Genomic DNA, 57,671 nt, shown 5'->3' with positions numbered 1-57,671 from the left:
GACCGCGTCGGGGCCGTCGGCCGCCTCGCTCACCCGGAGCGAGAGGTCGTCCGCGGTGATGGCGCCCGTGTAGCCGTGGTCGGCCTCGCAGTTCTCGTCGCCGCAGGTGGCCGGCTCGAGGTCGACGTGGGAGATGGCGCCCCAGCCGATCGTGAGCGTGACCTCCGTGGGAGGGACGCCGGGCACGTAGGAGGCGGGGTCGGGGACAACGCGGGTGACCGCGACCGACTGGACGCGGCTCAGGCGTACGGCCTCCGTCGTCGTGGAGGCGTGAGAGGTCGAGACGCCTTCCACCGCCGGATGCTCGTCGGTGTGGCAGACCAGCAGCCTCGTCGTCGACAGCACCAGGACGGTGACGTGCCTGCGCACTTCCATCGCGGGATCGAAGGTGGCCTCATGATGGACCACGAATGCGGTCACAGCCTCCTTGCCCAGCGCGGATTCGACCGCATCGGTGACGAGGTCGGGGTAGTAGCCGCTGCGCTCGATCGCTTCACGCAGGCCCGCGGCTGAGACTCGGGTTTCCCTCATGGGTCCATCCTGCCAGGACCGGGCAGTGCACTCACCCACCAGACATAACGCTCTATAACGTCTTTTATCCCGTTATCTACGTGTACGGCCATGGGCAATTACCGGACGTGCCATTGCGCCTCATCACTGCCACCGTGCCGACCACTGGAGTGGCGAATGGTGAAATTTCATAGAAATGAGGTTTGGGGCGACCCTCCGAGAACCACCGTCCGGACGGACGCCTGGAACCCCCAAGTTCGCGATCAGTGAAACGATCACAAGCTCTCAGAAGAGCCTAGTTACGGTCAAGGCCCAAATTTTTCCCACCGAGCCACCCTCCTTCGCGGAAGCCGCTGCATCCTATTGACGATCAGTGCGCCAAAAGTTACGGTCAGGGCCGAAATCGAGCAGAATCAAATACGCTCGCTGGAGGTACGGACATGACGCGATCCCCTCTGGTAACCCTGGCCGGGTTCATCCCGCGCTTTCCACCCCCGCCTGAAGCCGACGACCTGACCACCCCCAGACTCGACGGGCGCCGGCTCACCGCGAAGGGGGCGTTATGAGGCGCCTGCCGGCGGCGACGCTGTCGGCGGCGTTGCTGGCGGCGCTGCTCACCGTCCCGCTCGCGCCGGCGCAGGCCGCCGACCTGCGGATCGTCAACGGCGGTTTCGACGACGGACTGACGGGGTGGAGCGGATCGCACAGCCCGGGCGGCGTCACGGCCGTGACCTGGGACGGCCGCAGCACGGCGCGCGTCGCCGACGCCGAGCCGGGCAACGCTTACGGCAGGGAGAGCCAGCCGGGCCTGGCCGCCACCGCCGGTACGCACTACACCGCCTATGCCCAGGTCTGGGCCGACAGCGGCAGCGCCGAGCTGTACCTGCGCTTCAGGGGAACCTCGGGCCAGCTCCTCGGCAGCGCGAACGCCTCGGTCACGGGCAAGCGGTGGAACGACGTCACGGCCTCCGGCGTCGCACCCGCCGGCACGGCCACGGTCTCGGCGCTCATCTACTCCGGCGTCGCCAATGTGGGCACCGCCTACTGGGACGAGGTGCTGATCACCAAGGACACGACCGATCTCGGCGTGCAGATCGAGAGCAGCGTGCCCAACGCCACCACCTTCGCCGGAGGCGACGCGTACGCGATCTACACCGGCACCGCGGACGCCAACCCGCAACTCGCGGAGATCGACCTGGCCACCGAGAAGGTGACCAAGAAGATCACCATCCCGGACAGCGCCGCCACGCCCACGGTCGGCGGCTGGGCGACGACCACGGCCACCGATGGCAGCGTCTACCTCGGCACGTACCCCAACTCCAAGCTCTACCGGCACGTCCCCGGCCAGACGACGGTGACCGACCTCGGCAGGGCGGAGGGCGGTTACTCCTTCATCTGGGACCTGGAGCCGGGAGCGGGCGGGAAGGTGTACGGCGGCACCTACAACGACGGCCGCTACTTCAAGTACGACAACGGCGCCTTCACCACGATCGGCAGCGTGCCCATCGTGGCCGGTGCGCAGTACGTGCGCAGCCTCGCCCACGACCCGGTCGCCAACGCCACCTATCTGGGCACGGGGACGAACGCCGCGGTGGTCAGGTACGACAACGTCACCGGGCGGACCGACAGCCTCCTGCCCGCCGCCTACGCGCACAACTCCATGGTCGGCGGCCTCACCTGGACAGGAGGCAGGCTGTTCGCCTGGATCGACCGTACGCTGCTCGTCCTGCAGATCATCAAGAACGCCGACGGCTCCTACAAGGCCGTCACCGACGCCACGATCACCGATGTGGACCTGCACCACTCACCGGCCGCCGACGGCAAGGTCTGGCTCGTCAAGGACGGCCTGCTGCAGTCCTATGATCTGGCCGCCAAGACCGTGCAGGCCACGACCGTACAGCCCGGCCTGGACGTCACCGGCTACACCTGGGCGGACGGCACGCTCATCGGTCTCGGCGCGGCCGGCGACGGCACCAGGATCTTCAAGTACACGCCCGCGACCGGTCAGTGGAGCAGCCGGGTCGTCGGCGGCACCCCGGTCCTGCCCGCCGCGATCAACGCGCTCGGCGCCGGTCCCGACGGGAAGATCTACACCGGCGGTTACCTGACGGGTGGCACCGGCGTCTACGACCCGCTGCGCGGCGACGCCGACGACGGTAACCCGGACACGACCCCCCGTACCGGACTCAGCCAGACCGACAGCCTGCTGGCTCACGACGGGCGGCTCTACATCGGCGCCTATCCCTCGGCCAAGCTCTACAGCTACGACCCGGACGGGCTGTGGCCGCCCACGCTCAGGTACACCGGCGGCGCGGTGGGCGACAAGGCCGACGACTGCGAGCCGGGTAACGGGCCGCCGCCGCAGGACCGCCCGTACGCGCTGGCCGGCGGCCCCGACGGCACGGTGTACATGGGCACGGTGCCCAAGTACGGCAAGCGCAGCGGCGCGCTCACCATCTGGAAGGAGGGCACGGCGGGCCGGACCGTGTGCGTGGTGCGGGACCAGGCCGTCGTCTCGCTGGCCTACGCGGGCGGCAAGGTGTTCGGCGGCACCTCCACACGCGGGGCGCTGGGCGTCGATCCCGTCTACACGCCGGGAGCCTCGGCCACCCTGTTCTCCTACGATCCCGCGACCGGCGCAGTGCGCACCCACCCGCTGCCGCTGACCGGGCCCAAGGCCGTCACGGCCCTCACTGAGGTGGACGGCGGGCTCTGGGGCCTGGCCGGTGGGTCGCTGTTCACGCTCGACCCCGCCAACCCCGACGCGATCGCCGTGAAAAGGCTGTTCGCCGACCCCGACTACACCGCCAAACCCAGCCTGGCCTGGCGCGACGGAGTCCTGCTGACCGTGGACAAGGATCCGGGCGGTGTGTACGGCACCTCCGGCGACCAGATCTTCCGGATCGACAAGTCGACCAAGGCCATGACCGTGCTGCTGACCGCCTCGGGGATGGAGGGGCTGACGGCCGACAGGTTCGGCAACCTCTACTACAAGATCAACGAACGGCTGCACAGGCTCTCGGTGACCGCGCCGTAACCGATCTCCTCCCGCACCACGTCCCAGAGAAGGACTTGAGCCTGTGAAAAGACTGCTTTCGGCGTTGCTCTCGCTGCTGGCAGGCGTGGCACTCGCGGTGGTCGCCGTGCCCGCCCTTCCCGCCCAGGCCGGCATCTGGCATGAGTATCCGTCCGCGGCCAACAGAACGTGCAACGACACCCAGTCGTACAACGGGACCGCCTACCAGGTGTGCCTGGAGTTCAACGCCCCCCGTACGCAGGTACGCGCGATGGCCTTCATCAATCCGGGCGCCTACACCAACTTCCAGGTCAATCTGACGCTGAAGTTCGGCGGAGGCGGCCCGACCATCTCCGATTCGTGCCCGACGATGACCACGAACGCCAGCCGGGCGTGCTACACCGCGTTCACCGATCTCAGACGTCCCTACGCCGTCGCCGATGCCACCTTCGGCATCGCCGGAACCTGGCGGCCGACCGTCCGGGCCCTGGACATGCGACTCTCACTCAAGCAACAGGAGAAGGCGAACTGGTGCGGGCCCGCCGCCGTGCAGATGACGCTCGCCACGATGGGCCACTCGGCTCCTCCACAGGCCGAACTGGCCGACAAGCTGGGCACCGACGAGGCGATCTACGGCATCACCTGGCCGGGACGGATCCCCGGCGTCATCAACCAATACCTGTCGGCCTCTGACTGGCAGTACTCGTTCGAAGGGCTGGACGTCAGCATCGACCAGACCCGCAGGGTCGTCTTCGACCGGATCGTCACCTCCCTGTCTCGCGGCAACCCAGTGATGATCATCGTGAAACCCGGCGCGTTGCCGTGGAACAACCAGGCCTCTCTCTTGCGGCACTACCTTGTCATTCACGGATACGGCGGCTTTTACGCCGACGGCTCCTTCTATCCCACGACGTTCAAGGTCGCCGACCCCGCGGACGCGACCGAACACTCCATCGACGCGCTGAACCTCGTCCTGGACAACGCGGGCACGGCGTGGAACTGGATCGACAACGTCGCGATCGTGCACGGCTGACCGAACCCTTGGCCGCCCTCGGAAATCCCCGAGGGCGGCGGCCCGAGGCGATCAGGCCAGCCTGCGGGGGCCGCCGTCCGGGCGGGGACCGGGTGGGGTGCGGATCGTGGCGCGGGCGCCGAGGATGATGACACCCTCCCTGCCCACCAGCACCTGGTCGAGGTCCAGACGGGCCACCTCCGGCAGGTCGTTGGCCAGGCGGCCCACCCTGACCAGGAGGTCCTCCAGGGCGTCGACCGCCACGGGCGGGTAGCCGTACTCGCCGAACAGCAATGGGGCCCCGCGGACCGAACGGACCAGTCCGGCGGCGTCCTCGCCCGTGAGTGGCGCGAGCCGGAAGCCCTGGTCGAGGAGGAGCCGCGCCGTGACCTCGCCCAGCCCGAACGAGACGACGGGGCCGAACGCCGGGTTCTCGGTGACGCTCACCACGGTCGGTACGGCGGGCTGCGGCGCCATCCGCTGGACCGCCAGCTCCACGTCCTCGCCGAACTGGGCGACGAACTCGGCGTGGGCATGCCGCACGCTGTCCGGTCCCGCGAGCCCGAGGCGTACGGTCCCGGCCCGGCGGGCGGCCTCGGCGCCGGCCACCTTGAGCACCACCGGCCAGCCCAGCCGTTCGGCGGCCACCACCGCCTCGTCCGGGGATCGCACCACCTCGGCCGGCCAGACGCTCAGCCCGTAGCAGGCGAGCAGCTCGGCCACGTCGGCCGCGTCGGCCTCGATCGGCGGTCCGGGCTCGGCGAAGAAGCTCCGCGTGGAAGCAGACGACGCGGACACTGAAGACGCGGATACGGAGGACGGGGGTACGGAAGCAGGCGCGGACGCGGACGCGGGCGCGGACGCCGCGTCGGCGGTGGCGTTGGCGTTGGCGGTGGCGTTGGCGTTGGCGTTGGCGGTGGCGTTGGCGGTGGCGTTGGCGTTGGCGTTGGCGGTGGCGTTGGCGTTGGCGGGCTGGTGGAGGGCGTGGTGGATCAGGGTGCGGGCGCGGTGGGGGTCGATGTCCGGGAGTTCGGGGGGCGGTAGGGACGGCCGGGCGCGCCATCTCGCGTAGCGGACCACGTGCGCCAGTGCCCTGACCGCCTCCTCCGGCGCCGCGTACGAGGGGATGGACCCCCGCGAGGGCACCGAGCCCACCAGCAGGTCGGGATGCATGCCGAGATGCCCCTGGAAGGTGGCGAGCACCGGCTTGGCCGAGTCCTTCGACACCCGCAGCAGCTCGGCCGCGACCGCCGAGTCCTCACCGGGGATCGGCGGCATGTAGATCACCACCACCGCGTCCACGGACGGCGAGTCGAGCCGGTCCGCGAGGGCCGTACCGAATGCGGCGGCCCCGGCGCCCGCCCCCAGGTTGACCGGGGGCAGCGGCTCCAGGCCCGCGGCGACGCAGGCGTCGGCGGCGAGCAGGCCCAGGGCGTCGGAGTTGGTGACCAGCCCGACCCGGGGGCCGGCGGGCAGCGGCTGATAGGCCAGGAGCTGGCCCACGTCGAACAGCTGGATGAGGTCGTCCACCCGGATCAGCCCCGCCTGCGAGAACAGCGAGCTGATCGCCGAATCGGGCAGCCCGAGCGCCTCCGCGGAGTGACCGGCGGGTGTGCCGCCGCTCTTGACGACCACGATCGGCTTGCTGCGTGCCAGGCGCCTGGCCAGGCGGGTGAACTTGCGCGGATTGCCCAGTGACTCCAGGTAGAGCAGGATCACCTCGGTCGAGGCGTCCTCCTCCCAGTATTGGAGCAGGTCGTTGCCCGACACGTCGGCCCGGTTGCCCGCCGAGACGAACGACGAGATGCCCATCCCCCGCTGCGCCACCCGCTGGAGCAGCGCGGTACCGAGCGCGCCCGACTGGCTGAAGAAGCCGACCCGGCCCCGGCCCGGCACGGTCGCGGCGAGTGTGGCGTTGAGCTTGACGGCCGGGTCGGTGTTGGCGATGCCGAGGCAGTTGGGGCCGACCACGCGCAGGCCGTACGCGCGGGCGATGCGGGCCAGCTCATCCTGCCGCTCACGGCCCTCGGCCCCCGTCTCGCCGAACCCGGAGGAGACCACGACCAGCCCGTGCACGCCCTTCTCCGCGCATTCCTTGACCACCTCGATGACGCCGGAGGCGGGCACGGCCACCACGGCCAGGTCCACCTGGTCGTCGATGGCGCCCACGCTCGGATAGGCGCGTACGCCCGCCATGGCGCGTACCTCGCGGTGAACCGGATAGACGGGGCCGCTGAAGTCGGCGGCGAGCAGGTTGCGCAAGACGGTGTGACCCACTCCGCCCGGCTCGCGCGAGGCGCCGATGACCGCCACCGAGCCGGGCGCGAGCAGGCGGGCGATGGATCTGGCCTCGGCGCGGTGTTCGCGGGCGGTCGTCACCTCGGCCGAGGTCTGCGTGGGGGTGAGGTCGAGCGTCATGCGGACGACACCGTCGGCGAAGGAGCTCTCGGCCGTGTATCCGGCCTGGCGCAGGACGCCCATCATCTTCATGTTGGCCGGCAGCACGTCGGCGACGAAGCGCTGGATGCCGCGCTCGCGGGCCGTGGCGGCCAGGTGCTCCAGCAGCACCGAGGCCACTCCCCTGCCCTGGTGGGCGTCCTCGACGAGGAAGGCCACCTCGCCCTCGCCCGGCCCCGTCCTGTCGTAGCGGATCACGGCCACCATCTCGGTGCCGATGGTGGCGATCAGCGCGACTCTGTCGACGTAGTCGACGGTGGTGAACCAGGCGACCTCCTTGTCGGAGAGCCGCGGCCTGGGGCCGAAGAAGCGGAAATAGATGGATTCGTCGGAGAGACGGGAGTAGAAGGCGCGCAGTCTGTCGGCGTCGGCGGGCTTGATGGGACGCACATGGGCGGTGCCGCCGTCCGCCAGGACGACGTCGGCCTCCCAGTGGGCCGGGTACGGAGCCTCCACAGTCCCGAGCGTAGACCCGCGTCCCGAATGCCACGCCCGGCAGGGCCTATTGGGCAACGCTTGTGCATCGACTGCCCCCCTGTGTCCGGGGTCCGCCCCACGGGCAGGCCGGAAGCTGTTAGTTTTGCCGTGGCCAGGCTCGTTCTGAAGGCAGCAAGGTGGTGGCATCATGACGCGGGTCGTCGTGGTGGGCGATCTCATGACCGACGCGGTCGCGCGCGCCCGTTATGCACTCGCCAGGGCGAGCGACACTCCGGCGATCGTGACGATGCACGGCGGTGGATCAGGGGCGAACATCGCTTCCTGGCTGGCCGTCGAGGGTGCGGAGGTGGCCTTCATCGGCCGCCGGGGCGCCGACATCACCGGTCGTAACCGTGACATGGAGCTGATGGGTTACGGGGTCGATGCCCGGCTTGTCATGGATCCTGAGCGGCCGACCGGCACCTGCGTGGTGCTCGTCACGCACAAGGGTGAGCGGACCATGCTCTCCGACCCGGGCGCCAACGCGGCGCTCTCGCCGGAGGATCTGCCGCGCGACCTGTTCGGCGGCGGTCATCTGCATCTGTCCGGCTACACCCTGATCAACGAGGGGTCCCGCGACGCGGGGCTGGCCGCGCTCGACATGGCTCGCCGGTCCGGGATGTCCATCTCGGTCGACTGCTCGTCGTCCGCGCCGTTGGAGCGTACGGGCGCCGAGCCGTTCCTGGAGTGGACCAACGGGGTCAAGCTGCTGTTCGCCAACGTCGACCAGGCGAAGGTGCTCACCGGCCGCGACGATCCCGAGGCCGCGGCCAAGGTGCTCACCGCCTGGTTCCCGCAGGTCGTGATCAAGATGAACGTCGACGGCGCGCTCTGGTTCGGCAACAGCCGATCGGAGCCGATCAGGGTCAACGCCGATCCGGTCGAGCGGATCGTCGACGGCACGGGGGCGGGCGACGCGTTCTGCGCCGGGTTCCTGCCGCCGTGGCTGGAGGGCAAGCCGCCGGCCGAGGCGCTGGCGGACGGCTGCCGCCTGGCTGCCAAGGCGATCGTTCATCTGGGAGCGCGCCCGCGCCTCTAGTGCGATCTTTCCGGTGCCCTTTATCGTAAGAATCCTTATCGTAAGAAGCCCCGATAAGGGACGATCCCCGATAAAGGACGATAGGGAGCCGGATGCTGGGCGTGCGTCCGTTACGGCCAGGCGACCCCGTGTCGGTTGGCTCTTATCAGGTCACCGGGTTCCTCGGCGAGGGCGGTCAGGGCAGCGTCTATCTGGGGACCTCCCCGAGCGGCGAGCGGGTGGCGATCAAGCTGCTGCACGCCAGGTTCGCCGACGACGAGCAGGCCGTACGACGTTTCCGGCGCGAGGCTGAGGCCGCCCGGCGGGTCGCGGAGTTCTGTACGGCGCGGGTGCTCGAGGTGGGCGCCGTCAACGACCAGCCGTACATCGTCGGCGAGTACGTGGACGGCCCGTCCCTTCAGCGCCAGGTGTCCGGGGAAGGCCCGCTGCGGGGTCAGGCGCTGGTACGGCTGGCCATCGCGACCGCCACCGCGCTGGCCGCGATCCACCGGGCCGGGGTGATGCACCGCGACTTCAAGCCGAGCAACGTGCTGCTCGCGCCCGACGGGCCCAGGGTGATCGACTTCGGCATCGCGCGGGCGCTCGACGTGAGCCAGAGCCTGACGACCAGCGTGGTGGGCACGCCCGCGTACATGGCGCCGGAGCAGTTCCACGGCGAGCCGTCACCGGCCAGCGACGTGTTCGCGTGGGCCGGGACGATGGTGTACGCGGCCACGGGGCACAGCGCGTTCGGGTTCGGGGCGCTTCCTGTGGTGATGCACCGGATCCTGAGCATGGATCCGGACCTGTCGGGAGTGCCGGAGCCGCTCGGGCCGCTGCTCTGGACGGCTCTGGGCAAGGATCCCCGGCGGCGGCCCACGGCGGAGCAGGTGCTGGGAGAGCTCATCCGGACGAGTGCTCCTCCGCCGCCGCCCCCACCGGCATCGGCATCGGCCTACCCACAGGCGGCATCCCCGGCCGGGCCCCACAGGCAGTCCGGGCCGCAGGTGCCTGCCGGGCCTCGCTGGGAGTCCGGGCCTCAGGTGCCCGGGCCGTACCCGCGACCCGCAGATCCCGGCGGTGTCACGCCCGTGACCGCGCCCGGCGTGCGGCGGCGCGGTGTGCTGGTGTCGGTGGGGGCGGTGGCCACGGCGCTCATGGTGGGCCTCGTGGCGTGGATCGTCATCCGCAACCTCCCTGGGACGGGCCCGACCGGCGGGCCGACGACCCCGGCCACGACGGCGCCCACCGGCTTCGACGCGGCGGTCGCGGCCGTCGCGAACCCGTCCACCAAGACCGGCGGCACGCTCCGTCTGGCCTCCGCGTACAGCCTGGACTCCAGCGATCCGGGCAACACCTACTACCCCGACGCCATGAACGCCATCCGCCTCTACGGCCGGTCACTGACGATGTTCAAGCCCGTCCCCGGTCAGGCCGGCACCCAGCTCGTTCCCGACCTGGCCGAGTCCCTGGGGCAGGCGAGCGACGGCGGGAAGACGTGGACCTACCGGCTGCGCGACGGGGTGAAGTTCCAGGACGGCGCGCCGGTCACCGCGGCGGACGTGAAGTACGCGGTACTGCGGAGCATGGACGACGCCACCTTCGGCAACGGCCCCACCTATTTCGACACCATGCTCGACCTGCCCGCCGGTTACCAGGGGCCGTACAAGTCGCCCGACGCGAACACGGACTCGGCCATCCAGACACCGGACGACCGCACGATCGTGTTCCACCTCAAGCAGCCGTACGCCGCCTTCGACAACCTCGCCCAGCTGCCCGAGACCGTCCCCGTGCCCAAGGCCAAGGACACCGTCGCCAAGTATCGGTACGCGGTGGTCTCGTCGGGGCCGTACAAGTTCGAGAGCGCGACGGACACCAAGATAGTCCTGGTCCGCAACCCGAACTGGGACCCCGCGACCGACCCGAACCGCAAAGCCCTCCCGGACCGGTATGAGCTCCAATTCGAGCTGGCCGCGGCCGACGCGAATGCCAAACTGCTGATCGGCCAGGCGGAGGTCGGCTCGCCGATCGCGACCTTGGACTCTCCCAAGATCTACGACAAGCCCGCGTACAAGGCCCGCGCCGACGCCCCCGTCGGCTCCCAGATCCGCTATCTGGCGATCGATCCGCAGGTCCCGCCGTTCGACCATGTCGACTGCCGCCGCGCGGTGATCCGCGCCCTGGACCTGGCGACGATCAACCGTGCCTTCGTCGGCGGGCTGAACCAGGGCGGCCAGATACCGGCCTCGCTCGTGCCGCCGTTGATCCCCGGCAGGCACGCGCCCCTGCCGGGCCTCACCGCGTCCGGCGACGCGGACGCCGCCAAGGAGTCGCTGGCCGCCTGCGGCAAGCGCACCGGGTTCAGCACCACCTACATCTACCGTGACACGTTCGGGGAGTCCGCCGCGGCGCAGGCCGTGCAGGCGTCACTGGCCAAGGTCGGCATCAAGGTGCAGCTGCGGGGCTACCCGATCGCGGACTTCCACGCGAAGTACGGGGGCAATCCCGAATACCTCAAGAAGGCGGGCGTCGGCCTGATCGCCAGGGCGTGGGCGCCCGACTGGCCGGACGTGGAGTCGTTCGTCACCCCGCTGGCCGACAGCAGGGAGATCCTGGAGAAGGGCCACTCGATCAACGTGAACGTCCGTCTGCCCGCGCTCGACGCCCTCATCGACACGGCCAAGCGCGAGCTCGACGCCACCACGCGCGCCCGGCGGTGGAGCGAGGTCGAGCAGAAGATCGCCGACGAGGCCGTGCTGGTGCCGCTCTCCTGGGAGCGGACCCTGCTCGTACGCGGCCTGAAGGCGACCAACGTGCACGTCAGCCCGGTCTACGGCGGCTATGACCTGGCGACGATGGGCGTCAGCTAACCGTCGCCAGGGCCAGCGGCAGCACGGCGGGGGCGCCCGCGTGGCGGACCAGCGCGGCGGCGAGCGTCATCGTCCAGCCGGTGTCGATGCGGTCGTCGATCAGCAGGACGGGACCGCCGCACGCGGCGATGGCGGCGCCGACCTCCTTCGGCATGGCCAGCGTCGCCCGGACCGCCTGGACCCGCTTGGCGCTGTTGAACTGCTTGCCCGGCGAGCCGTCGCGGTAACCGAGCTCGCCCAGGTAGGTCAGCCGCCCGACCTGCGCGAGCCGCTCGGCGAAGCCGCGTACGAGCAGGGGCCGCGACGTGGACGGCACGTTGACCACGGCGACGGGCCGCTCCCGCCAGTCCCACGCGGACAGGACCTGGATCACGGCCTTGAACATGTCATCGGCCATCGGCCCGTCGGCGCCGTTGAACATCTCCCGCAGCCGGTTGCCCCAGCCGATGTCGGTGAGCCGCCCGAGCGCCCGGCCCGGCTCGGCGCCGAGCTCCGGCTTGATCCGGCCGGACAGGTCGGCCAGGCCGGTGGGCCACTGCCTGCGCGCGTCGATCTCGACGCCGGGCCTGGTCAGCCGCTCGCGGGCGCCCGCCACGGCCTGCTCGGCGATCTCCGGCGAGCGGTGCTCGCCGGTGCAGTTGTCGCACCTGCCGCACGGGCCGGCCGTCTCGTCGTCGAGGTGGCCGCGCAGGTAGCGTTCGCGGCACTCGGTCGTGGTCAGGTAGCCGAGCATGGCCTCCTGCTCGGCCTTGCGCTCACCGGCGATGCGGGCGTAGCGCTCGGCGTCGTAGTCCCACGGCTCGCCGGTCGCCTCCCAGCCGCCCTTGACCCTGCGTACGGCGCCGTCGACGTCGAGAACCTTGAGCATCATCTCCAGCCGCCCCCGGCTGAGGTCGACGGCCGTCTCCAGCGCGGGGGTGGAGAGCACGCCCCGCTCTTCGAGCGCCTGGAGCGTGGCCCGCACCACCGGCTCGGGCGGGAACGCCAGCGAGGCGAAATAGGCCCAGATATCGCGGTCTTCGGTGCCGGGCAGCAGGATCACCTCGGCGCGTTCGACACCGCGCCCGGCCCGGCCGACCTGCTGGTAGTAGGCGACGGGCGACTGCGGCGCCCCCACGTGGACGACGAACCCGAGATCGGGCTTGTCGAAGCCCATCCCGAGCGCGCTCGTCGCCACCAGCGCCTTGATCTTGTTGTTGAGCAGCGCCTCCTCGGCGGCCAGCCGCTCGGCGGGATCGGTCTGCCCGGAGTAGGAGGCCACCTCGTATCCCTGGTCGCGCAGGTATCCGGCGATCTCGTGGGCCGCGGCCACGGTCAGCGTGTAGACGATCCCGGAGCCGGGCAGCTCGCGCAACGCCTGGGACAGCCACGCCAGCCGCTGCTCGGCGGTCGGCAGCCGCACGACGCTCAGGTGCAGGCTCTCCCGCTCCAGCGGGCCCCGCAGGACCAGCGTGCCCTCGCCCATCTGCTCGGCCACGTCGCGCGTGACCCGCGCGTTGGCCGTTGCGGTGGTGGCGAGCACCGGGATGCCCGGCGGCAGCTCGTTGAAAAGCGTGGCGAGCCGGCGGTAGTCGGGCCGGAAGTCGTGCCCCCAGTCGGAGATGCAGTGCGCCTCGTCGACCACGACCAGGCCCGCGCTCTCGGCCAGCTCGGGCAGCACGTTGTCGCGGAAATCGGGGTTGTTGAGCCGCTCGGGGCTGACGAGCAGCACGTCGATCTCCCCGTCGGCCACCTGCCCGTAGATCTCCTCCCACGCCTCGGGATTGGCCGAGTTGATGGTGACGGCCCGGATCCCGGCCCGCTCGGCGGCGGCGATCTGGTTGCGCATGAGGGCGAGCAGCGGCGAGACGATGACGGTGGGCCCGTCGCCGAGCTCGCGCAGCAGGGCGGTGGCCACGAAGTAGACGGCCGACTTGCCCCAGCCGGTGCGCTGGACGACGAGGCACCGCCGCCGGTCGATGACCAGCGCCTCGATGGCGGCCCACTGGTCATCACGCAGCCGGGCGTGCTCACCGGCGAGCGCCCGCAACCGGGCCTCGGCCTCTTCACGCAGCGTCTCGGCGTCTGGGGCGTCAATCATGAGGTCCTTGTTACCAGCTCCCACCGACGTTTGGCGCATTGTTACGGTCCAGACAACCCCTCAAACCCCTTCCATCCGTTACGGCAAGCCACACCCACCGCCACCCGCCGCACACGGCTGAGGGCCTCCAGGAAAACGCCCGCTGAACCCGCACAGGGCCGGGCGCCGTTACGTGCGCATTCTTGGCCGGTGGCGGCCAGCGGTTCAGCCGGTGGTTCCCCAGCGGCTCGGCCGGTGGGGCGGCTTGTCGTAACGAAAGACGACGGTTTATTGGTGTTCTGGGAAGGCGTTGATAGTCACGCGGTGCATGCGGCGGCGCTCCGTGTAGTCGGCCACCGCGTAGTGCTGCGTCGGGCGGTTGTCCCAGAACGCCAGTGTGCCCGGGCGCCAGCGGAGCCGCAGCTGATACTCCGGCGACCGTATGTGGTCGATCAGCAGCGGCAGCAGCGCCTCGTTCTCCCGGTCGGACAGCCCCACCAGCCGGGTCGTGGACGCCCGGTTCACGAACAGTGCCTTGCGGCCGGTCTCGGGGTGTACCCGTACCACGGGGCGTTCGAGCGGTGGCCACTTCGCCTGGACCTCCGCCAGGTCGAACGGATGCCCCTTCGAGATGGCCTTCTTCATCGACATCGTGATGTCGTGCACCGCCGTGAGCTCGTCGCAGAGCCGCTGCAGCGGCGGGGAGAGCGTCTCGTAGGCCAGGTAGGTGTTGGCCCAGCAGGTGTCGCCGCCCACGCTCGGCAGCTGGACGCAGCGCAGCAGCGACCCCATCGGCGGCGTCGGCTCGAAGGTGTTGTCGCTGTGCCACTCGTCGCCGCCCTCCCCCTTGGGGTCGGTCTGGTCGAGTACGTGGATCGGGCTGGCGCTGTCCTTCTTGAAGGCCGGGTGGTTGAGCGTGCCGAAGTTCAGGGCGAACTGCAGGTGCTGCTCGTCGTCGATTTCCGCGTCCCGGAAGAACAGCACGAGGTACTTCAGCCAGCCGGCCCGCAGGGTCTCCACCTGTTCCTGGGACAGCGGCTTGCGCAGGTCCACGCCTGTCACCTCGGCGCCGATGTGCTTGGTCACGGGATGGAATTCGATCATGACGCCTCCGGAAGCGAGTCTGCCGCTTATTTCCGAACGTAAGCCCCAAGCAATTGCTTGGTCAAGCACACTCTTCCGGACCGGCGCGGCCGATGCGTCGCGGGCACTCGACTTTCTTCGGCACAATGTTCGACATGGCCCGACGTACGACTGCACCCCCACCCGAGGACTTCGAGGAGCGGATCGTCGACATCGACGTCTCCTCGGAAATGCGCGCAAGCTATCTCGAGTACGCCTACTCGGTGATCTATCAGCGTGCGCTGCCCGACGCGCGCGACGGTCTCAAGCCCGTGCAGCGGCGCATCCTCTATTCGATGAGCGAGATGGGCCTGCGTCCCGAACGCGGCCACGTCAAGTGCTCGCGGGTGGTCGGCGACGTGATGGGCAAGCTCCACCCGCACGGCGACGGCGCGATCTACGACGCCCTCGTCCGGCTGGCGCAGCCGTTCTCGATGCGCCTGCCCCTGGCCGACGGCCACGGCAACTTCGGCTCCCCCGACGACTCGCCGGCCGCCATGCGTTACACCGAGGCCAGGCTGGCCCCGGCGGCCATGCTGATGGTCGAGTCGCTCGACGAGGACACCGTCGACTTCAAGCCCAACTACGACGGGCAGGAGACCGAGCCCACGGTCATGCCGTCGGCGTTCCCCAACCTGCTGGTCAACGGCACGACCGGCATCGCGGTCGGCATGGCCACCAACATGGCGCCGCACAACCTCACCGAGATCGTGGCCGCCGCCCGGCACCTGATCAAGAAACCCGACGCGGGGCTCGACGAGCTCATGCGCTTCGTGCCCGGCCCCGACCTGCCTACGGGCGCCTCGATCATCGGTTTGCAGGGCATCCGCGACGCCTACGAGAGCGGCCGCGGCACCTTCCGCATGCGGGCCAAGTGCAGGGTCGACCAGATCACGCCGCGCCGCAAGGGCCTCGTCGTCACCGAGCTGCCCTACAACGTCGGCCCCGAGCGCGTCGTCGCCAAGATCAAAGAGCTGGTCACCAGCAAGAAGCTGCAGGGCATCGCCGACCTCAAGGACCTCACCGACCGGCACAAGGGCCTGCACCTGGTCATCGAGATCAAGAACGGCTTCATCCCCGAGGCCGTGCTGGAGGAGCTCTACCGGCTGACGCCGATGGAGGAGACCTTCGGCATCAACAACGTGGCACTCGTCGACGGCGAGCCGCGCACGCTGGGCCTGCGTGAGCTGCTGCGCGTCTACGTGGAGCACCGGCTCGAGGTCGTGCGCCGCCGCTCGGAGTTCCGCCGCCGCAAGCGCGAGGAGCGCCTGCACCTGGTCGACGGCCTCATCATCGCGCTGCTCAACATCGACGAGGTCATCCAGGTCATCCGCACCTCCGACGACTCGGCGCAGGCGCGCGCGCGGTTGATGGAGGTCTTCGACCTGAGCGACATCCAGGCCGCCTACATCCTCGACACACCGCTGCGCCGCCTGACCCGCTTCGACAAGCTGGAGCTCGACCGCGAGAAGCAGACGCTCTCCGACGAGATCTCCGAGCTGACCGGGATCCTGTCGTCGGACGCCCGCCTGCGCCAGGTGGTCTCGGGCGAGCTGGCCGACGTGGCCAAGAAATACGGCACGCCGCGCCGTACCGTCCTGCTGGAGGCCTCGGGCGTGGCCCGCGCGGCGGCGGTGGACCTCCAGGTGGCCGACGACCCGTGCCTGGCGATGCTCTCGTCCACCGGGCTGCTGGCCCGCACATCCGACGCCTCGCCGCTGTCGGGCGGAGACGAGCGAGCCGCGCACGACGTGCTGGTCTCCGTGGTCCGCACCTCCGCCAGAGGCGAGGTCGGCGTGGTGACGTCGGCGGGCCGGTTGATCCGCGTCGCGGTGGTCGATCTGCCCACACTGCCGCCCTCCGCCAACCCGCCGTCGCTGTCGGGCGGCCATCCCGTCTCCGAGTTCGTCGCGCTCGAACCGGACGAGACGGTCGTCGGGCTCGGCTCACTCGACCCCGACGGTCCCGGCCTGGCCGTCGGCACCGCGCAGGGCGTGGTCAAGCGGGTGGTGCCCGACTACCCGGCCAACCGCGACGACTTCGAGGTGATCACCCTCAAGGAGGGCGACAGCGTGGTGGGCGCCGTGGAGCTCGAATCCGAGGCGCACGACCTGGTCTTCGTCTCCTCCGACGCGCAGCTGCTGCGCTTCCCGGCCTCGCAGGTACGCCCGCAGGGACGTCCGGCGGGCGGCATGGCGGGCATCCGGCTCGACGGGACGGCCCGGGTGATCTGGTTCGGCGTGGTCGATCCGTCGCGTCCGTCCCAGGTGGTGACGGTGGCGGGCTCGTCCACCGCCCTGCCCGGCACCCAGGTCGGGGGCGGCAAGGTGTCGGACTACGCGGAGTTCCCCGCCAAGGGGCGGGCCACCGGCGGAGTCCGGGCCCAGCGCTTCCTCAAGGGCGAGGACGTGCTGCTGCTGGCCTGGGCGGGGCCCGCGCCGGCCAAGGCGGTGTCCTCGGTGGGCAAGCCGGTGCCGCTGCCGGACGAGATCGGGCGCCGCGACGGCTCGGGCGTCCGCCTCACCAACACCATCGGCGCCGTCGGCGGCGCTCTGGGAGCGGGCCCGGCCGAACCGGCCGAATCCGCCCCGTCGGGCGACGAAGCGCCGCTGTTCTAGCGTGCGGGCCGCCCGGCCCACGGACAGCCGGGCGGCATCACACAGGTTGACGGGGCTTGTTATAAATCGCTCCCGTGACACGATCCCCTCTAGGAGAGAGCGCTCTCTCTTCTCTTGGGAGGATCCATGTTCCGATTAAGGACCCCGCTATGGGCGGCGGTGGCCCTGGTGGCCGCGCTGGTCACCGCACCCCCGGCCCAGGCCGCCGCCGAACCGCTGACCGTCACCGACTTCGAGGCCGCGACCCTGCCCGCGGGCGTCTCCGCCTGGGGCAACGACACCGCCTCCACCCCGGCGCTGACCGTCGAGCCCGACGCGGCCAGGCCCGGCGCCCCCGCGACCAACCGGGTGCTCAAAGCGGTCTACACCGTGAGCCAGTGGGGCGGCTGGTCCCACGACCTGACGACCGCCCAGGACTGGTCCGCCTACGAAGGGTTCTCCTTCTGGGTCAGGGGCACCGGGTCCGGGCAGAAGGTGTTCTTCGAGATCAAGGATGGTGGCGGCGGAGCGGGCAGCGCCGAGCTGTTCGAGTCGTCCTTCACCGATGACACGGCCGGATGGCGGCAGGTGCGGGTGCCGTTCGCCGACTTCACCCGCCGCGGCGACTACCAGCCGGGCGGCGCCCCCACCGACGGACAGCTCGACCTGGTCGCCATGTGGGGCTACTCGATGCGACTCCCGGCCGCCTCCGGCACGCTGTTCTGGGACGACGTGCAGGTCTACGGCACCGCCCCGCCCCGGCCGGTACGCCTGGCCACGGACAAGCCGGTCTACCCGGTCAACGAGAAGGGCACGGCCGAGGTACGCGTCTCGGTCACCACCGCCACCGGCGGCCCGCTCCCCGCCGACCTGGCCGTCGGCTACCGCACCGGCACCGGCACGGCCACCCCCGGCCAGGACTACACGCCGGTCGAGGGCACGCTGACCTTCCCGGCGGGCACCGCGTCGGGCACGGCCAAGGCGTTCACGGTCAGGACGCTGGCCGACGGCGCGGCCGAGGTCGCCGAGACCATCCCGATCGAGCTGTCCGGCACGGGCACCAAGCCCCCGGCCGAGACTCCGGCCATCGTGATCAACGCGCACGGCCTGCCGTACCTCGACGCTCGTAAGCCCGTCAAGCAGCGGGTCGCCGACCTGCTCGGCCGGATGAGCACCGAGGAGAAGGTCGGCCAGATGACGCAGGCCGAACGCGGCGCGCTCGGCTCGCCGAACGACATCGCCACCTACCTGCTCGGCTCGCTGCTGTCGGGTGGCGGCTCCACCCCGCCGACCAACACGCCGAAGGCGTGGGCCGACATGATCGACGGCTTCCAGCTGCGCGCCCAGCAGACGCGGCTGCAGATTCCGCTGATCTACGGCGTCGACGCGGTCCACGGGCACAACAACGTGGTCGGTGCGACGATCTTCCCGCACAACGTCGGCCTCGGCGCCACCCGCGACGCCGGCTTGGTCGAGCAGGCGGGCAAGGTCACGGCGAAGGAGGTCAAGGCCACGGGCATTCCGTGGGACTTCGCGCCGTGCTTGTGCGTGTCGCGGGACGACCGGTGGGGACGCGCCTACGAGTCGTTCGGCGAGGACCCGGCGCTGGTCTCGCGGATGACCACGATCATCGACGGGCTGCAGGACAACGGCGTGCTGGCCACGGCCAAGCACTACGTCGGCGACGGCGGCACCACCTACGGCTCCTCGACCGGCGACTACAAGATCGACCAGGGCGTCACCCAGCTCACCAGGGAACAGCTGGCGGCCATCCACCTGGCGCCCTTCGCCGAGGCGGTCAAGCGCGGCGTGGGCAGCGTCATGCCGTCGTTCTCCAGCGTCGACTTCGGCCAGGGGCCGCTCAAGATGCACGCGCACAAGGAGCTGATCACCGACGTGCTCAAGGGCCGGCTCGGCTTCAAGGGCTTCGTGATCAGCGACTGGCAGGCCATCGACCAGATCCCCGGCGACTACCCGAGCGACGTGCGTACCTCGATCAACGCCGGGCTCGACATGATCATGGTGCCGTACGCGTACCCGCTGTTCACCAGCACGCTCAAGGCCGAGATCGCGGCCGGAGGGGTGCCCATGGCGCGGATCGACGACGCGGTCTCCAGGATCCTGACGCAGAAGTTCCGGCTCGGCCTGTTCGAGCGCCCGTACGCCGACCGCTCCGGCATCGGCGACGTAGGCTCGGCCGCCCACCGAGCGGTGGCCCGCACGGCCGCCGCGAAGTCGCAGGTGCTGCTGAAGAACGAGGACCGGCTGCTGCCGCTGCGCCGCGACGCCAAGGTGTACGTCGCCGGATCCAACGCCGACGACATCGGCAACCAGAGCGGCGGCTGGACGATCACCTGGCAGGGCTCGTCCGGACCCATCACGCAGGGCACCACGATCCTGTCGGCGATCCGCGGCCGGGCGGCCTCCGTCACCTACTCGGCCGACGCCTCCGCGCCGCTGACCGGGCATGACGTGGGTGTCGTGGTGGTGGGCGAGAAGCCGTACGCCGAGGGCCAGGGCGACGTGGGCGTCAACGGGCACACGCTCGACCTGTCGGCCGCCGACCGGGCCGCGATCGACCGGGTGTGCGGGGCGATGAAGTGCGCCGTGCTGGTCGTCTCCGGCCGCCCGCTGGCGATGGGCGACCTGTCCAAGGTCAAGGCGCTGGTGGCGTCGTGGCTGCCGGGCACCGAGGGCGCCGGCGTGGCCGACCCGCTGTTCGGGGCCGTGCCGTACACGGGGCGGCTGCCCTTCACCTGGTTCCGTACGGCGGAGCAGCTGCCGATCAACGTGGGCGACGCGACCTACGACCCGCTCTACCCGTACGGCTGGGGACTGCGCACCGACCGGGCCCGCGACCGGCTCAAGGCGGCCTACGACCGGCTCGCCGGCGGTGACGGAGCCTCCAGGGCGGCCTCGGCGGCGCTGCTGGTGGCGCTGCTGGGCAACAACTGGAACGCCGACGGCTCCGTGCGCAACACCCGGGTCGTGCTGGGGGCGCTCGGCACGGCGGCGGCGCTGCTCGACCGTTCGAAGACGGACGCGTACGCGCAGGACGACGCCGTCGTCTCGGTGGCCAGGGACATCGCCCAGGCCGGCGGCGGACGGCCCGACCTTCAGGCGTCGGCCGACCACGAACTGGCGGCCGGCAACGTGCACAAGGCGGTGGACCTGCTGACCCAGGCGGCCCGCTGACGCGAGGCGGTGGACCTGCTGACGTAAGGGCCGGCTTCTGGCGCCAGCACGCCAGAAGCCGGTCCGCTCCTCTGTTACCGGTCCACCGGTCTGTCAGACGTCCCTGCAGAGGCAGAACGTATGGCCGGCCGGGTCGAGGAAGACTCGGAAGGAGTCGTCCTCGCTCGGCTGGTGTTCGTGCTTGGTGGCGCCGATCTCCAGCACCTGGGCCTCGGCCTTGTCCATGTCGCCGACCGTCACGTCGATGTGCATCTGCTGGGGACGCTCCGCGCTGGGCCAGACCGGCGGCCGGTAGTCGTCGACGGCTTGGAAGGCCACCCGCGCGGGCGAGCCTCCATTGGTGACGACAGCCCACTCCTCGTCGGACCCCTCCAGGATGGGCCAGCCGAGCAACCGCGAATAGAACTGAGCCAGCTCCATCGGACGGGCACAATCAAGGACCGTGGTCCGGAACTCCGCGATGCCGTTCATTACTTACCTCCGCGACTGTTATCCCGATGGCCACCGACGGTTTCGTCGGGGCCAACAGCGACAATGGATGCCATGGCTGCCAACTCGTTCATGGTCCCACTCGGCTCTCCCGCGCCCGATTTCCACCTGACCGCGATCCACGGCGGCAGCGTCTCGCTCGCGGATCTCAAGGATTCGCCCGCCATCCTCGTGGCGTTCCTGTCGAACCACTGCCCCTACGTGCGGCGCATCGAGCACGGCCTCAGCAGCCTGGCCACCGACTACGGGCCCAGACTGTCGATGGTGGCCATCTGCAGCAACGACAGCGTGAACTACCCCGACGACGACCCGACACACCTGGCCGAGCAGGCGGCGCGGGCGGGCTTCCCGTTCCCCTACCTGCTCGACGAGACGCAGGAGACCGCCAAGGCGTATCGGGCGGCGTGCACGCCCGATTTCTTCCTGTACGACGCGTTGTTCCGGCTGGCGTACCGCGGCGAGTTCGACGATGCCCGGCCCGGCAACTCCGTACCCGTGACGGGCTCCTCGCTGCGCGCGGCGATCGACGCGTTGCTGACGGGCGACCCGGTGAGCGAGGAGCAGCATCCGTCACTCGGCTGCGGCATCAAGTGGAAGCCAGGCAACGCGCCTGCCTGACCACGGCCGGGCACCGTCGGCGATGGGACTCCAGGCGGAGGTGGATGGGACGTCAGGCGGAGGTGGCGATGGCGGCCGGCAGGGCGAGCAGGAGTTCGTGGGGCTCGCCCTGCCAGCCCCGGATGAGCCGGAAGCCGGCCTCTCCGGGGTCGAAGTCGTCACAGCCCAGCGGCCCGAAACAGCCTGCCTGGTCGAGCAGCACGATGAGCGGGTCGTCGTCGGGCAGGCCGCCCGCGTAGGCGGCCGCGTCGAGGAGCGCAAGCGCGCACCTCGCGTTGAGCCCGTCGTCTCGGGTCTCCACACGGTCGAGGCGGCGCCGGGCCTGGGTACGCAGGTACGCGGCGAGCGATTCGGACCTACTCACGACAACCTTCTTCGATCACACATGGGGCTGTTCATACGTTGGGCTACGACATCATCACGCAAAGTGAGTGTCGCGCGTGGGACCTTGGGCAACTTCCGCCGTGTCGCCACCCCGGAAAGCACTACGAAACGGACGTGAGGGATCATCTGTCACATGAGCCAGTTCGATGACCTGATTTCCGCCAACGCGAAATATGCCGCTAAGTTCCGGAATTCCGAACTGACCGGCCGGGCCGCTCGCGGACTCGGCGTGGTGACCTGCATGGACTCCCGCATCGACCCCCTTGGCCTGCTGGGCCTGAAGGCGGGCGACGCCAAGATCCTGCGGAACGCGGGCGCGCGCGTGACGGATGACGTCCTGCGCACCCTTGTCCTGGCCGTCTATCTGCTCGGCGTCGAACGCGTCCTGGTGATGCCCCACACCGACTGCGGCATGTCCAAGGTCACCGACGCCGACGTGCACGAGCTCACCCAGGGGCACGGCGTCGACACCCGCAGCCTGGAGTTCCACACCGTCCCCGACCAGGACGCGGCCCTGCGCCACGACCTCACGCGGATCCGCTCCTCGCCCTTCCTGCCGCCGGGACTGCCGGTGGGCGGCGCGATCTACGACGTGCACACGGGCAAACTGATGCCGGTCGACCTCACATGACTGTCCGTCTAACCCGATAACTCTGCGTTTTGTGAGAAATATCGCACTAGAGCGGTCTCTCACTTTGCCGTGCCGTTACCCGTGATATCCCTGTGACCCGTCGGCGATCTTGTCGCCGCGACAGAAACGGGGATGTCATGTCAACGATCAATCCAGTACCGCCTAACGATCGGTGATCGTCGCCGGGGGCCAGTCCCCCGCTCGACGCCCTGAAGTCAGCGCATTGGCGCGCTGCTCCACACCCATCGATTGTTAGGACGTTGATTTTGCGTAAGTCTCTCAACCGTTCCATGGGCCGCCTGGCCCTCGGGCTCAGCGCCGTGACCGTGCTCACCGCCGCCACGGCCATCCCGGCTTCCACCGCTCTGGCCGCCACCGGCCAGAGCGCCGAGGACGTCGCGTCGGCCCAGGCCGCCGCCGACGGCAAGCCCGTACCCGTGCCGAGCCTGTCGGACGAGTCCAGCACCACCGTCGCCAACCCCGACGGCAGCTTCACCGCGACCATCACCTCGGGCCCGTCCCAGGTGCGCCAGAACGGCCAGTGGGTGCCCATCGACACCTCACTCGTCGCCGACGGCGCGGTACTGAAGCCGCGTGCCTCACGCGCCCAGGTCGAGGTCTCCAACGGCGGCGAGGGCACGCTGGCGAAGATGACCGACGACAACGGCCACGTGTTCTCGCTCAAGTGGCCGACCGCGCTGCCCAAGCCGGTCGTCAAGGCGAACGTCGCCACCTTCACCGACGCGGCGGGCCCGGGGGCCGACCTCGTCGTCACCGTACTGCCGACGGGATTCCGTCACGACGTCGTCCTGCGCGAGAAGCCCTCCGGTCCGCTGGAGCTCCGCATTCCCGTACAGACCGAAGGCATCGATCTGTCCGAGTCCGCCGACGGCCGCCTTCTCCTGACCAGTACGGCCGGTGACAAGGTGGTCGCCGCCGGGCCGCAGCCGGTCATGTGGGACTCGAAGGGCCACGGCAAGCCCCGCGGCGACTCGCTCTCGAAGATCGACACCACGGTCGAGACGCAGAACGGCACCAAGGTCCTCGTGCTCAAGCCGGACACCAAGTTCCTGGCGGACCCGTCGCGCGTCTACCCGGTGACCGTCGACCCGGTGATCACGCTGCCGAGCGTGACGGACACCGACGTCGCCACCTCCTGGGCCTCACACCCCGGTGACCCGATGATCATCGCGGGCACGATGCCGTGGGAGAACGGTCAGGGCGGCGACGTCATGCGCAGCCTGGTCAAGTTCGACACCCACAAGCTGACCGGCAAGCGGGTCATCTTCGCCAACATGGCGATGTGGAACCTGGAGACGAACGCCTGCGGCCTCCTCGTGGGCTCCGGCCTCACCGCCCAGCGGATCACCAGCTCGTGGGACGAGACCGACCTGAACTGGGACAACAAGCCCACCACCACCACGCAGGGCGAGGTGACGAACCGCGCGGGCCGCGGCCGCACCTGGACCGCACCCTGCGCCGGGGGCGCCGGCTACCTGTCGTGGCCGGTGACCACCATGGCCAAGGCCTGGGCCTCGGGCGCCGCCAACTACGGCGTCCAGCTGAAGGGCGCCAACGAGACGGAGGCCACCAACTGGCGCGCCTTCGCCGCGTCGGAGAACAAGGACGAGGGCGTCAAGCCCCCGACCTTGACGGTCATCTACTGGCGCTGATCACCTGAAACCCGAAGGGGGCCGGGCTCTCCCGGCCCCCTTCGGCATGTCCGGACGGGCTCGGCGCGTCGGGACGAGATCGGCGTCCGGGCAGGCTCGTCGTGCCCGGAGGAGTCGAGGGCGGGTCAGCTCGACGGGCCGGGGCCGGAGCGCATCTGCTCGACCTCGTCCTGGAACACGGCCTGCGTCTTGTTCATGAAGTCGGTGATCACCTCAAGCTGCTCATCGCTGTAATCACTCAACGACGCCCGCCACGCCTTGATCAGCGGCGTGAACACCGGCGCCACATCCACCGCCGCCCGCTCCAGCACGAGCGTCACCACGACCTTCCGCCGATCGGCGTCGTCCCGCTCCCGCCGCACGTATCCCACCGATTCGAGCCGATCGATGACCCCGGTGACGGACGCGGTGGTGATCCCGGCCCGCCGCGCCAATTCGCTGGCCGTCAGGGCCCCCTCGCTCAACAGGTTGAGGCAGTGGAGATCGGTGGTGTTGATGCCGATGCGCCCGGCGGCCGCCTGACTCATCGAGACCGAAAGCACGTTGGTCTTGCGCAGCGCTTCGAGCAACGCGGTCACCAACGTCGCACGTCTTGACATCGCCCACCAAACTCTCTAGCTTTTCAAATATCTAGGAAAACTAGAGATAAGCATCTCTAGCAACTAGCCAATCGGAAGGATATCCCGATGAAGGACGTCATCATGCGCCTGTACGACGAGGTGCTCAACCAGGGCCGGTTGGACGTAGCCGACGAGATCATCGCCGCCACCCTCTCCACCGGCCCCAACGACCCACCCGGCCCGGAGCGCGTCAAGCAGATCTCCACCCACATCCGCTCAGCCCTCCCCGACATGCACTTCGACATCCAGGACATGATCGCAGAAGACAACAGAGTCGCCACCAGATGGACCCTTCGGGGCACCCATGCCGGCCCCTTCTTCGGCGTCCCACCGACAAACCAGCCCCTGGAGATCAGGGCCTGCGTCATCTTCGAACTCAAGGACAACCAGATCACCAACCTGTGGCCAATCCTGGACACCAGCACCTTGCGCCCCACCTGACGACAGACCGAACCCCCTCGACCCCCGGTCCCCGCCCGCACTCCGGGCCCCGACCTCGCGGGTGTTCCAGCCCCGACTTCGCCTTTTTTCCAGCCCCGACCCCGGCCTGGGCCCCGCCCCGCGTCCCGGTCCCCGCCTGCGCCCAGCCCCGACCTCAGCCTGGTCCCAGTCCCTGCCTCGGTCCGGTCCCGACCTCGGCCCCGGTCCAGCTCCCGGCGCCACCCCTGCCTGCGCCCCCAGCCTGACCTCGGCCCCGGCCCCGGCCCCGGCCCCGATCCTGGCCCCGATCCCACGGTCTCGTGACGTCAGCGGGCACCACCTACGAAGGACATCTCCCAGCTGACGTGATGTGGTCGAAGCGACGAGACCAGGACAGACCTCTCAGTTTTGGAGGGCGTGACGGGGCTTGGACGGGTGTGGGGACGGCCATGACCGGACTCAGGTTCGCACGGGCACCGGACTCGGAGAGGAGCGACCCGGCTCGGGTTCGCACGGGCACCGGACTCGGACGGGAGTGACCCGACTTGGGCTCACGGGTACCGGACTCGGACGGGGGCGACCCAACTCGGGCTCACGGGCACCAGACTCGGAGTGGGCCGACCCAACTCGGGCTCACGGGCATGACCGGGCTTGATAGAGCAGACCGGACTGAGGGGCGTGGGCGGGGCCGGACGCGCTGAGTAGGCAGAGCGGCTGGAGCGGCCCGGCAGGTGATGAGAGCGGCCCGAGCAGGTCGAGCGATCGGGCAGTTGGGGCGGCCTGAGCGGGTGGGGCAACCTGAGCGGGTGACGGTCGGATGTCGTCGTACACCACGACAGAGGTCGAGACGGATATACGTGCACAGGTAGGCCGTCGATTGAAGAGGGGCTGACCGGTTACCGGCGGCCGTCCGGAACGGAGATGAGCCCGCCTTCGTAGGCGGCGATGACGAGCTGGGCCCGGTCGCGGGCGTGCAGTTTGGCCAGGAGGCGGCCGATGTGGGTCTTGACCGTGCCGACGGTCAGGTGAAGGTGCTCGGCGATCTCGGAGTTGGACAGTCCCTTGCCGATGAGGGTGAGCACCTCGCGCTCGCGTTGGGTGATGTCGCTGAGATCTCGCCGGGCGGGGGCGGGGTGAGGGCCGAGCAGGAATTCGGCGATCAGCCGGCGGGTGACGGTGGGCGCGAGCAGTGCTTCGCCGGAGGCGACGACGCGGATGGCGGCCAGGAGCTCCGTCGCCGTCGCGCTCTTGACAAGGAAACCGCTGGCGCCGGCACGGAGCGACGCGTACACGTATTCGTCCAGATCGAACGTGGTGAGGATCAGCACGCGCACGCCGGCATTGGCGGGGTCGGCGCAGATACGCCTGGTCGCCTCGATACCGTCCATGTCGGGCATCCGCACATCCATGAGGACGACATCCGGTCGCTGCCGACGGGCCAGGACCACGGCTTCGGCGCCGGTGCCCGCCTCGCCCACGGTGGCCAGCCCTGGTGTGGTGTCGATGAGGACTTTGAGACTGTCGCGTACCAAGACCTGGTCCTCGGCGAGCAGGATCCGGATGGGAGGGGGCGGATCGTCCGGGGCGGCGTCGATGGTCATGCCTTGGTGTCGCTCGGGTCGTAGGGCAGTCGAGCCGCCACGCGAAAGCCTCCTTCAGGCCGGGATCCTGCGCTGAACGTGCCTCCGTACATCTTGGTCCGTTCGCGCATGCCGATCAGGCCGTGCCCGCCGTGGCCCGCTCGCGGCGGGCGGCCCTGGCGGGGACCATCGTCGACGACCTCGATCGTGACTTCCCGCCCGTCGATGTCCACGGTGACCGAGCAACGGGTGGGCGCGGCATGGGCGATGACGTTGGTCAGGGCTTGTTGCACGATCCGGTATGTCGACATCGCGACCGTGGGAGGCATCTCGCCCTCTTGTCGGACGGTCAGGTCCACCTCGACCCCGGCCGAGCGGGCGCCGGCAGCCAGCTCGGGCAGGTCCGCCATGCCGGGAACGGGCAGATGAGCCTGCTGGGGATCGCCATCGGAGCGCAGGAGGCCGAGGACTCGGCGGATCTCGGTGAGGGTGCTTCGGCTGGTCTGCTCGATGACGGCCAGCGCGGCGCGGACCTCCTGCGGCCGGGCGTCGGCGACGTGGTTGGCCACGGTGGCCTTGACGGCGATCAGGCTCATGCTGTGGCCGATGACATCATGGAGTTCGCGGGCTATGCGCCTGCGCTCGTCGGCCACGGCTGCCTCAGCGAGGTGACGGACGAGACGAGCGGTCGTGTCCCGTTTCCAGCGGACAACCGTGCCGATGGCCCATCCGGCAGCCAGCAGGACACAGATCACACCGATCTCTATCGGCCAGGCCGGCGGCACCTCGCTGGGCTGCGTCGCGGGTGCGAGGCCCGGGAACACCCGCTCGTAGAAGATCAGGACCGCGGCCACCGCACCGAACCCGCACACCGCCAAGCCCGCCACCGACCATGCGACCGAGGTGGTGGAGGCCACCAGGTACAGCACGAGCACGGTCGGCACGAACGACACCCAGATCGCGCCCGCCGCGACGGCACCTGCCACCGTCGCCAACGCGCTCGCGGTGCACGCCAGAGCGAGCATGGCCCGCGGCCGGCGCCGCCGGACGGCGACCGGAAAGCTCACGACCGCCGCCACCAGCCAAGCGGACCAAGCGGGCCCCCACGACGACCGCTCCGGCGGATCAACGATGGCGTAACCGACGATCAGCGCCACGATGACCGCCACGGCCGCGTCGGCAACGCCCCGTCCATCGAGCCGCCGAGCCCATTCCATGCCGAGAAGTTACCGCCTCAACAGATCACCCGGCATCTGACCGTGGTCGGACATCCGCATCAGTCTGGGGTCGTACCGCCGCTCGTGCATGCCCACGAAGATGCGACCTGAGCACGACGCGTCCCCGCCACACCGCCCTTCACCATGCTGATGCACCCGGCAGACCATGCCGAGACGCACCGACACGGACACGTTGGGCAGGAACCCATGAATGTTGATCTTGGCCGGCGAATCGCACGGTGGCGACAGGCTGACGCGGACCGGCGCGCGGCCAACGCCACAGCCAACCGGAGCCGACAACCCTCGTTTCCGGGACGATGGGTGAGCGCCATCTCGCTGATCTGCGGCCCCACCCTGCTCATGACCGGGATTCTCCTGCGCTCCCAGTTCCACTTCTTCTTCCCTGATCAGCTCGCCGCCTACACCCGGCACCCCGCCCTCATCACCGCCGCCTACACCTGCTTCGCCTGCGGAATCATCCTGCTGTGTCCGGCGGTCATGACGCTGGCGCAAAGGATCGCCGCCACCAGCCCGCTATGGGGCCTATGGGGCGGCTGTCTGGTGATCGCCGGCCTGTTCACTCGAACCTTCCAATTCGGCACTGATCACCTCGCCTTTCAGCTGACCGACAGCTTTGGCCTGCAACCAATGATCAACGGAATCAGCCACTATTACGCGGCATGGCGGGATATGACCTGGCATCCGTTCAGGACACTGTCTGGACCAGCCTTCCTCGGCTGGGTCGTGCTGGCCATCGGCGCCTACCGCTCCGGCGCCCTGGGGCTGGGCCGCTCGATCGCGCTCGGCCTGATGACGGCGCTCGCGCTCGGGACACTCAAAGGCACCGAACCGCAGTCCATCATCGCCGCAGGCGGCCTCTGCGTCGCGTTCGTCCCGCTGGGCATCGCCCTGCTGCGCAGCGGCCCTCCGCCGAGCAGACGCGCCATACTCTGGCTCATCGTCCTCATCGTCTGGCACATCCTTGGTGCGGCCTTCGGCTCAAGGGGATGAGGCTCCGGGGCCATTGGTACGCCGGCGGGCCCTGAAAACCACGGCACCAGCACAGGCGTCCGCACTTCTGCCGTACACCGCATCGCATGTTCATCCGTACGCCGACATCCGACGGTCAGCGACGGCAGAGGACCCCGCGGCCGTCGCGTACCGGGCCACGCGCATGGCGGCCCGCGAGGGGTGCCTCGACGCTGACCGACTTGTCAGGGATGGACCTCAGTCCGCTGTGCACGATCAACGGAATGCGGCCAACGCCACCGGCTGCCACTTCCGCCACGTGGCAAGTCGCTCCTCGTACTCGGCCGCGACCGGCTCCAACGACTTGCCGAAGAAGATCCGCGCCGGCGGGTCGTCGGTGTCGGCCAGCTCCAGGATCGGCCCGCGGGTCGCCTTGGGGTCACCGAGCTCCCACGCGATCTCGGCGCCGGCGCGGACCTCGGCGTAGTCCGGGTGCTCGGCACTGGCGCGGACGCTGCCGCCGCCGAAGTCGGTCGAGTACGGGCCGGGCTCCAGGCAGATGACGTCGATGCCGAAGTGCTTGACCTCCTGCCGGAGCGATTCCGACAGCCCTTCCACCGCCCACTTCGACGCGTGGTAGCCGCCGATGCCGGGAAACGCCCGGACGCCACCCTCACTGGTGACCTGAATGATCCGGCCGTGACCCTGCGCGCGCAGCACCGGCAGGACCGCCTGCGTCACCCACAGCGTGCCGAAGAAGTTGGTCTCCATCTCGGCGCGGATCTCGGTCTCGGTCAGCTCCTCGACCATGCCGAAGTGGCCGTAGCCCGCGTTGTTGACCACCACGTCCAGCGCGCCGAAGTGCTCGGCCGCCTGCCGCACGGCGGCGAACACGGCCGCGCGGTCGGTGATGTCGAGCCGCAGAGGGAGTACGGCCTCACCGAACTGCTCGGCCAGGGGACGCAGGTGGTCAAGGTCGCGCGCGGTGGCGGCGACCCGGTCGCCTCGTTCGAGGGCGGCCTTCGCCCACTCACGCCCGAACCCCTTCGACGTGCCAGTGATGAACCACGTCTTGGACACCGTCTTCGCCTCCTCTAGTCGATACCTTTCATAGTAACAGTAGCATGGACTGCATTAATTACATATGTAGTATCGTTGCCGCATGGAGGGTCGACGAGATCGGAAGAAGCGGGAGACCCGCGAACGGATCCAGGCCTCGGCGCTGGAGCTGTTCACCTCGCACGGCTACCGCAGTACGACCATCGCTGCGATCGCCGAACACGCGGACGTCGCGACGCGAACCGTCACGCTGCACTTCCCCACCAAGGAAGACCTGCTGTTCGCGGACGACCCGTTCGCCGCGGAATCACTGTCGGCCCGCCTGGACACCCGGCCCGGCACCGCGCTCGACGCCGTCGGCGAGTGGATGCGTGACACGATGCGCGCCCTCGACGAACGCGACGCCGACCAGGGCCGCAAGCCGGGCGAGACCTGGTCCCTCCGCATCAAGCGCGCCACCCTGATAGCCGAGGACGACGATCTCCGCGGCCACGCCCGCGCCAGCTACTACGAACTGGAACGCCTGATCGCCGCCGCCATCGGCAAGGACGTGGGCCTACCGCCCGACGCGCTGGCCCCGCGCCTGACCGCGTACACCGTGGTGGGCGGCCTGCGCGAGCTGTACATGACCCACGAGGCCCGCCACAGCGACCCCGCCACCGAAGCGCTACTGCCCCTGGTCGACCGCGTACTCGACATCGCCCGCACGGGCCTGGCCACGCTCACGGCCGGTGAGCCCCACCCCTGAGCCACGCCGATCGCCTTGACAGCCCAGCCACCTACTGTGAGGGATGGGCGCCAACAGGCGAACGTCGCGCTGAAACGAGCCTGGGACGGGGCTGGGCAGCGTAGGTGAGGAGCCTGAGGGCTGAGAAGCTGAGGAACCGCGGGCCGAATGAACGGGCCTGAGCGGCTCTGTGGCGTACTGAGCGGCTCTGTGGCGCGCTGAGAGCAGGTCCTGGGTGTGCTGGAATGGGCCTGAGCGGCTCTGGAACGTGCCGTGCAGGGTCTGGGCATGCGAACCCAGGCTGGGACGTGCTGAGCAGGTCTTGGCCTGCGAACACAGGCCTGGGGGACGTGCTGAGCAGGCCTGGGCGGACTCAGGCGGGCCTGGCCGCCCCATGGCCTGGCAGATGCGGCCTCGCCACGGCCCTTGGCGGACTGTGGGAACACGGGCCCAACCACACGGAAGCCATGGTCAACCATGCGCACGTCACGGCGCCCGACCCGCTCCACCGGAGGAGCGTGCCCCTGGACAGACCCCCGCCCGCTACGGCGTCTGGGGCTCACCGTGCCTGCCGTAAAAGAGAGCCCTTAAAAAAGGCACTGAACCGAGAGAAGGGTGTTTCTAGGCGTCAATATGGTCGCGGTCGACTTCGGCGGCGCTGTTGACGATGAACTCGCGGCGCGGAGCCACGTCGCTCCCCATCAGCAGGCTGAAGATCCCCTCCGCCGTCTCCGCGTCCTCGATGCGGACGCGGCGCAGGATGCGGTGGCGGGGGTCCATCGTGGTCTCCGCGAGCTGGTCGGCGTCCATCTCGCCCAGACCCTTGTAGCGCTGCACCGGGTCCTTCCAGCGCCGGCCGCGCCGCTCCAGGTCGCGCAGCACCTTCTGCAGCTCGGCGTCGGAGTAGCAGTAGATGTACTTCTCCTTGCCGCGGCCGGGGTTGGTGAGCTCGATGCGGTGCAGCGGCGGCACGGCGGCGAACACCCGGCCCGCCTCGACCATGGGCCGCATGTAGCGGTGGAAGAGGGTCAGCAGCAGGCAGCGGATGTGAGCGCCGTCGACGTCGGCGTCGGCCATCAGGATGACCTTGCCGTAGCGGGCCGCCTCGATGTCGAAGGACCGGCCGGAGCCCGCGCCGACCACCTGGATGATCGCGGCGCACTCGGCGTTCTTGAGCATGTCGCTCACGGACGCCTTCTGTACGTTGAGGATCTTGCCCCGGATCGGCAGGAGGGCCTGGAACTCCGAGTCGCGGGCCAGCTTGGCGGTGCCCAGCGCGGAGTCGCCCTCGACGATGAACAGCTCACTGCGGTCGATGTCGTCGCTACGGCAGTCGACCAGCTTGGCCGGGAGCGCGGAGTTTTCCAGGGCGCTCTTGCGGCGCTGGTTGTCGCGGTGCTCGCGGGCCGCGATGCGGGCCTTGGCCGCGGCGACGATCTTCTCCAGCACGGCGCGCAAGGGCTGCTTGTAGCCGCGCGGCGGGTTGGCGAACAGCTCCTTGAGCTCGCGGGAGACCACGTGCGAGACGATGCGGGTGGCCGCCGAGGTGCCCAGCACCTCCTTGGTCTGGCCCTCGAACTGCGGCTCCGGCACTCGGACCGTGACAACGCCGGTCAGGCCCTCGGAGATGTCCTCCCCCCTGACCGGGTCGTCGCCGTTCTTCAGCAGACGGGTCTCGCGCAGCAGCTCGTTGATCGTGCGGACCAGGCCGCGTTCGAAGCCGGTGAGGTGGGTGCCGCCCTTGGGGGTGGCGATGACGTTGACGAACGAGCGGATGGTCGAGTCGTAGCCCTTGCCCCAGCGCACGGCCACGTCGACGGTGAGCTCGCGCTGCACCTCGGTGGCCGTCATGTGGCCCTGGTCGTCGAGCACCGGGACGGTCTCGTGGAAGTGGCCGACCCCCTGCAGGCGCAGCACGTCGCAGACGGCCTCGTCGCGGGCCAGGAACTCGGTGAACTCGGAGATGCCACCGTCGAAGTGGAACTCCTCCTCGACCCGCTCCTCGTGCCTGCTGTCGATCACGGCCAGGGTCAGGCCGGGCACCAGGAAGGCGGTCTGGCGCAGGCGGACGTGGATCTCGTCGAGCGAGACCTCGGCGTCGGGCAGGAAGATCTGCTTGTCGGCCCAGAACCGTACCCGGGTGCCGGTGGCCCGTTTGTTCAGCTTGCCGCCGTCGCGCAGGCCGGACTTCTTCTTGAACTTGGCCTTCGGGCCGTCGCCGTCGAAGACGCCGGGAACGCCGCGGCGGAAGCTGATCTCGTGGATCCGGCCGTCGCGGTCGACCTCGACGTCGAGGCGCTCGGACAGGGCGTTGACCACGGAGGCGCCCACGCCGTGCAGGCCGCCGGACGCGCCGTAGGAGCCGCCGCCGAACTTACCGCCCGCGTGGAGCTTGGTGTAGACGAGCTCGACGCCGGCCAGGCCGCTCTTGGGCTCGATGTCGACGGGGATGCCGCGGCCGTCGTCGCGCACCTCGATGGAGCCGTCGGCGTAGAGCTCCACCTCGATGCGGCTGCAGTGCCCGGCGAGCGCCTCGTCGACGCCGTTGTCGACGATCTCCCAGAGGCAGTGCATGAGCCCACGGCTGTCGGTTGACCCGATATACATGCCAGGGCGCTTGCGGACCGCTTCCAGCCCCTCAAGCACCGACAGGTGACGAGCCGTGTAACCCGCCTCCACTAGCGTCACTCCGGCTCCCCTGCCTCTAAGCCTCGAACTAGGCATCGAACATGTGTGCGTAGCCTATCGTTCTTCCCCTACGCACGCGTACAAGCTTGCCATGACGGCACGTTTGGTGTTACCAGGCGACGGCTCTCCATCACTTCCGGCCACATTCTGCTCTCGGCGTAGCCGGGCAGTGATTGGGAACGTCCGCGTCCGGTTAGATGTTGTCCAAGTGACTGACGCCAGATCCTCGCTTCGGCGGGGGTGACCCGAAAGGCGATACGTGACTGGAGCTCTCGCCCCCGTTAAGCCGCTGACGGCCCTCGACCGTTGCGACCGTTGCGGCGCCCAGGCCTACATTCGCGCGACCCTGCCTGTGGGTGGGGAGCTGTTGTTCTGCGCTCATCATGGGCGTCAGCACATTGCAGCGCTTCGCGAGAAGGGCGCCGACATCCTGGACGAGTCTGCTCGGCTCAGCGAAACCCCAACAGTGGCCCCCAACGACGAGCGCTGACCTGCGCTGGTCGTGATGAGATAACAACATATTGCACGAAGCGGAACGGCGATCCCGGCAGGCCCGGGACCGCCGTTTCGTCATGTCTCAGCCGGGCTCATCTCACCCGGTAGTGATAGCGGGCGCGCACCTCGAAGCCCTCGCTTCGATACAGGGCCTGAGCAGCCTCGTTGGGCGCCGTGGTCACCAGATAGGCTGACCGCGCCCCACTACGCCGTACGAGAGCGCGCAACACGCTCCTGGCCAGCCCACGGCGGCGAGCCTGGGGCAACGTGGCCATGCAGTAGATCCCGATCGTCTCCCCCTGCGGCACACCTCGGCCGACGGCCACGGCCTGACCGCCCTCCTCGACCGCGGCGTACAGGGCAGGCACCCCTCGGCAGATCCGCTCGGCCACCTCGACACCCTCGGCGTAGCGCCCGTCCACGGCCCACCAGGTCTCCAGCCACCCCTGCCAGGGCCGCTCCTCTACCCGCACCGGATGGACGGCCTGGGACACGCCGCCGCCGACCATGATCACGGTCGGGTCGACGGTCTCATATCCCCGAGCCGACAGCTCGTCATCGAGCCCCGGCATGGCCCCCACCCCCACGGAGAACACGCTCCGCTGCCCCTTCTCGGCATAGAACGCCTCTGCGGCCTCGATCGCGCCAGTGAGATCGGCGGGCCGTCCCAGGGGGAGCACGGAGTTCGCCCGCTTGGTCACGCCTCCGGCGTAGCGGAGGATCCAGCCGTCGTACGTCCGCTGCTCATAGGCAGGCCAGGCCTCATGTACCAGCAAGTCGAAATCCACTCGCGCACCCTACCCAACCAGCGCAGACCTCCCGCGAAGCGGCCAAACCTCAGCGGCCGCATTCCGGCCCAGGCACGAGCGGCGGGTGGTGGGCATTGACTATGCTGTGGCGTGCTGATTTTGTTGCCGCCCTCGGAGGGGAAGGCCGGGGAGGGCAGCGGTGCTCCCCTAGGAGATCTTTCGTTCCCCGCCCTGGACAGACCGCGCAAGCGCGTACTGACCGCGCTCATGAGAGCGTCCAGACGGCGCGACGCCCTTGACGTCCTCGGCCTGTCGCCCGGCCTGGCGGGCGAACTGGCCAAAAACCTGGAGCTCCAAACCGCTCCGGCCCTCCCGGCGGCCGATCTCTATACCGGTGTCCTGTACGAGAAGCTCGGTCTCGGCACCCTGACGGACGAGGCCAGGAAGCGCGCCGAGGAGTCCGTGCTCATCTTCTCCGGCCTCTGGGGCGTGCTGCGGATCATCGACCGCGTCCCGCCGTACCGGCTGTCTATGGGGGTGACCCTGCCGGTGCTCGGCGGGCTGGCCGCGTTCTGGCGGCCCGCGGTGTCCAAGGAGCTGGAGCGCCTGGACGGGCTGGTGGTCGACCTGCGTTCGGCCACCTACGCGGGAGCCTGGCAGCCCGGGGAACGGTCTGTGGCGGTACGGGTGTTCCGCGATGGCAAGGTGGTCAGCCACATGGCGAAGGCGACCCGGGGCGAGATCGCCCGCACCCTGCTGGAGACCGGGGCGGACCCCGCCACACCCGGCGAGCTGGCCGCACACCTCACCGGTCACGGCTACGCGGTGAACCTGATCGAACCCGCCCGCCCCAACCGTTCCTGGACCATCGACGTCAGCCTGTGAAGTCACCCAGGTGATCCGCCACCCAGGTCGCGAACGTGCGGCCGGGGTGTCCGACCAACCGCTCGACATCCGTGGTGATCTCGACCGGCACGCCGTCGTTCGACTGCCACCAGTCCAGCAACGGCTCGGCGAACGACTCGGGGATGTAGTCCGCCATCTCCGCCTTCCACTCTTCCCGCGTGACGTTCCTGATGGTGATGTCCCTGCCGGTCGCCCGGCCGAGGATGCCGATCTGCTCGGCGAAGGTGATCGATTCAGGCCCGGTCAGCAGGTACGGCCGGCCGCCCAGGGCCGGGTCGGTGAGCACGGCGGCGGCCGCCTCGGCGATGTCGGCCTCGTGGATGGAGTCGTTGTGCGAGTCGGGGTACGGCAGGCTCACCGGCTCACCGGCCTTGACGGGCCAGGACCAGGCCAGCGCGTTGCCGGCGAACGAGCCCGGACGCAGCAGCGTGCTTCGGACGGGCGCGGCGGTCAGGGCCCGCTCCACGTCCAGGTGGGACTTGGCCAGGGGGCTGGCCTCGGGGTTCGGGCCGAGTACGGAGGAGGACGACAGGAGCACGATGTGCTCGACTCCGGCCGCGGTCGCCTCCTTGACGAAGGTGTCGATGTGCGCCGGCTCGGCGTACAGGAAGACCGAGGTGACGCCGGCCAGGGCGGCGGGGAACGTCTCGGGGTCGCCGAGGTCGCACCTGGTGATCGACGGCTCGCCGGGCTGGCGGGAGGCCGGGCGGACGGGCAGACCGCGCCGGCGGAGGATGGCGATGAGCTCGGTGGCGACGGCGCCGCGAGCGCCGGTAACAAGGGTGGTCATATCGGGATATGCCTTTCTGGCGATGTCTCTGTGTTTGATGATCTTGTGCAGGCTGCTCAGCGATGGTGCGGCTGAGCTCCGGACAGCGCGCCCATTCAGTGGCGGCGCGGTCGGGCCTTGCGCGGCAGGAGCCGCACCAGGCCGCAGCAGGCGATAACGGCGACGACCACGACGAGCAGGCTGCCGGTCGCGGCCTCCGTCTGGTCGCCGGTACGGAAGTAGACAGTGGTCACGGCGGCGGCGCCGATGGCGTTGGCCAGCTGCTGGACCGCGGAGAGCGACCCGCTGGCGCTACCGGCCTCGCGCGGGTCGATGTCGCCCATGGTGACGTCATAGACGGTGCCGAAGCAGGTGCCCATGCCCAGCCCGATGACCAGCGCCGCGAGGACGAGCGCCCAGGCGCCGTCCACGGCTCCGGAGACCACGGCCAGCAGCCAGCTGGTGCCGATCAGCGCGATGGTCAGGCCGATGGTGATCAGCGTGCGGCCGAGCCGGTCGATGAGCCGGTGGCAGGCCACCGAGGCGATGACGATGCCCACCGCCACCGGGGCCAGGCCGAGCGCCGCCTGCACGGGCGTGAAGCGCAGGCCGTACTGCATGAACAGCACGAGCACGTAGAGGAGGCCGGACACGGCCGCGAAGAAGACCGTGCCCAGGACCAGGCCGGCGGTGAAGCCGCGGTTACGCAGGAGCGACGGCTCGATCAGCGGGTTTGTGGCGGTGCGCTGGCGTACGCAGAACAGGCCGAAGAACACCAGCCCACCGGCCAGGCACAGGATCGGGACGAGCGTCCACCCGTGGGCCGAGCCGTCGATCAGGCCGTACAGGAGGCCCACCATGGTCACCGCCAGCAGTCCGGCACCGACAGTGTCCACCGCGGATCCCCCGGAGCGATCCCGGTCGCCGGGAGCGTCGGCGGGCAGGAGCCGGGCGGCGGCGACGAGCGCGGCGCCCCCGAGCACGATGTTGATCAGGAACATCGCGCGCCACCCCAGCCCGAACAGATCGGCCTCGATCAGAAAGCCCGCCACCACCGGCCCTCCGACCGAAGAGACGCCAAGTGCGGGCGCGAACACACTGAAGGCCTTGCCGAGCTGATCGCGGGGAAAGACGGCCCCGAGAATGCCGAAGCCCTGGGGGATCATCAGCGCCCCGAACCCGCCCTGCACCAGCCGGGCACCGATGAGCGCACCAGGGCCGACCGCCAGCCCGCAGGCGACGGACGCGAGCGTGAAACCGGTGAGGCCGAGAAGGAAGAGGCGGCGACGGCCGTACCGGTCGCCGAGCCGCCCGCCGACCACCAGCAGGACCCCGAGCGCCAGCGCGTACGCGGCGCCGAGCCACTGGATGAGGGCCGCTCCCCCACCGAGGTCGGCCGCGATGGTGGGGGCGGCGACGTTGGTGATCGTCGCGTCGAGCAGGTCCAGGACGGCGGCGGCGATGATGACGCCCAGGACGGCCCACCGCCGGTCAGCCTGGACGGGTGAGGCGCGGATGAGTGCGGACATGGGGATCCCCTCGATAGAATACGTACGTGACACAAAGAGTGCGCCACACAAAGATTGTGTGGCGCACATAAATATGAGGTATGGAGCAACCTGGTGTCAAACCGAGCGGAAACGCTGAAGCGGATCATCGACGAGAGCCAGCGGCACTATGCGGCATATGTGCTGTTCAATCAGGCGCTGGCCGACCATCTGGGCATTCACCCGACAGACCTGCAGTGCGTGGCACTGCTGGATCTGGAGGCCGGACCGGTGAGCACCGGGGAGATCGCCCGCCTGACGGGCCTGACGCCCGGCTCCGCCACCCGCCTGGTGGACCGGCTGGAGAAGGCCGGCCTCGTCGTACGGCACACCGATCCGGCGGACCGCAGGCGAGCGCTGGTCGCCCTCGCTCCCACGGCCGAGGCCAGGATCGGTGCTGCCTGGGAGACGCCGGGCAAGGCGTTCGCCGAGGTGATGGAGACCTACTCGGACGCGGAGCTGGCCGTGATCGCCGACTACCTGCGCCGGGCCGGCGCCGTCGGCCGCGCCCAGGCGGAACGCCTCAGCAAAGGGGCATGAAAGCACCTGGCCCCGCACAGCCGGAGCTGTGCGGGGCCAGGGGTGAAACGATCTTCCGTTAGTCCAGGTAGTCGCGGAGCACCTGGGACCGGGACGGGTGACGCAGCTTGGACATCGTCTTCGACTCGATCTGCCGGATGCGCTCACGCGTCACCCCGTAGACCTTGCCGATCTCGTCAAGTGTCTTCGGCTGCCCGTCCGTGAGGCCGAACCGCATCGACACGACGCCCGCTTCCCGCTCCGACAAGGTGTCGAGAACGGAGTGCAGCTGCTCCTGGAGCAGCGTGAAGCTGACGGCGTCGGCCGGCACGATGGCCTCGGAGTCCTCGATGAGGTCACCGAACTCGCTGTCGCCCTCCTCACCGAGGGGGGTGTGGAGCGAGATGGGCTCGCGACCGTATTTCTGGACCTCGACCACCTTCTCGGGGGTCATGTCCAGCTCGCGGGCCAGCTCTTCCGGCGTGGGCTCGCGGCCGAGGTCCTGCAGCATCTGCCGCTGAACCCGGGCCAGCTTGTTGATCACTTCGACCATGTGGACCGGGATGCGGATGGTCCGCGCCTGGTCGGCCATGGCCCGGGTGATCGCCTGCCGGATCCACCACGTGGCGTAGGTGGAGAACTTGTAGCCCTTGGTGTAGTCGAACTTCTCGACCGCGCGGATCAGGCCGAGGTTGCCCTCCTGGATCAGGTCCAGGAACAGCATGCCGCGCCCGGTGTAGCGCTTGGCCAGCGAGACCACCAGACGGAGGTTGGCCTCCAGCAGGTGGTTCTTGGCCCGGCGGCCGTCCTCGGCGATCCACTCGAGCTCGGCCCGGACGTCGACCGGCAGACCCTCGGTCTCGCCGCCGCCCAGCTGCTCCTCGGCGAACAGTCCCGCCTCGATGCGCTTGGCCAGCTCGACCTCCTGCTCGGCGTTGAGCAGGGGGACCTTGCCGATCTGCTTGAGGTAGTCCTTGACCGGGTCGGCGGTGGCACCGGCGGCGGCCACCTGCGCGACCGGCGCGTCATCATCGTCGTCGGAGAGGATGAGGACTTCGTCCTCGGTCTTCTCCGTGGCGGCGACGGCTGCCACGTCGGCGGCCTTGGGCTCGTCCTCGGTGTCGTCGTCGGAGTCGCCCTCGGTCTCGGAGTCGTCCGCGGCGACGATCTCCTCGTCATCGACCACGATGTCTTCGAGGTCCTCGAGGTCGACATCCGCCTCGATCTCGATGTCCTCGTCGTCGTCGACGCCCTCGGGGCTCTTCGGCTTGGTCTCGGCAGGCCCAGCGCTGTCTGGCTTGGCCTTCTTGGCGGGCACGGCCGCCTTCTTCGCCGCCGGAGCGGCCTTCTTGGCGGGAGCCGCCTTCTTGGGGGCGGGCTCGGCTTCAACGGCGCCCACGACCGCGGTCACGGTCTCAGGCTGCTGCTCTTTGGCGGCCGCTGCGGCCTTGGTCTTGACGGGGGCAGCGGTACGGCGCTTTGCTGGACCACGAGACTTTTTCGGCGCAGCCGAATCCGCGGCGGTCACCACCACGGTCACGCCCTCTTTACTGAGGTTCCGCAAAAATGCGGCGGCGTGAGACATGGGGATGTCCGCCTCCTCGAAGGCCTGACGGACATCCTCAGACTCGAGGAAACCCTGCGAGCGCCCACGCTCGAGCAGTCGCTGAATGACGGGCTCGTTCAGCTCTTGTGGCTTCGAGCGAGTCGAACTTGCAGGCGACACGAACACCTCTCGAACGAACGCGTGGCGACTATGGACCCAGATACCCGCTGGGGGGCTGTTGCCTCTCTCGGAGAACGGTGCGGCCGTGCGGATCGCGACGGACCTGTCCAGCATTCTGGCACGACCACGCACTCCATACGGCCACCTCCCGGCGGTTGACCTCCACCCTAGGCCGACCCGGACAGTAGTGCGTACGTAAGCGCGGCACTGATACCCGAAAGCAACCCTTATGACTGATTCATTCAGTCACTCTTCGTGGCGGGCGGCACGTGGATAGCCAGGGCGGTAACGTCATCATCCTGTTCATATCCAGACAACATCCGGTCAACCAGGAAATCCAGCAACATGTGCGGACTACTGACCACCTCAGGCGGCGCTTCGGTCACAACACTGCAAAGCTCTGCGAGTCCTGCGTCCAAACCGCGTTTCCGGTTCTCCACCAAGCCGTCTGAGTAGAGCACGGCGGTGTGACCCGGCGGCACCACGAACCGGAACTGCCGGCGGCTGGTCGGCCAGCCCAGCGGCGTGCCCGGCTCCACGTCGCCCAGGACCGCGGTGCCCTGCGGGGAGACCAGGACGGGCGGCGGATGGCCCGCCAGGGCCAGCGTGCCCTCGCCGGTGACGGGCTCGACCACCATGTAGGCGAGGGTCGTGACCTGCTCTTCCTCCTCGGTGGCGTCGAAGACCCGGTCGAGACCGGTGAGCACGGCCGCGGGCGGCGGGTTGGTCAGCGCCAGGGCGCGCATGGCGTTGCGGATGCGGCCCATGCCCGCCGCGGCCTTGACGCCCTTGCCCATGACGTCGCCCACGACCGCCGCGACCCGGCCGTCCTGCAGCACGAACGCGTCGTACCAGTCGCCGCCGACCTGCACGTGACGGCTGCCCGAGCGGAACCGCTGGGCCAGCACCAGGCCCTTGACCACCGGCAGGCGGTCGGGCAGCAGGCTGCGCTGGAGCGTCTCGGCGGTGCGGTGCTCGCGCTCGAACAGCGTGGCCCGCTCCACGGCGAGCGCGCACTGCCCGGCGAGCGCCTCCAGGAAGACGCCGTCCTCCTGAGAGATCTTCTGCGGCCTGGTGAACGAGAAACGCAGCGCGCCCAGCGCCCGACCGGCCGCCAGCAACGGCAGGCCGACCCAGGCCCGCTCGTCACTGTGCGTGAGATAATTGGTCAGCACCTGCTCGTCGCCACCGGCTTCGAGAAGCTGGGACTTCAGCCTGTCGGGCGACTCGGCGAAGACCGGACGGCGGCTGTTGACCGCCATCGTCATCACGCTGGAGGAGGAGAGCGGGATCTCCTCACCGAGCGTGTCGGACGCCTCGGGGACGCCCTCGCCGTTGATCAGCTTGAGCGCGGCGCGGTCGGGGTCCAGCAGCGCGACCGCGGAACGGTCGGCGGCCAGGGCGGTGCGGCCGACGTCGATGATGACCTGCACCACCTGCTCGACGGTGAGCGCCTCGGCCAGCTGGGCGGTGGTGCCCTGCAGCCGCGCGGTGCGCAGGGCCGCGGCGCCGAGCTGGTCGGTCAGCCTGCCGCGCATCTCCTCGGCCTCGCGCTGCGGCGTCACGTCGGTGTTGGCGCCGACCCACTCGACGACCCTGCCGTGCCTGATGATGGGTACGGCCCGCACCTCGAAGTGGCGGTAACCGCTGGCCCGGGTGCGCACGCGGTAGTTCCACTCGAACATGGTGCGGCCGCGCAGCGCCTCCTTCCAGGCTTCCTCGGTCTGCTGGCGCTCCTCCGGGTGCACGGCCTCCAGCCAGCCCAGGGCGAGGTATTCCTCCAGCCCCTGGCCGGTGATGGCGCGCCACTGCGGCGCGTCCTCGACCACCGTGCCGGTCGGCGAGGTGATCCAGACGAGCTGCGACTGCGCCTCGACCAGCGAGCGGTAACGCTCCTCGCTGCGCCGCAGGTCCTCTTCGATCTGGCGGCTCTCGGTCACGTCGAGGCCGATGAGCGCGATCGCCCGCAACTCGCCCGCGTCGTCGTGCACCGGCGAGAACGACAGCGACCAGTGCCTGGTCTCCCCCTCGGACGAGCGCACGCGTACGCGGCTCTCGGTGACCGGGGAGTCGCTCTCGGTGACGGCCTGGACCGCATGGGTGATGAGCTGGCTGAGGTCGGCCGTCAGCGTCTCGGCGGGCGCGCGGCCGACGAGCCGCTCGGCGGGTACGCCGACGACCTCGGTGAACACGTCGTTGACCAGTTGTACGTGGCCCGCGGCGTCGAAGAACGCGAAGGCGAACTCCGCCTCCGACAGCATGCCCTTGAAGAGGGCGGAGTCTGAGATGTCCACATCCGACTCCCGGGGACGGGGAACGGAGGTCTCGGCGCTCATGGTCGGCACCTCCGTCGCGTGCCAGGGTCTCCCACGCGGCACATCTCCATAACTGTGTATCGGCGTAGCGCAGCTCCGGGCGACCGGATTCTGCAGTACATCATCGGCGATGGGCAGGCGCGGACGGAAGCCCCGGCCGCCATACGGTCAACGCATCCTGTCAAAATCGCTCCACGTTGCGCAGCAAGATCAGGCTACTTGGCCTTGGCCGCGCGCTTGGCCTCCTGCTTGGCGGCCCGAACGCGACCCAGTGTGTCGGCGTCGACCACATCCGCTACCGAACGCAACGACCCCTCCTCGCCATAGGGTCCGGCCGCCTCGCGCCATCCTGGCGGTTGAACCCCCATTTGCTTGCCGAGCAATGCCAAAAATATCTGAGCCTTCTGCTTGCCGAAGCCGGGAAGTCCCTGGAGCCGGTTGAGCAACTCTTTGCCGTCGGCCACGTCACTCCAGACCCGCTCGGGATTGCCGTCGTAGTGCTCCACGAGGTAGGCGGCCAGCTGCTGGACCCGGTCCGCCATCGCCCTGGGGTAGCGGTGCACGGCCGGTTTGACGGCCAGCAGCGCGGCGAACTCCTCGGGGTCGCGAGCCGCGATCTCCTCCGCGGTGAGGTCGTGCCCGAGGCGTTCGGAGATGGTGTGAGGCCCCGTGAACGCCCATTCCATCGGGATCTGCTGATCGAGCAGCATGCCGACGAGCAGGGCGAGCGGACTTCGGCCGAGGAGATCGTCGGCCTCCGTCCGCTGGGCGAGCTGGATGCGCATGGGAACAGCTTCGCACGAATGCGGTTCCGGAGAAGCGAACACAAGCGTTGTGGAGGCTTGACACTCAGCCGAGAAAAGATGAAATGGGAGCGCAAGTCGCCCTGCATCCATTCCCTGGGGGTTTGCCCCTGGGGCTCCAGAGGAATCTCACATCTATGCTCGCTCTGGCCACACGCTTCCTCAGGGAGCCGGTCAGTCTCAGGCTGGCCGAAGAGTTCCTGACCATACCCGTGGACACCATCGACCGCTGTGTGTCCGACGTCTGCGCCTGCGCGCAGCACCTCGGCATCTCTCCGACACCCGATGTCATCGAACGCATCGCCCGCGAACATCTGCTGGCGATCGTGAACTCCGCACCGCCGCCCCGGACTCCCCGATAACATCGGGGTCACCAGGCCGCGTTCTACGCACCGTTTCGGCCTGGAATGCGAGAGAGTGAGGGCGTGCGCCGACACCGACGAGATCCCCGGGAGAGCACCCCACCAGACGATGTGTTCAAGGAGATGGTGCAGGCGGCTCGCGAGCTTCTGGCCGTGCGCAGCCCCCTTGACGCCGAGCTGATGGTCTCCGACATGATCGGAGCCTGGTGGGGCAGGCGCGTCAGGGGCGGCGACGTCGAGCAGGTGCTCGGCGAGGGTCTGGTCGACTACGCCGCCAAGGCCGGCACTCCGGCGTCACTGACGCTGCTCATCTGCCTGGCCTATCTCGGCACCGCCCGCCAGGGCGCCAAGGCGGAGGGCGCGGCGCTGGCGATGATGGAGTCGGGCGTGGCCCGGCCCGGCTGGGCCGAGCGGGTCGGCGCGGTCAAGCCGACCGGCTGCTACGTCTCCCGCGACGCCTACGGCGACCAGGACACCGTGATCTGCACGTTCGGCTACCGCTGGAGCGAGGGACCCCGCGACGAGCAGGCGGCCGGCGAGGCGCGGACGACCATCGAACGCGAGCAGGACCGGCACGCGCTGGTCATGGTCGTAGACCACAACATGTCGGGCATGGCGCGCGACGCCTGGGTCTCCTCCCAGGTCGACACGCTGCTGGACAAGGCACGCGTCGAGGCGGCCGGCAACCCGATGCTGCTGTTCGAGGAGATCGAGCCCCAGCAGGCCAGGGCGCTGCTGGAGTCGGCCATGAAGGCCACCAGGGAGCCGAAGACCCCGCCGCCGGTCAGCGACAGCTACAGCGCCTACCACGCCTTCGCCCGCGCCCGGCTCAAGGCCCTCCCGCCGGGCCGCAAGCGCCCCGCCCCCCTGCACATCGAGGCTCCCTACAGCCGCGAGCGGCGGGCGATGCTGGCCGCGGAGTTCCTCGCCTCCGACGCGGCCGAGCACCTGTCGGACCCGTCGGCGGCCTCGCGGTGCGCCGACCACATCATCGACTACGGCTGCGAGCAGGACTTCAACCGGCCGCTGCGGGTGAGCCCGACCAAGTGCGAGACGTTCCTGCTCGACTGGCTGCCGCGCAAGGTGCTGTTAAGCGTGGCCGAGCAGGAGGCCATGCCGCACGTGCTGTCGGCGTGGATCCGCTTCGCCGCCCGCCGTACCGGCCTGCCCGACACGGGGCTCAAGGACACGCTGGACGCCGTGTGGGAGGCGACCGGCAAGTTCCCGGAGGCCTACCGGGATCCGACCTCGTTCGGCCTGGACCGGCCGCTGCTGGAGCGGCTGCTGCCGGACGGCGACCTGTCGGCGCTGGCCAGGCGGGCCTTCGCGTTCCCGTTCCTGCAGGGCGTACACGGCGGCATCGACCTGGACGCGCTCAACCCGGCCGACGAGGCCGACCGGCGCACCCTCCTGGAGATCGACCACGTCGGCGCCATCGACGAGGAGCACCTGGCCTGGCACGAGGAGATCGCCGCGCGGCTGTGGGACGGGGACCCGCCGCAGCTGTGGGAGGCGGCCCAGCGGCTGCTCGACCTCGGCCACGACCGCCACGACGTGCTGCACGTGCTCATCGAGATCGCCGAGCGCATCGGCGGCGACCCGGACGAGCTCGCGTCCGCCCTCGACGACATCGCCGACATTCCCGACGAGATCTAGCGCTGCCGTACGCCCGCCCACCCGTCTGGCGTGCCATGTACGCCCGCCCAGCCGTCTGCTGTGCCATGTACGCCCGGTAGCCGCCCAGCGCGCGATGTATCGCCCGCCATTGCCCTCTAGCGCGGTTTACGCCCCTCTCGCCGCAGGCCGGGCGTCCGTGACCCCGTCGTCGCGCTGAGGTGGCCGCTACCGCCATGATGGGAGCATGGTGATCGACCTCAACGCGGATCTGGGCGAGGGCTTCGGTGTCTGGCGGCTGGGCGACGACCTGGCGCTGCTCGACATCGTCACGAGCGCGAACGTCGCCTGCGGGTTCCACGCCGGCGACCCGGTGACGATCAGGCGCACCTGCGCGGCGGCCGTGGACCGGGGCGTGGCGATCGGGGCGCAGGTGTCCTATCGCGACCTGGCCCACTTCGGGCGCAGGGAGATGGACGTCGAGCCGGAGGAGCTCTGCGCCGAGGTGCTCTACCAGCTCGCGGCCGTCGACGGCATCGCGCGGGCCATGGGCGGCCGGGTCTCCTACGTCAAGCCGCACGGCGCGCTCTACAACCGCATCTGCCGCGACGAGGCGCAGGCCGCCGCGGTGATCGAGGCCGTGGCCGACTATGACACCTCCCTGCCGGTGCTCACCCTGCCCGGCTCGGCAGTGCACGGGGCGGCCGCCGCCGAGGGCGTGCCGACGATCACCGAGGCGTTCGCCGACCGTGCGTACACCGCGGCCGGGATGCTGGTCTCGCGGCGCGAGCCCGGGTCGGTGATCCACGATGTCGCCGCGGTCTCCGCCCGCGCCGTGCGGATGGCCGTCGAGGGGCACGTGACCGCCGTGGACGGCAGCCCAGTGGCGGTCTCCGCCCGGTCCATCTGCGTGCACGGCGACACACCTGACGCGGTACGGCTGGCGCAGGCCGTACGCGATGGGCTGCTGGAGGCGGGAGTGGTCCTGCAGGCATTCGCATGATCCGGGTGGCCGGGGAGCACGGGCTGCTCGTGGAGACGGGGTCGCTGGCCGTGTCGCACCGGCTCGACGCGGTGCTGCGTGCCACGCGGCCCGCAGGGGTGGTAGAGGTCGTACCGGGGCCCGAGACGGTGCTGGTGGTGGCGCCTGGGGCGGACCAGGGCCGGTTGCGGTCGCGGCTCGACGAACTGCTCGGCGAGGCGCTCGATCCCGGGGAGCCTGGCAAGGTGCTCGAATCCCGGAAGCCTGGCGACGCGCTCGATTCCCGGCGGCCTGCCGAGCCCGTCGAGCCCCGGAAGCCTGCCGGATCGGTCGAGTATTGGAAGCCTGGCGAGGTTTCGTCCGGGGGCGGGCCGGAGGTCGTGGTCATTCCTGTCGTCTATGACGGGGAGGATCTCGATTCCGTGGCCGAGCTGGCCGGGATGTCGGTGGACGACGTGATCGCGCGGCACACCGGGCGGGAGCTGGTGGTGGGCTGGCTGGGGTTCGCGCCGGGGTTCGCGTATCTGACCGGGCTGGATCCGGCGCTCCATCTGCCACGGCTGGCGACGCCGCGCACGTCGGTGCCCGCCGGTTCCGTGGCGATCGCCGGCCCCTACTCCGCGATCTACCCCACGGCCTCGCCGGGCGGGTGGCGGCTGCTGGGCCGTACGGCGACGCGGATCTGGGACGTCGACGCCGACCCGCCGTCACTGTTCCGGCCCGGGACCCGCGTACGGTTCGAGCCGGCATGATCGAAGTACTCGCGCCGGGCCCCTACGCGACCGTCCAGGACCTGGGCCGCCACGGCTACGCGCACCTGGGCGTACCCCGCTCCGGCGCGGCCGACGAGGCGAGCCTGCGGCTGGGCAACCGGCTCGTCGGCAACCCGGAGACGGCGGCGGGGATCGAGCTGACGTACGGAGGGGCGCGACTGAAGTTCCACTCGGGCGCCTGGGTCGCGGTCACGGGCGCCCCCTGCCCACTGACCGGCCCTTCCCCCACCACCGGGGGATCCGGGCCTTCGCCGGAGGCCGGGCCTTCGCCCACCACCGTGGGACCCGAACCTTCGACGGACGCCGAGGCGGCCGGGCCTTCGCCCGTGCCCGTCGAGACTGGGCGAAGGACCGTTCCCGTGGAGACCGGGCGCTCGCCCGTCACCGTTGAGGCCGGGCGCTCGTCCGGTCCCGTGGGGGCCCGGCGCCCGCCCACCCTGGGGGCCGGGATGAATGTGCCGTTCTGGGTTCCGGCCGGGAGTGAGCTGCGGTTCGGGGCGCCCATATGGGGGTTGCGGACCTATCTGGCCGTGCGGGGCGGGATCGCCGTCGAGCCGGTGCTCGGCAGCCGTTCCACGGATTCGCTGTCCGGGCTCGGCCCAGCGCCGCTGCGCCAGGGGACCGTGCTCCCGGTGGGCGGCTCGGGAGGCCTGGTGGAGATCTCGGTGGATCTGGCCCCCGCTGGGGAGCCGCCGCCTGCCGTGCTGCGGATCGTGCCGGGACCGCGCGACGACTGGTTCGCGCCAGACGCACTCGCCGAGCTCTGCGCCGAGCCGTACGAGGTGAGCCAGGACAGCAACCGCGTGGGCGTACGCCTGCGCGGCCGGGAACTGACGCGGGCGCGCGAGGGTGAGCTGCCCAGTGAGGGCATGGTGACGGGAGCGGTGCAGGTGCCGCCGAGCGGGCAGCCGATCGTCTTCCTCGCCGACCACCCACCGACCGGCGGCTACCCGGTGATCGGCGTGGTGCGGGAGGCGGACCTGCCGATCGCCGCCCAGCTCCGGCCCGGTGACAGCGTGCGATTCACGCTCCGACCTGGCCGACCACGCACGTGACACCGGACCCGCCCACCCGAACCACCAGTTCCTGACCGCCGCCCTTGCTCCGGCCCGGTGGCAGCGTGCGCCTCACAGTTCGACCTGGCCGACAACGCACGTGACGCTGGAGCCGCCCACCCAGACCGCCGGCTCCTGACCGTCCTTGGGGCTCTGGCCCGTGGTGATGTGGACGCGTCCGGCGCGGCCCAGCACGGTGCCCTGGCCCGCCACGTAGGGGGCAGTGACGCGGCCAGTGCGCAGTAGCCACTGGGCGACCGAGGCGTTCAGGCTGCCCGTCACCGGATCCTCGACCGTACTGCCGTTGACCGGGAAGAACGCCCGCAGCTCGATCGCGAGCGGCGACCCCGGCGGGTAGGGACCCACCACGCCCAGGTCGATGTCGATCGGCCCGGGGCGCAGCGCGAGCACCTCGTCCGCGCTCCGCAGCAGCACCGCCACCCAGCCGGGCCCGTTGTCGGCCCACTCGGCGTCGACGATCTCGTCGCGGCCGATGCCCAGCATGCCCGCGATGCGCTCGACGAGCGGCTCTTCCACCGGGCCCGACCGCAGCAGCGCGGGCGCGGCGAACGCCAGTCCGCCATCCGTCCTGCACAACGTCACCAGCCCGGCGCCGCACTCCTGCACGACCGTCTCCGGCTCCTTCGGCGTGCCTCCGTTCTCCAGCCAGGCGTGGCAGGTGCCCAGCGTGGGGTGCCCGGCGAAGGGCAGCTCGCTCGTCGGGGTGAAGATCCGCACGCGGTAGTCGGCGCCGGGAGTAGTGGGGGGCAGGACGAAGGTGGTTTCGGAGAGATTCGTCCAGTGGGCGAACCTCTGCATCTCCTCGGTGCTCAGGCCATCGCCGTCGAGGACCACCGCGAGCGGGTTGCCCTGGTATGGCGTGGCGGTGAAGACATCGACTTGGCGGAAGGTGCGCAACATACCGTCAAGTATCCCCTCAAGACCGCGTATCCCCTTGGGGTCTGGGACGCCGTGATCACGTCGCACTGGGCGCCTACCGCCTCCATGGCCCAGGCAGTGCGGCTCGACAGCCAACGATCCCAAGCCCACACCCCACGCCAACGGCCGGTGTTCCCAGCCCGCACCCGCCGTCAGTCCTCGGGCGGGGTGCGGGCGAGGAGGGGGCGGACGCGGGAGATCGCGGCGTCGAGCAGGCTTTCGGGCACGGGCTCGAACAGGTCGGTCGTGACCCGGCCGTTCTTGGCCTCCCACACCCCCGCGACCCGCCCACGGTGCACGATGACCGGCGAGATCCAGCCTGCCTGGCGGCTGACCTTGGGTTTGACGGCGGCGGGCAGCAGCGGTGTGAGGGTGCGGGGAGCGGCCAGGATGTACTGGTCGAAGCCCGGCAACAGGTGCACATCCTCGGACGGCTCGGTGGCGGCTAGGTCGTCGAGCTGCTCGGTCAGGGCGAGCAGGGTGTGCCCGTCATCGGTCTCGACCTCGGTCAGCTCCGGAGCCAGGTCGCGGAACCACCCCTTGATCACCGCCTTCCTGGCCACGCCCCCGAACAGCCAGGTGTCGAACATCTCGGGCGTCGCCGGCCCGTGCGCGCCGAGGAAGGCCCGGGCCAGCCGTACGCCGGCCTCCTCGTGCGGCGGCAGCTCCGACGGCCAGCCGGGCAGCCAGCCGCGGGGGGCGGTGAAGGTCACCCTGCCGTCGCGGGGCGGGCCGTAGCAGAGCTCGCCGAGCCGGGCGAGCGGCTTGAGCAGGGCTCCCCAGCCCGAGGTGAGCGCCGCACGCAGGTGCTCGTCACCGGTGACCTCGACGACGGCCTCGACCAGCTCCTCCCGTGTCAGCGCCGGGCTCGGGGATACCTCCCCGGTCAGGGCGGAGCTTGGGGATACCTCCCCGGTCAGGCCGGGGGATGCTGCCCGGGACGTTCGCAGCGCTTCGGGGACGGCCTCGATGATCGCGGCGATCTCCGCGGCCGTGACGCCGTGGCCCCGTTGCCAGGAGCCTTTCTCCCAGGTCCGCAGCGTGGCCAGCGCCGCGCAGTAGTCGGCCAGCTCGTCGGCGGGCAGCAGGTGCAGGGTGCCGCGCATGATCCACGTCTTGACCAGCGTGCGCTCCTCCCACAGCGCCCGGCCGATCCCGCCCGGGTCGGGCCGGGCGCTCCGCACGGCCACGGCCAGCTGCGCCGAGGAGGCGACCTGGGTCTGCACGCCGCACAATCGGCGCGCGATCGCCACCGCGTCGCTCCCGTCGGCAGCGCTCACGAACTGCCTGCGGAGCCGCCAGGCGAGGATCTGGGGCCAGGTCAGCTGGATCGTCACGGGTTCACTTCTACACCGGCGCTACGACAGTTCCCCTAGCCCCCCGAGAGGCCACCGGTGCGGTGGAAACGGTCCGGGCATAATCTGATTGATGACGGCTCAGCCCTGACGGCATGAGGATCACGAAAGCCTGAGCCGCTGGAGCAGCCATGACTGAGGTGGCATCGCACGTCGGCGCGCGTCAGCACGCCTCGGACGGCCAGAACACATCATGATCCAGGCAGAGCGCGGTCGTACGGTCCGGGCCCGTCCTCGCATGGAAGGGTCCAGCTTCGTCGGGCGCAGGCGCGAGCTGGCCGCGGCCAGGAGAGGGCTGTCCCAGGCCCGCTTGCTGACCCTGACCGGCACCGGCGGGGTCGGCAAGACCCGGCTGGCGCACCAGGTCGCGGAGACCCTTCAGGGCACCTACAAGGACGGCGTCGAGGTCGTCGAGCTGGCCACCCTGGAGGCCGGCCACTTGCTGGAACCGGTCGTCGCCGGAGCGCTGGGGCTGCGCGAGGCGGGATCCGACCCCATGACGGCGCTGGTGGACCACCTGTCGGACAAGCGGATGCTGCTGGTCCTGGACAACTGCGAGCATCTGCTCGACGACTGCGCCCGTTTCGTGGCCCGGCTGCTGCGGAGCGCTCCCCGGGTCCGGATTTTGGCGACCAGCAGGCAGACGCTGAGTGTGTACGGCGAGCAGGTGCTGCAGGTCTCGTCGCTGTCCGTGCCGGGCGCGAGCCGCCCCCTCAGCCACATCGCCCGGCACGATGCGGTACGCCTTTTCGTGGAGCGGGCGGCGAGCGTGGCGCCCGGTTTCTCCCTGGATACGAGCAACGCGGCGACCGTCGCGCGACTGGCCCAGCGCCTGGAGGGGATCCCGCTGGCGATCGAGCTGGCCGCGGTGCAACTGCGCGCTCTGCCCCTGGAACAGCTGGCGCGCGAGTTGGACGAGCGTTTCGAGGTGCTGGCGACGGGGAGCCCGGCCGCGCTGCCCCGCCATCAGACGCTGCGCGCGACCATGGACTGGAGCTTCCGCCTGTGCTCACCGGAGGAGCGGCGGCTGTGGACCCGGCTGTCGATGTTCCCGGGCGGGGTCGACCTGGAGGGCGCCGAGGCGGTGTGCTCGGGCGAAGGGATCTCCCCCGCCGAGATGATCGATCTGGTGACCGGGTTGGTGGACAAGTCGATCCTGGTCTGTGAGCGGTGGGAGGCCGGCCTCAGGTATCGCATGCTGGAGAGCATCCGCGCGTACGGGTGCGAGCAGTTGACGCCCGCCGAGAAGCGCGTCCTGTGCCGGCGCTACATCGACCACTACCGGGATCTGGTCGACCGGAACCGGATCGACGAGATCGTCCCGGACCAGGCCGAGCGATACGTGCTCCTGCGCCAGGAACTTCCCAATATTCGCGTCGCGCTTGAAATGTGTCTCAATGAGCCACGCCTGGCTCGCGTGGGGCTCGACACGGCGTCGGGGCTGTGGTGCTTCTGGCTCCTGGCCGGTGCACTCACCGAGGGCCGCTACTGGCTGGAGCGTGCCCTGGAGCTGATGCGTACGCCGGACGGCGCGCGGGCGACAGCGCTCTGGGTGGACAGCATGCTCGCCCTGCGCCAGGGCGACCTGGCGGCGGCGGTGCCGAGACTTCAGGAATGCCATCTCATCGCCCGGCGACCGGGGAACGAGGATGTCCTGCCGTTCGCCATCCGGACCTCGGGTGTCGCCGCGTTCTCCACGGGTGACACCCAACGTGGCCTCGCGCTCCTGGAGGAGTCGCTCGCCCTCTTCAGGGCCGCCGGAGACGTTCACGGCGTCGTGCTCAACCTGTACTACGCGGCCGTGTACGGCTCGATCGAGAACCCGGAGCGGGCCGTTCGGCTGGGCGAGGAGCTTCTGGCGCTGTGCGAGGCCCATCACATGGTGGTGTCCCGCGGGTACGCCCAGCTGGCGGTCGGTATCGCCGTGTGGAACCTGGGTGACTACCCCCGGGCCGACGCGCTGGTGAGGGCGGCCGCCGAGTTCACCGAAGAGATCAACGACCGCTGGTGCCTCACGCAGTGCCTGGAGGTGCTGGCGTGGATCGCCGGTGCGCGTGGGGACCATGAAGAGGCCGCCCGGATGCTGGGGGCGGCGCACTCGCTGTGGCAGGCGGCGGACGCCTCACCGACTCGGCTGTGGTACCACGCGAGATGGCACGAGCGCTGCGCGGAGCAGGCCCGCGGCACACTGGGGAATCGGGCGTTCGCGGCGGCCTTCCGGGACGGAGCCAGACTCGGCGTGGAAGGCGTGCTCACCGGTGATGCGCCGACTTGTGCGGCGAAGGACTGAACCCGCCCGGCTTCGCGGCGCAGTCCGCGGAGAGTTCGAACCAGACGGTCTTTCCCCTGGGCGTGGATTCGCTGCCCCAGCAGCAGGCCAGCAGGTCGATCATGTCCAGTCCGCGGCCATGCTCGTCGCCCGGCCCGGCCTGGTGGAGGTAGAGCGGCGCGCTGCCCGCGTCCTCGACTTCGCCGCGCAGCAGGCCGTCACTGGTGTAGAGAGTGAGCCGGTGCGGTCCTGGCGCATGGCGCAACGCGTTGGTGACGAGCTCGCTGACCAGGAGCTCGGCGACCTCGGCCAGCTCATCGAGCCCCCATGCGGCGAGACGGGCACGGGTGAGACGCCGCGCCTGCGGCACCGAGGACATGCCCGGGGAAAGCGACCAGGAGGCGACCTCCATACCGGGCAGGTGGGTGGAGCCGGTGACCAGCTCTCCGACGCGCCGGATGCCGGCCTTGAGGCGGTCCCAGAGCGGGGTGTGACCGTTCCGGGACACGACCGTGTCCCCCGGCTCGTCCGGCAGGAGCGTGGTCTCGTTCATGAGCGCGGATCCGGAGTGCTGGTTCATGCTGCCCGTCCGTAGTGGCAATAGTGGGCGGGGACGCTACGCCCGTCAGGCAGGATCTCACCGTGGTCCTCGAAGACCACCACGCCGTTGCACAGCAGACCCCACCCCTGCTCGGGATGGAAGGCCACCAGGCGCGCGGCCTCGCGGTCGCAGGCGTATGCGGATGGGCACCGAGGCTGGTGCTGACACATGATCATTCCTTGATTCGGTCGCCGCTGTCACGGCGTTCTTTGCTGACCAAACCAGCATGCGCCTACGCAGGTTGGCGTAGGACGGGATAAATGCCCGGATAATTACCCGTTCCTACCTACGTAGGTAAGTGCACGTGGGTAGAGAGCGGCCTTCGTCGCAGGTCAGGACGGTGGCCGCTCACACCGGGCTCGCCGAACTCGCGTGGCCGAGATGAGTTAGCCTGAAAATGTCATGGGGACGATGACACGACGGCAAGCGGGGAATCTGCCAGCCGAATTGACGAGTTTCGTTGGTCGTCGGCATGAGCTAACCGAGACCAAACGTCTGCTTTCCGCTGGCCGGATGGTGACGTTGACCGGCGTCGGCGGGGTGGGCAAGACGCGGCTGGCGCTGAGGGTCGCCGCGGAGATGTCACGGGCGTTCCCTGACGGGGCATGGCTGATCGACCTGGCTCCGCTGGTGGCCGAAGAGCTGCTCGCGGAGACCATCGCGGACACGATCGGCTGCCGCCAGCCGAGCGTGGCCGCTCTGTCCGAGCATCTGCTCAACAAGCGATTGCTCTTGGTGCTGGACAACTGCGAGCACGTGCTGAACGAGTGCGCCATCCTGTCCGGCAAGCTGCTCGCCTCGACGACTGAGCTGCACATTCTCGCGACCAGCCGGCAGTCGCTCCAGGTGCCGAGTGAGCACCTCCTGGAGGTGCCGCCGCTGACCGTACACGGGACGGGCGAGGCGATGGTCGCGACCGCCGACGCGCGTTATGAGGCGGTGAGACTGTTCGAGGACCGTGCGGCGGCCGTCGTACCGGGTTTCACCGTCGATGCCGCCAACAGCGCGGCGGTGACACAGCTGTGCCAGCGGCTCGACGGGATTCCGCTGGCCATCGAGCTCGCGGCGGTGCGCATGCGGGCATTGTCCGTCGACCAGATCCTCGAGCGGCTGAACAACCGGTTCCGGTTGCTGGCGACTGAACGCACGGTCGTGGCGCCTCGCCAGAAGACGTTGCGGGCGCTGGTGGACTGGAGCCATGACCTGTGCTCTCCCGAGGAACAGCTGCTGTGGGAACGGCTGTCGGTGTTCTCCGGCGGCTGCGATCTGGAAGCGGTCGAAGAGGTGTGCTCGGGCGACGGGATCGCCCGGGAAGATGTTCCCAGCCTGCTGATAGAGCTGGTCGACAAGTCGATCCTGGTGCGGAGGACGCAGGACTCCGGCGTGCGTTTCGAGATGCTGGAGACCCTCCGCCAGTACGGATGGGAACGGCTCACCGACTCCCGGCAGGAGACGGCGCTTCGGCTGCGGCATCGCGACTGGTGCCGCGAACTGGCCGCGCGGGCGGAGGCCGAGTGGTTCGGCGAGAACCAGATGGAATGGCTCGTCCGGATCCACCAGGAGCAGGCCAACGTACGGGCGGCGCTGGAATTCTGCCTGAGCGAGCCGGGTCAGGCCTGGGCCGCCCTCGAGATCGCCGCCGCGATGTGGAGTCACCGGCTCTCGTGGTCCTCCCCCAGCGAAGGCCACCACTGGCTGGAGCGGGCGCTGGCCCAGGAGACCGGCCCCACCGCCGCGCGGGCCAAGGCCCTGTGGGTCGACGCGTGGCTCCTGCTGTTGCAGGGCGACCTCTCGGCCGCGCAACCCCTGTTGCTGGAGTGCCGTGGGCTGGCGGAGCGGCTGGGTGATGAGGCGCAACTCGCTGGCGCGCTCCACATCACCGGCTTCGCCGCGCTTCTGGCCGGAGACTTCACCCGATCGTTCACTCTCCTGGAAGAGGCCCTGGTCCGCCGCCGCGCCCTCGGTCACCGGGGTCATTCATGGGTCGCCCTCTTCCAGCTGAGCATGGTCGCCGTGGTCATGGACGACCCCCGCTCGACGGCGCTCTGCCAGGAGGTCTTGGAGGCATCCCAGAGGGCGAACGCGGCCTGGTCCGTCTCCTACGCGTTGTGGGTCACGGCTCTGGACCGGTGGCGGCACAACGATCCAGACACCGCCGTCACCATGATGCGCGACGCGCTGAGGTTCAAGCTGCGGTGCAACGACCATTTCGGCATCGCCGAAGGTCTGGAAGGACTCGCCTGGATCATCGCCGATCAGCATCAGGACAACCGCGCCGCGCACTTGCTGGGCGCCGCGCACATGGTCTGGCGGTCGATCGGGACATCGCTCTCCGGACTCGGACATCTGGCAGGTCTCCACGGCCGATGCGAGGCCCAGCTACGAGGAAGCCTCAGGAACGAGGCGTTCACCGTGGCCTTCACGCGCGGCTCGCAGTTCACGCTCGACCAGGCCGTCGCCTACGCGCTGGAGGAGAAGCCGGCAAGAGACCCCGCGAACTCCCCGCCCGAATCCGATGTCGCGTCCGTCCTGACCCGCAGGGAGCGGGAGATCGCCGAACTGGTCGCCCGAGGGCTGAGCAACAAGCAGATCGCGGAGACCCTGGTGATCGCCCAGCGCACCGCCGAAGGCCATGTCGAGAACATCCTGCGCAAGCTGAGTTTCACCTCCAGGTCCCAGGTCGCCAAAGCCTGGAGCTCGCGACAGCAGGCCGGCGCGCCGTGACCCTGCTCGCGGCGTCGCGGACCGCCTCGGAGCCGCTCATCCGCATCCGTGGAGTGAGCAAGCGGTTCGGCGGCACCTCCGCGCTGGAAGGGGTGGATCTCGAACTCCACCACGGTGGCATCCTCGCCCTGCTCGGACAGAACGGCGCCGGCAAGTCGACGCTGATCAAGATCCTGGCCGGGGTCTATCGCGCCGACGAAGGGGAGGTGACGGTGGCCGGCCATCCGCTGGGCAGCCATGCCGCCTCCCGCAGCATGTCGTTCGTCCACCAGGATCTCGGCCTCGTCGAGTGGATGTCCGTCGCCGAGAACATCGCCCTGGGCACCGGCTACCGCCGGCGCGGCGGTCTCATCTCCTGGCGTGGGGTGCGCGAGCGCTGCGTGGCGGCCCTCCGGTCCGTCGCGATCCACCTCGACCCCGATGAGCGGATCGCCGACCTCACCCGCGCCGAGCGGTCGCTCGTCGCCATCGCCCGCGCGCTGGCCGCCGAAACCGAGATCATCGTCCTCGACGAGCCGACCGCCAGCCTGCCCGCGCCCGACCGCGCCCACCTGTTCGACGCGCTCCGCGCGCTACGTGACCGGGGTCACGGGATCGTGTACGTGAGCCACCGGATCGACGAGGCGCGCGAGATCGCCGACAGGGTCGCGGTCCTGCGCAACGGGCGCCTGGTCAGCCAGGGGACCCGCACCGGCGGCCCTTCCACCACCCTCGTACGGGACATCGTCGGGCGCGAACCGGCGACCCACCGGCGCCCGAATCGCGACCCGGGTGAGGTGGTGCTGAGCCTCACCGGCGTGCGCACCGGGCAGGCCGGCCCGATCAGCCTCGACCTGCGGGCCGGCGAGGCCATCGGGCTCGTCGGCCTCGCCGGCGCCGGGCACGTGGATCTCGGCCGCGCTCTGGCCGGCGCGCACCCCATCCTCGCCGGCCGCGTGCTGCTCGACGGGCGGCCCTATGGTCCGCGGTCGGTGTCGGCGGCCGTCGACGCGGGTGTCGGCCTGGTGGCGGGCGACCGGCAGGAGGAAGGCGCCGCCCCGAGCCTCAGCGTCCGGGAGAACTTCCTGGCGAACCCGGGGGCATACGGCCGGTCTCCGCTGAGCTGGATCCGGCCCCGCGTGGAGCGGGCCGAGGCGGCGGCGCTCGTCGCGTGCTTCGGCGTTCACCCCGAGGATGCCGAGGCGCCTCTCGCCACCCTGTCAGGCGGGAACCAGCAGAAGGTCATGATCGGCCGTTGGCTCGGCACGAACCGCCGCCTCCTGATCCTCGAGGAGCCGACGGCCAGTGTCGACGTCGGCGCCAAACCCGAGATCTACCGGCTCCTCGACCAAGCCCTGGCCGGCGGGCTGGCGGCCATTCTCGTCTCCGCCGACTTCGAAGAAGTCGTGAACGTGTGTGACCGCGCCCTCATGTTCGTCCGGGGGGCGGTGACCACCGAGGTGGCCGGCGAGGCCCTCACGGTCACCGCACTCACCCATGCCGCGTCGGCCGCACCCGCTGCCACGGGTGCGCATCCCCGATGACCACGGGATCCCCGCGCCGGCGGCGCACCGCCGGCCACTTCATCGGCAGCTATGGGCTGCTCGCTTTGACGGTCGTCCTGTGCGTCGTGTTCACGCTCGCCCTGCCGGACACCTTTCCCACGATGGCCAACCTGACGTCGATCCTTTCGGCTCATTCGATCACCGCGATCCTGGCCCTGGGCGCGATGATCCCCATCGTCACGGGGAAGTTCGACCTGTCCATCGGCTATGGCGTCG

Annotated in this window: 46 protein-coding genes (2 of these 46 only partly in view); 25 read left to right on the top strand and 21 right to left on the bottom strand. The window is 69.9% G+C overall.

Annotation, left to right across the window (positions count from 1 at the left end; translation table 11 throughout):
- Positions 1–531, bottom strand: partial view of a DUF5998 family protein gene (locus tag LDL49_RS01305; protein ID WP_225288990.1) — the 5' portion only. Its footprint begins 60 nt before the window's first position; 531 of the gene's 591 nt are visible here — the first part of the coding sequence; its start codon is at positions 529–531; its stop codon lies off the left edge, out of view.
- Between the two features lie 419 nt (positions 532–950).
- On the opposite strand from LDL49_RS01305, the gene LDL49_RS56540 reads away from it, so the two are divergent.
- From LDL49_RS56540 to LDL49_RS01295, 3 genes are read left to right on the top strand one after another with little or no spacing between them, the layout of a single operon-like run.
- Complete coding sequence (locus tag LDL49_RS56540; protein WP_263654449.1) at positions 951–1,076, top strand: hypothetical protein; 126 nt, start codon at positions 951–953, stop codon at positions 1,074–1,076.
- Complete coding sequence (locus LDL49_RS01300; protein ID WP_225288989.1) at positions 1,073–3,547, top strand: ligand-binding sensor domain-containing protein; 2,475 nt, start codon at positions 1,073–1,075, stop codon at positions 3,545–3,547. The genes LDL49_RS56540 and LDL49_RS01300 overlap by 4 nt, the downstream gene beginning before the upstream one ends.
- Before the next feature lie 43 nt (positions 3,548–3,590).
- A complete protein-coding gene (locus LDL49_RS01295; protein ID WP_225288988.1) occupies positions 3,591–4,559 on the top strand; it encodes a C39 family peptidase in 969 nt (322 codons plus the stop codon).
- Positions 4,560–4,610: 51 nt separating this feature from the next.
- Here the strand turns inward: LDL49_RS01295 and LDL49_RS01290 are convergent, their stop codons facing one another.
- Positions 4,611–7,451, bottom strand: a complete 2,841-nt coding sequence (locus tag LDL49_RS01290; protein ID WP_225288987.1) for a bifunctional acetate--CoA ligase family protein/GNAT family N-acetyltransferase — start codon at positions 7,449–7,451, stop codon at positions 4,611–4,613.
- 169 nt (positions 7,452–7,620) lie between these two features.
- Here LDL49_RS01290 and LDL49_RS01285 point away from each other — a divergent pair, with 169 nt between their 5' ends.
- The gene (locus LDL49_RS01285) at positions 7,621–8,511 is read left to right on the top strand and encodes a carbohydrate kinase family protein (protein ID WP_225288986.1); all 891 of its coding nucleotides are present in this window, start codon (positions 7,621–7,623) and stop codon (positions 8,509–8,511) included.
- A gap of 128 nt (positions 8,512–8,639) precedes the next feature.
- Positions 8,640–11,360: an ABC transporter substrate-binding protein gene (locus tag LDL49_RS01280; RefSeq protein ID WP_225288985.1), complete on the top strand. Its 2,721-nt coding sequence runs from the start codon at positions 8,640–8,642 to the stop codon at positions 11,358–11,360.
- Here LDL49_RS01280 and LDL49_RS01275 read toward each other — a convergent pair.
- Both LDL49_RS01275 and LDL49_RS01270 read right to left on the bottom strand, forming a co-directional pair.
- The gene (locus LDL49_RS01275; RefSeq protein ID WP_225288984.1) at positions 11,353–13,440 is read right to left on the bottom strand and encodes a RecQ family ATP-dependent DNA helicase; all 2,088 of its coding nucleotides are present in this window, start codon (positions 13,438–13,440) and stop codon (positions 11,353–11,355) included. The genes LDL49_RS01280 and LDL49_RS01275 overlap by 8 nt on opposite strands.
- Before the next feature lie 267 nt (positions 13,441–13,707).
- Positions 13,708–14,523: a TauD/TfdA dioxygenase family protein gene (locus tag LDL49_RS01270; RefSeq protein ID WP_225288983.1), complete on the bottom strand. Its 816-nt coding sequence runs from the start codon at positions 14,521–14,523 to the stop codon at positions 13,708–13,710.
- 134 nt (positions 14,524–14,657) lie between these two features.
- Here LDL49_RS01270 and LDL49_RS01265 point away from each other — a divergent pair, with 134 nt between their 5' ends.
- Both LDL49_RS01265 and LDL49_RS01260 read left to right on the top strand, forming a co-directional pair.
- Positions 14,658–17,159: a DNA gyrase/topoisomerase IV subunit A gene (locus LDL49_RS01265; RefSeq protein WP_372470277.1), complete on the top strand. Its 2,502-nt coding sequence runs from the start codon at positions 14,658–14,660 to the stop codon at positions 17,157–17,159.
- A 126-nt stretch (positions 17,160–17,285) separates the two neighbouring features.
- Entirely contained in the window at positions 17,286–20,333 is a 3,048-nt protein-coding gene (locus LDL49_RS01260; RefSeq protein ID WP_225288981.1) for a glycoside hydrolase family 3 N-terminal domain-containing protein, read from the top strand.
- 93 nt (positions 20,334–20,426) lie between these two features.
- Here LDL49_RS01260 and LDL49_RS01255 read toward each other — a convergent pair whose 3' ends face one another.
- Positions 20,427–20,804, bottom strand: coding sequence for a VOC family protein (locus tag LDL49_RS01255; protein ID WP_225288980.1), 378 nt, complete (start codon positions 20,802–20,804; stop codon positions 20,427–20,429).
- A gap of 72 nt (positions 20,805–20,876) precedes the next feature.
- On the opposite strand from LDL49_RS01255, the gene LDL49_RS01250 reads away from it, so the two are divergent.
- On the top strand, positions 20,877–21,440 hold the full coding sequence (locus tag LDL49_RS01250; RefSeq protein ID WP_225288979.1) for a thioredoxin family protein: 564 nt from the start codon (positions 20,877–20,879) through the stop codon (positions 21,438–21,440).
- 52 nt (positions 21,441–21,492) lie between these two features.
- On the opposite strand, the gene LDL49_RS01245 is transcribed toward LDL49_RS01250, so the two are convergent.
- Entirely contained in the window at positions 21,493–21,804 is a 312-nt protein-coding gene (locus LDL49_RS01245; protein ID WP_225288978.1) for a hypothetical protein, read from the bottom strand.
- 153 nt (positions 21,805–21,957) lie between these two features.
- On the opposite strand from LDL49_RS01245, the gene LDL49_RS01240 reads away from it, so the two are divergent.
- Together LDL49_RS01240 and LDL49_RS01235 are read left to right on the top strand one after the other, a co-directional pair.
- The gene (locus tag LDL49_RS01240) at positions 21,958–22,455 is read left to right on the top strand and encodes a beta-class carbonic anhydrase (RefSeq protein WP_225288977.1); all 498 of its coding nucleotides are present in this window, start codon (positions 21,958–21,960) and stop codon (positions 22,453–22,455) included.
- 290 nt (positions 22,456–22,745) lie between these two features.
- On the top strand, positions 22,746–24,128 hold the full coding sequence (locus LDL49_RS01235) for a DNRLRE domain-containing protein (RefSeq protein WP_225288976.1): 1,383 nt from the start codon (positions 22,746–22,748) through the stop codon (positions 24,126–24,128).
- 125 nt (positions 24,129–24,253) lie between these two features.
- Here LDL49_RS01235 and LDL49_RS01230 read toward each other — a convergent pair whose 3' ends face one another.
- A complete protein-coding gene (locus tag LDL49_RS01230) occupies positions 24,254–24,706 on the bottom strand; it encodes a MarR family winged helix-turn-helix transcriptional regulator (protein WP_225288975.1) in 453 nt (150 codons plus the stop codon).
- A 108-nt stretch (positions 24,707–24,814) separates the two neighbouring features.
- Between LDL49_RS01230 and LDL49_RS01225 the strand changes: the two genes are divergently transcribed.
- Entirely contained in the window at positions 24,815–25,189 is a 375-nt protein-coding gene (locus LDL49_RS01225) for an ester cyclase (RefSeq protein WP_225288974.1), read from the top strand.
- Positions 25,190–26,064: 875 nt separating this feature from the next.
- Here LDL49_RS01225 and LDL49_RS01220 read toward each other — a convergent pair.
- Together LDL49_RS01220 and LDL49_RS01215 are read right to left on the bottom strand one after the other, a co-directional pair.
- Entirely contained in the window at positions 26,065–26,769 is a 705-nt protein-coding gene (locus LDL49_RS01220) for a response regulator (protein WP_225288973.1), read from the bottom strand.
- Positions 26,766–27,965, bottom strand: coding sequence for a sensor histidine kinase (locus tag LDL49_RS01215; protein WP_225288972.1), 1,200 nt, complete (start codon positions 27,963–27,965; stop codon positions 26,766–26,768). The genes LDL49_RS01220 and LDL49_RS01215 overlap by 4 nt, the downstream gene beginning before the upstream one ends.
- A 144-nt stretch (positions 27,966–28,109) precedes the next feature.
- Here LDL49_RS01215 and LDL49_RS01210 point away from each other — a divergent pair, with 144 nt between their 5' ends.
- Positions 28,110–28,976 carry a hypothetical protein gene (locus LDL49_RS01210; RefSeq protein ID WP_225288971.1) on the top strand — a complete coding sequence of 289 codons (867 nt, stop codon included), beginning with the start codon at positions 28,110–28,112 and terminating at the stop codon, positions 28,974–28,976.
- Between the two features lie 234 nt (positions 28,977–29,210).
- On the opposite strand, the gene LDL49_RS01205 is transcribed toward LDL49_RS01210, so the two are convergent.
- The gene (locus LDL49_RS01205; RefSeq protein ID WP_225288970.1) at positions 29,211–30,014 is read right to left on the bottom strand and encodes an SDR family NAD(P)-dependent oxidoreductase; all 804 of its coding nucleotides are present in this window, start codon (positions 30,012–30,014) and stop codon (positions 29,211–29,213) included.
- A gap of 82 nt (positions 30,015–30,096) precedes the next feature.
- On the opposite strand from LDL49_RS01205, the gene LDL49_RS01200 reads away from it, so the two are divergent.
- Complete coding sequence (locus tag LDL49_RS01200) at positions 30,097–30,741, top strand: TetR/AcrR family transcriptional regulator (RefSeq protein ID WP_225288969.1); 645 nt, start codon at positions 30,097–30,099, stop codon at positions 30,739–30,741.
- Between the two features lie 600 nt (positions 30,742–31,341).
- Here LDL49_RS01200 and LDL49_RS01195 read toward each other — a convergent pair.
- Positions 31,342–33,444 carry a DNA gyrase/topoisomerase IV subunit B gene (locus LDL49_RS01195; protein WP_225288968.1) on the bottom strand — a complete coding sequence of 701 codons (2,103 nt, stop codon included), beginning with the start codon at positions 33,442–33,444 and terminating at the stop codon, positions 31,342–31,344.
- A 223-nt stretch (positions 33,445–33,667) separates the two neighbouring features.
- Between LDL49_RS01195 and LDL49_RS01190 the strand changes: the two genes are divergently transcribed.
- Positions 33,668–33,898, top strand: a complete 231-nt coding sequence (locus tag LDL49_RS01190; protein ID WP_132342023.1) for a DUF7455 domain-containing protein — start codon at positions 33,668–33,670, stop codon at positions 33,896–33,898.
- 97 nt (positions 33,899–33,995) lie between these two features.
- Here LDL49_RS01190 and LDL49_RS01185 read toward each other — a convergent pair whose 3' ends face one another.
- The gene (locus LDL49_RS01185) at positions 33,996–34,679 is read right to left on the bottom strand and encodes a GNAT family N-acetyltransferase (RefSeq protein ID WP_225288967.1); all 684 of its coding nucleotides are present in this window, start codon (positions 34,677–34,679) and stop codon (positions 33,996–33,998) included.
- 123 nt (positions 34,680–34,802) lie between these two features.
- Here LDL49_RS01185 and LDL49_RS01180 point away from each other — a divergent pair, with 123 nt between their 5' ends.
- A complete protein-coding gene (locus LDL49_RS01180; protein WP_225288966.1) occupies positions 34,803–35,537 on the top strand; it encodes a YaaA family protein in 735 nt (244 codons plus the stop codon).
- Here LDL49_RS01180 and LDL49_RS01175 read toward each other — a convergent pair.
- Positions 35,527–36,348 carry an NAD(P)H-binding protein gene (locus LDL49_RS01175; RefSeq protein ID WP_225288965.1) on the bottom strand — a complete coding sequence of 274 codons (822 nt, stop codon included), beginning with the start codon at positions 36,346–36,348 and terminating at the stop codon, positions 35,527–35,529. The two genes, LDL49_RS01180 and LDL49_RS01175, sit on opposite strands and share 11 nt — an antisense overlap.
- Positions 36,349–36,443: 95 nt before the next feature.
- Entirely contained in the window at positions 36,444–37,856 is a 1,413-nt protein-coding gene (locus LDL49_RS01170) for an MFS transporter (protein WP_225288964.1), read from the bottom strand.
- A gap of 93 nt (positions 37,857–37,949) precedes the next feature.
- Between LDL49_RS01170 and LDL49_RS01165 the strand changes: the two genes are divergently transcribed.
- Positions 37,950–38,414, top strand: a complete 465-nt coding sequence (locus LDL49_RS01165) for a MarR family winged helix-turn-helix transcriptional regulator (protein WP_225288963.1) — start codon at positions 37,950–37,952, stop codon at positions 38,412–38,414.
- Positions 38,415–38,472: 58 nt separating this feature from the next.
- Here the strand turns inward: LDL49_RS01165 and LDL49_RS01160 are convergent, their stop codons facing one another.
- The 3 genes from LDL49_RS01160 to LDL49_RS01150 form a co-directional block, all read right to left on the bottom strand.
- Positions 38,473–40,119: an RNA polymerase sigma factor gene (locus LDL49_RS01160; protein ID WP_225288962.1), complete on the bottom strand. Its 1,647-nt coding sequence runs from the start codon at positions 40,117–40,119 to the stop codon at positions 38,473–38,475.
- A gap of 242 nt (positions 40,120–40,361) precedes the next feature.
- Positions 40,362–42,455, bottom strand: coding sequence for a SpoIIE family protein phosphatase (locus LDL49_RS01155; RefSeq protein WP_225288961.1), 2,094 nt, complete (start codon positions 42,453–42,455; stop codon positions 40,362–40,364).
- A 194-nt stretch (positions 42,456–42,649) separates the two neighbouring features.
- Positions 42,650–43,219 carry an HhH-GPD-type base excision DNA repair protein gene (locus tag LDL49_RS01150; protein ID WP_225288960.1) on the bottom strand — a complete coding sequence of 190 codons (570 nt, stop codon included), beginning with the start codon at positions 43,217–43,219 and terminating at the stop codon, positions 42,650–42,652.
- 155 nt (positions 43,220–43,374) lie between these two features.
- Here LDL49_RS01150 and LDL49_RS01145 point away from each other — a divergent pair, with 155 nt between their 5' ends.
- The 5 genes from LDL49_RS01145 to LDL49_RS01125 all read left to right on the top strand — a co-directional run bounded on the left by LDL49_RS01145 (position 43,375) and on the right by LDL49_RS01125 (position 48,023).
- Complete coding sequence (locus LDL49_RS01145; RefSeq protein WP_225288959.1) at positions 43,375–43,599, top strand: hypothetical protein; 225 nt, start codon at positions 43,375–43,377, stop codon at positions 43,597–43,599.
- Positions 43,600–43,722: 123 nt separating this feature from the next.
- Entirely contained in the window at positions 43,723–45,255 is a 1,533-nt protein-coding gene (locus LDL49_RS01140) for a hypothetical protein (RefSeq protein ID WP_225288958.1), read from the top strand.
- A gap of 205 nt (positions 45,256–45,460) precedes the next feature.
- Entirely contained in the window at positions 45,461–46,216 is a 756-nt protein-coding gene (locus tag LDL49_RS01135; protein WP_225288957.1) for a LamB/YcsF family protein, read from the top strand.
- Entirely contained in the window at positions 46,213–46,947 is a 735-nt protein-coding gene (locus tag LDL49_RS01130; RefSeq protein ID WP_225288956.1) for a 5-oxoprolinase subunit B family protein, read from the top strand. The genes LDL49_RS01135 and LDL49_RS01130 overlap by 4 nt, the downstream gene beginning before the upstream one ends.
- Positions 46,944–48,023 (top strand): 5-oxoprolinase subunit C family protein, encoded by a 1,080-nt coding sequence (locus LDL49_RS01125; RefSeq protein ID WP_225288955.1) that lies wholly within the window; start codon positions 46,944–46,946, stop codon positions 48,021–48,023. The genes LDL49_RS01130 and LDL49_RS01125 overlap by 4 nt, the downstream gene beginning before the upstream one ends.
- A gap of 72 nt (positions 48,024–48,095) precedes the next feature.
- On the opposite strand, the gene LDL49_RS01120 is transcribed toward LDL49_RS01125, so the two are convergent.
- Both LDL49_RS01120 and LDL49_RS01115 read right to left on the bottom strand, forming a co-directional pair.
- The gene (locus LDL49_RS01120; RefSeq protein ID WP_225288954.1) at positions 48,096–48,944 is read right to left on the bottom strand and encodes a PhzF family phenazine biosynthesis protein; all 849 of its coding nucleotides are present in this window, start codon (positions 48,942–48,944) and stop codon (positions 48,096–48,098) included.
- A 170-nt stretch (positions 48,945–49,114) separates the two neighbouring features.
- Positions 49,115–50,299, bottom strand: coding sequence for a DNA glycosylase AlkZ-like family protein (locus tag LDL49_RS01115; RefSeq protein WP_225288953.1), 1,185 nt, complete (start codon positions 50,297–50,299; stop codon positions 49,115–49,117).
- A gap of 256 nt (positions 50,300–50,555) precedes the next feature.
- Here LDL49_RS01115 and LDL49_RS01110 point away from each other — a divergent pair, with 256 nt between their 5' ends.
- Complete coding sequence (locus tag LDL49_RS01110; protein ID WP_225288952.1) at positions 50,556–52,607, top strand: ATP-binding protein; 2,052 nt, start codon at positions 50,556–50,558, stop codon at positions 52,605–52,607.
- Here the strand turns inward: LDL49_RS01110 and LDL49_RS01105 are convergent.
- The gene (locus LDL49_RS01105; protein ID WP_225288951.1) at positions 52,570–53,166 is read right to left on the bottom strand and encodes an ATP-binding protein; all 597 of its coding nucleotides are present in this window, start codon (positions 53,164–53,166) and stop codon (positions 52,570–52,572) included. The two genes, LDL49_RS01110 and LDL49_RS01105, sit on opposite strands and share 38 nt — an antisense overlap.
- Positions 53,163–53,357 (bottom strand): DUF5999 family protein, encoded by a 195-nt coding sequence (locus LDL49_RS01100; RefSeq protein WP_225288950.1) that lies wholly within the window; start codon positions 53,355–53,357, stop codon positions 53,163–53,165. Before LDL49_RS01100 ends, LDL49_RS01105 begins: the two co-directional genes overlap by 4 nt.
- A gap of 343 nt (positions 53,358–53,700) precedes the next feature.
- Here LDL49_RS01100 and LDL49_RS01095 point away from each other — a divergent pair, with 343 nt between their 5' ends.
- The 3 genes in view from LDL49_RS01095 to LDL49_RS01085 are tightly spaced (each overlapping or abutting the next) and all read left to right on the top strand, a layout consistent with a single transcriptional unit that may run on beyond the window.
- Positions 53,701–55,911 carry an ATP-binding protein gene (locus LDL49_RS01095; RefSeq protein WP_225288949.1) on the top strand — a complete coding sequence of 737 codons (2,211 nt, stop codon included), beginning with the start codon at positions 53,701–53,703 and terminating at the stop codon, positions 55,909–55,911.
- Complete coding sequence (locus tag LDL49_RS01090) at positions 55,908–57,434, top strand: sugar ABC transporter ATP-binding protein (protein ID WP_225288948.1); 1,527 nt, start codon at positions 55,908–55,910, stop codon at positions 57,432–57,434. Before LDL49_RS01095 ends, LDL49_RS01090 begins: the two co-directional genes overlap by 4 nt.
- On the top strand, positions 57,431–57,671 hold the 5' portion of the coding sequence (locus LDL49_RS01085) for an ABC transporter permease (RefSeq protein WP_225288947.1). 869 nt of this gene lie beyond the right edge of the window; 241 of the gene's 1,110 nt are visible here — the first part of the coding sequence; the start codon lies at positions 57,431–57,433; its stop codon lies off the right edge, out of view. The genes LDL49_RS01090 and LDL49_RS01085 overlap by 4 nt, the downstream gene beginning before the upstream one ends.

Origin of the sequence: Nonomuraea aurantiaca, from assembly GCF_020215705.1 — a bacterium.
In the GTDB taxonomy this organism is placed as follows: Bacteria; Actinomycetota; Actinomycetes; order Streptosporangiales; family Streptosporangiaceae; genus Nonomuraea; species Nonomuraea aurantiaca.
The sequence above is the reverse complement of the archived record's forward strand: the minus strand, read 5'-3'. Positions and strand labels throughout refer to the sequence as shown.

Excerpts from the sequence above, each read along its gene's own strand:
- LDL49_RS01220 (WP_225288973.1), bottom strand. The coding sequence starts at position 26,769 with ATGACCATCGACGCCGCCCCGGACGATCCGCCCCCTCCCATCCGGATC.
- LDL49_RS01265 (WP_372470277.1), top strand. The coding sequence starts at position 14,658 with ATGGCCCGACGTACGACTGCACCCCCACCCGAGGACTTCGAGGAGCGG.
- LDL49_RS01195 (WP_225288968.1), bottom strand. The coding sequence starts at position 33,444 with ATGCCTAGTTCGAGGCTTAGAGGCAGGGGAGCCGGAGTGACGCTAGTG.
- LDL49_RS01140 (WP_225288958.1), top strand. The coding sequence starts at position 43,723 with ATGGTGCAGGCGGCTCGCGAGCTTCTGGCCGTGCGCAGCCCCCTTGAC.
- LDL49_RS01130 (WP_225288956.1), top strand. The coding sequence starts at position 46,213 with ATGATCCGGGTGGCCGGGGAGCACGGGCTGCTCGTGGAGACGGGGTCG.
- LDL49_RS01135 (WP_225288957.1), top strand. The coding sequence starts at position 45,461 with ATGGTGATCGACCTCAACGCGGATCTGGGCGAGGGCTTCGGTGTCTGG.
- LDL49_RS01285 (WP_225288986.1), top strand. The coding sequence starts at position 7,621 with ATGACGCGGGTCGTCGTGGTGGGCGATCTCATGACCGACGCGGTCGCG.
- LDL49_RS01125 (WP_225288955.1), top strand. The coding sequence starts at position 46,944 with ATGATCGAAGTACTCGCGCCGGGCCCCTACGCGACCGTCCAGGACCTG.
- LDL49_RS01105 (WP_225288951.1), bottom strand. The coding sequence starts at position 53,166 with ATGAACCAGCACTCCGGATCCGCGCTCATGAACGAGACCACGCTCCTG.
- LDL49_RS01270 (WP_225288983.1), bottom strand. The coding sequence starts at position 14,523 with ATGATCGAATTCCATCCCGTGACCAAGCACATCGGCGCCGAGGTGACA.
- LDL49_RS01155 (WP_225288961.1), bottom strand. The coding sequence starts at position 42,455 with ATGAGCGCCGAGACCTCCGTTCCCCGTCCCCGGGAGTCGGATGTGGAC.
- LDL49_RS01210 (WP_225288971.1), top strand. The coding sequence starts at position 28,110 with ATGCTGATGCACCCGGCAGACCATGCCGAGACGCACCGACACGGACAC.
- LDL49_RS01255 (WP_225288980.1), bottom strand. The coding sequence starts at position 20,804 with ATGAACGGCATCGCGGAGTTCCGGACCACGGTCCTTGATTGTGCCCGT.
- LDL49_RS01250 (WP_225288979.1), top strand. The coding sequence starts at position 20,877 with ATGGCTGCCAACTCGTTCATGGTCCCACTCGGCTCTCCCGCGCCCGAT.
- LDL49_RS56540 (WP_263654449.1), top strand. The coding sequence starts at position 951 with ATGACGCGATCCCCTCTGGTAACCCTGGCCGGGTTCATCCCGCGCTTT.
- LDL49_RS01300 (WP_225288989.1), top strand. The coding sequence starts at position 1,073 with ATGAGGCGCCTGCCGGCGGCGACGCTGTCGGCGGCGTTGCTGGCGGCG.
- LDL49_RS01215 (WP_225288972.1), bottom strand. The coding sequence starts at position 27,965 with ATGGAATGGGCTCGGCGGCTCGATGGACGGGGCGTTGCCGACGCGGCC.
- LDL49_RS01150 (WP_225288960.1), bottom strand. The coding sequence starts at position 43,219 with ATGCGCATCCAGCTCGCCCAGCGGACGGAGGCCGACGATCTCCTCGGC.
- LDL49_RS01225 (WP_225288974.1), top strand. The coding sequence starts at position 24,815 with ATGAAGGACGTCATCATGCGCCTGTACGACGAGGTGCTCAACCAGGGC.
- LDL49_RS01240 (WP_225288977.1), top strand. The coding sequence starts at position 21,958 with ATGAGCCAGTTCGATGACCTGATTTCCGCCAACGCGAAATATGCCGCT.
- LDL49_RS01235 (WP_225288976.1), top strand. The coding sequence starts at position 22,746 with ATGGGCCGCCTGGCCCTCGGGCTCAGCGCCGTGACCGTGCTCACCGCC.
- LDL49_RS01200 (WP_225288969.1), top strand. The coding sequence starts at position 30,097 with ATGGAGGGTCGACGAGATCGGAAGAAGCGGGAGACCCGCGAACGGATC.
- LDL49_RS01260 (WP_225288981.1), top strand. The coding sequence starts at position 17,286 with ATGTTCCGATTAAGGACCCCGCTATGGGCGGCGGTGGCCCTGGTGGCC.
- LDL49_RS01275 (WP_225288984.1), bottom strand. The coding sequence starts at position 13,440 with ATGATTGACGCCCCAGACGCCGAGACGCTGCGTGAAGAGGCCGAGGCC.
- LDL49_RS01175 (WP_225288965.1), bottom strand. The coding sequence starts at position 36,348 with ATGACCACCCTTGTTACCGGCGCTCGCGGCGCCGTCGCCACCGAGCTC.
- LDL49_RS01170 (WP_225288964.1), bottom strand. The coding sequence starts at position 37,856 with ATGTCCGCACTCATCCGCGCCTCACCCGTCCAGGCTGACCGGCGGTGG.
- LDL49_RS01145 (WP_225288959.1), top strand. The coding sequence starts at position 43,375 with ATGCTCGCTCTGGCCACACGCTTCCTCAGGGAGCCGGTCAGTCTCAGG.
- LDL49_RS01120 (WP_225288954.1), bottom strand. The coding sequence starts at position 48,944 with ATGTTGCGCACCTTCCGCCAAGTCGATGTCTTCACCGCCACGCCATAC.
- LDL49_RS01110 (WP_225288952.1), top strand. The coding sequence starts at position 50,556 with ATGGAAGGGTCCAGCTTCGTCGGGCGCAGGCGCGAGCTGGCCGCGGCC.
- LDL49_RS01095 (WP_225288949.1), top strand. The coding sequence starts at position 53,701 with ATGGTGACGTTGACCGGCGTCGGCGGGGTGGGCAAGACGCGGCTGGCG.
- LDL49_RS01100 (WP_225288950.1), bottom strand. The coding sequence starts at position 53,357 with ATGTGTCAGCACCAGCCTCGGTGCCCATCCGCATACGCCTGCGACCGC.